The sequence below is a fragment of the Glycomyces sp. NRRL B-16210 genome (genome assembly GCF_000719515.1).
GTDB lineage: Bacteria > Actinomycetota > Actinomycetes > Mycobacteriales > Micromonosporaceae > Glycomyces.
This window is the reverse complement of the sequence record NZ_JOGR01000007.1, coordinates 227,817-285,487: the sequence shown is the minus strand read 5'-3', so window position 1 is coordinate 285,487 and position 57,671 is coordinate 227,817. Positions and strand designations below refer to the sequence as shown.

Genomic DNA, 57,671 nt, shown 5'->3' with positions numbered 1-57,671 from the left:
GTCAGGTGCGAGCGGTTGAAGATGTCGCGAGCGAGGCTGGCGTCGTGGCTCATGGGATCAGCCTGCCATCGGCGTCCGCTAGGGCCGCAGCGGCGGGTAGTCCGGGTCGAGGAGGTCACGCTCGGCCAGCCAGTTGTACAGCGGCGTCTCCTTCGGCCAGTGGCCCCAGCCGTGGTCGCCGGTGGCCGCGTGGCCGCCGAGCATCTGCTGCTGCACCGGGTCGAGGTCGTTCCACCAGGACTGGTTCGGCAGGTCCTCGACGAGGTCGCGGGCGCGGATCCAGCGCGGCGTGAACCCGAAGAACGCGACCTTGCGGGTCAGGTCCGAGTAGTTGTCGCTGCGGGCGTGCCAGATGCGGCGGTCGAAGAACATGACGTCGCCGGCGTTGCCGGTGACCTCGAGGGCGCCTTCGGGGTCGGGCCACTCCATGTCGCGCCGCGGCGGGCCGTCGATGCGGTTCCACTTGTGCGAGCCGGGGATGATCTTGGTGTTGCCGCGGCCCTCCTCGGAGAGGTCGGTGAAGAAGTACGCGAGCTTGACCGACAGGCGCGGGCGCGGGTCGGTCTCGGTCTCGCGGTTCTGCCGGCCGCCGTCCTGGTGCCATTCGAAGCGGAACGGGCGCTTGCCCTGAATGGGCGGGTGCTTGTCCACATGGGAATGGTAGACGTGGAAGTTCCAGCCCAGGATCGACCACACGTAGTGGAAGGTCCGGGGGTGGTTGAGCAGGAACGCGAGCTCCGGGCAGGAGGTCACGGCGTCGAGGCGGTGCATGGCCCCCTCGGGGCTGAGCCTGCCCGCGGCTTTTTCGATCTCGTACACGCGGTCCAGAGCGTCCGAGCAGCGTTGGATCTCGTCGGCGTCGAGCGCGCCGCGGATCATGAGGTAGCCGTCGCGATCGAAGGCTTCCCGCTGCTCGGGGGTGAGAGCTGCGGCACCGACCGATGTCAATGCGGTCATCTCAAGGCCTTTCCTGTATCCAGGGGGATCATGTCGTCCTCTAGACGCCGCATCCACCCGTGTCGGTTGCACCGCGGACTTTGGAAACTTAGGCAAGCCTTCCGCGGCGCGCGGTCCCCGAAAGCGTAGATCCCGACACTTCGGATGCGCCGGTGAAATTGCCGAACAATCGCGAGAAGCGCTTGAAAACCTGTGAAAAAGGGCGTTCCGGCGTCGCTATCCGAAGAGGTCGGTGATCCATTCGAACCAGCTGAAGTCGAGGCTCAGCCAGCTCCACTTGAGTTGTTCGAGATAGCTCAGGCCCACCAGGAACAGGAAGATCCCGGTGCCCAGGTGCGCCAGTCGGGCGGTGCGGCGCTTCGCGCCCAGCCACCGGCCCCAGAGCATCCCGCCGGCGATGCGGATGAGGAAGAACAGGCCGATGGCCACGGCGATGACGAACAGGTAGCTGAAGACCTGGCCGCGGAGCGTCTCCATGCCGTGCTCGATCGCCCATAGCAGCCACATGATCAGCGAGAACAGGCCGCCGATGACGGAGAGCTCGAAGCCCTTGGCGAGCGAGCCGGGCGGGCCGAGCAGCGGGGCGCGGTCCTCCTTGTGGTGGGCCTCGTGGGGCTCCTCGGGGTCGCCGGCCAGACGCAGGCGCGGGAGCGCCCCGCGGTTGGCCGGCGAGGGCTCGGAGGGCCCGGCCGAGCGGCCCGGATGGAAGCCGTCCTGCCGTTGGAAGGCGGACGGGTCCTGTTCGGGGACGCGGACGCGGCCGGTGATCGGCTTGTCCTGCCCCGACTTCGAGGGCACGATCTTCCTCGTCGCGGGCATCCCCGACTCCATGACGCGGGTGCCGGCCTGCGCCTGCGGAGGGGAGGCGACCACGGTCGGCGCGGCGCCGGGGAGGTCGAGGCGGCGCGTCGGGGCGTCGGCCGCCGACAATCCCGCCCCCGCGCCCCAGTCGACGCCGAGGTCGGGCACGTTCGAGCGGGCGACGGTGGCGCACAGCTCGTTGATCCAGCGCGGCAGCTCCTCGGTGCGGGGCCGCTTGTTCGGGTCGTCGTCGAGCGGCGCGGTCAGCAGCTCGCGCAGCCGCGGGTTCGCCTCCAGGACCGGGTGGCGGCGCAGCCGCGCCCACGGCACGGTCTGCTCGTGCCCGGGCGAGTCGGTGCGGGCGCTCGCGCCCGTCACCAGGTAGAACGCGATCGACCCGAAGCCGTGCACGTCGTAGGCCGGACCCACGGTCCCCTGGTGAGCCTCGGGACCGGCGGTCTCGCGGGTGTAGGCGATCGTCGTCAGGTGCGCCGGGGTGTAGTAGCGGGCCCCGGTGAAGTCGATGACCTTCGCCGAGCCGTCGGGGCCGACGATCACGTTGGCGGGCTTGAGGTCCATGTGCAGCACCGGGTGCGCGCCGATCGGCGGGTGGTGCATCGCGTTCATGACCTCGACGATCGAGCGGAGCGTCCGCGCGGCGTCCACGCGGGCCAGGCGCCGCTGGAGCAGTTGGCGCAGGTCGTGGCCGGGAAGGTACTCGAGGACCTGGAACGGCACCGGCTCGCCCTGCGGGGCCTGCCCGGGCGGGTGCGGGGCGCGGCCGTAGAACGCGTCGATGCGGCGGCAGATCGAGCCGATGTTGCGGCTGTGGAGGTCCATGAGGACCGCGTCGCCCTTGTCCCAGGAGCGGAACTGGTGCTCGCGGGTGTCCTGCGGGTTGGGGCGGAAGACCTTCACCGTCAGCGGCGTGGACGAGATCCCCGCCGACACGCGCACGGCCTGGTACACGTCGGCCTGGCCGCCCGAGCCGAGCAGACCGGTGAGCCGGTAGCTCTGCTCGGACCCCGGGAGGGGGTCGGCCGGTCCGCAGACGAGGTCAACGGTGGCGTTCGACATGAGTGGTCCTTCGCGATTCAGACTGAGCCCTCAGCCTATCGTCTGAAATCCACCTTCCACGGCCCCCGGAGGCGGCGCTGTACGCATCGTCTCAACAAGCGACGGTTTGCAGGCCCGCGGCCCGCGCGGCCTCAGCGGCCCGAACCCCAGGGGCTCTCGGCGGACGGGGGCGGGGAGGCGCCGGGGGGCGGGGAGGCGAAGCCGCCCGGGGCGCCCTGGCCGTAGGAGCTGGCCGGCGGGGCCGGCGCCTGGTTGGCGTTCACCGGCTCGAAGGCCCCGCCCGGCTGCGGCGACTGCTGCGGCGGCGCGGCGGGGGGCACGACGCGGTCGAAGCTGCCGGTCGAGGTCGCGGGGGCGGCCGCCCGGCCGGAGCGGGCGAGGGACCAGACCGCGGGCGAGAAGGCCACGGCGAGGACGCCGAAGCCGAGGGCCCACTGCTCGATCGGAGCGCCCGCGTCGAAACCGGTCACGTCGAGGTCGGCGATGTGGAGCAGGAGTGAGGAGGCCAGGAACAGGAGCGCCCCCAGCAGGCAGACCACTTGGAGGATCTGGAGGAGAACGCGAAAACCCTTAGACATGTGTCGACGCTACCAACGCGTGTCCAATAACTCCATAGTCGAGCTGCGAATTCCCCCGGTTTTCACGCGCGGAGAAGGCCCGGGCCGCAGCCCGGGCCTCGCTCGATCCGCTTGGGTGCTAAGGCAGTTCGGGAAGCTCGTGCGTGGTCTCCCACTCGGTGAGCATGTCGATGCGCCGCTGGTGGCGCTCGGCCCCGGAGAAGGGCTCGTCGACGAACGCGTCCGCGAAGGCGGTGGCCTCCTCGAGCGAGTGCATCCGCCCGCCGATGGCCACGACGTTCGCGTCGTTGTGCTGGCGGCCGAGCTTGGCCGTCTCCACGCTCCAGGCCAGGGCCGCGCGGCAGCCGGGGACCTTGTTCGCGGCGATCTGCTCGCCGTTGCCGGAGCCGCCGACGACGATGCCGAGGCTGCCGGGGTCGGCCACGACCCGCGCGGCCGCGTTCAGGCAGAACGGCGGGTAGTCGTCCTCGGCGTCGTACTGGTGCGGGCCCACGTCGACGACCTCGAGACCGCGGCCGGCGAGGTGCTTGACGAGGTGGTCCTTGAGTTCGAGGCCTGCGTGGTCGGAACCGAGATAGATGCGCACGGGACGACCCTAGCCTTTCGGGAGCTCGACGATGGCCAGACCGGCGCGCGCCTTGGGCACGAACCAGGTCGACTTGCGGGGCATCTTGAGCCGCTGGAGGTTCACGTCGATGAAGTCGGGGACGGTGACCGGGGCGATGAGGATCGCCAGGTCGGCCTTGCCCGCGTCGACCTGCGCGGCCAGCCAGGAGGCCGGGTAGTCGCCGCCGACGTAGGTGATGCGCTTGTCCCCCGCGTCCCAGCCGAGGAGGCCGTCGAAGACCTCCTGCTCGACGCGGGTGTGGTCGAGGCGGTCGACCACGGAGCCCTCCACGGGGGCGAAGGCGATCTCCCAGGTGCGGCCCTGGCCGTAGACGACGACGGTGCCGCCGGTCTCGGGCGTCTCGGGCGGCCCGTCGGTCTCGGTGACGCTCGCGCCGATCTGGGCGATCTGCTCCACCAGTTGCGAGGCCGAGCCCGGCAGGCCCTTGACGAGGCGGTGGTAGGGGCTGATCTGGATCGAGCGGGGCGTGGTGACGACCGCCAGGAAGCGGTCGAGCTCGCCGACCTGCGCCGCGAGGGAGCGGTGGTTGCCGTCGGCGACGATGAGGTCGCCGTCGCCGGCCAGCGCGGTCAGGGCCTCGCCGGCCTCGCCGCCGACGGCCCAGATCTCGTGGGCGCGACCGGACTCGTCGGTGTCGGCGGCGACCGGTTCGCCGGCCGCGGCGATGGCGGTCTCGATCGCGGCGTGCAGTTCGTCGCCGCGGGTGGACTGGAGCAGGAGCACGGGGCTGAGCAGGTGGCGCAGGCGCTGGTTGAGTTCGTTGCGCTGCTTGACCTTCTCGATGAAGACGTCCTCGTTGCGGATGACCTTGCCGGGCTCGTCGGCGGCGGAGGAGATCTCGGCGGTGTCGACGAGGCAGAACAGGCCGTAGGCGACCGGTTCGTCGCCGCCGGAGATGCGGTAGGCGACCGCGACGTCGCCGAAGGCGGCGAAGCGCCCGGCCTCCTTGAGGGCCGCGAGGCGCTCGGCGGCGGCGGGGAGGGCCTGCTCGAAGGTGAGTCCGGCGCTCACCGCCTCGGGGGTGTGCGCGGGCATCTCGACGCCCAGCATGCTCGCGGGGTTGGCCTCGATGATCCGGGTGATCTCGGTTTCGTCGGGGAACTCGTCGTAGTTCTTCGCGCCGGTCCCGCCACTCCCGCCGACGCCTGCGGAGGCGTCATTGTGCGTGGAGAGCCAGGCCTGGTCGATCGGGTGTGCAGCAGTCACGCCCCGAGAGTAATCGACCCCGTCCGCCGTAGCGGTGGCCGCTCGATGAACTCCCGAGATATGACACACTTCTTTCATAATCCGAACCCTTGAGGCTGGACCTCTGACGACAGGAGGCACTGTGGCGGCAACCCACATTCTGACCCGCGACGAGGCGAGGCGGCGCGCCGAGCTGCTCCACGTCGACTCCTACACCGTGGAGCTCGACCTGACCGGGCACGAGCGGGGCGACACCTTCGGCTCGCGCACCGCGGTCGCGTTCTCCTGCACCGAACCCGGCGCGGAGACCTTCATCGAGATCGCCGCCGAGCGGATCGAGGACGCCTTCCTCAACGGGGAGCCGGTGGACCTGACGGCCTTCGACCCGAAGGCCGGGCTGCGGCTCACGGGCCTGGCGGCGGAGAACGAGCTGGTCGTCAACGCCGTCTGCGCCTATTCGTCGGACGGGCAGGGCCTGCACCGGATGGTCGACCCGGTCGACAAGGAGACGTACCTGTACTCGCAGTTCGAGGTGGCCGACGCGCAGCGCGTGTACGCCTGCTTCGACCAGCCGGACCTCAAGGCGGCCTTCACGTTCCAGGTGCGCACCCCCGAGCACTGGACCGTGATCTCGAACATGCCGGCGGCCTCCGAGACGGTGGTGGAGGCGGTCGGGCTGAAGGTCACGCTGTTCGAGACCTCGGTTCGCATGAGCCCGTACATCACCGCGATCTGCGCGGGCCCGTACGTGGGCGTGCACGAGACCCACGACGGGATCGACCTGGGCCTGTACTGCCGCAAGTCCATGCGGGACTACCTCGACCCCGAGGGGGTCTTCGAGGTCACGCGCCAGGGCTTCGACCACTTCCACTCGCACTTCGGGGTCCGCTACCCGCTGCCGAAGTACGACCAGGTCTTCGCGCCCGAGTACAACTTCGGGGCGATGGAGAACTTCGGCTGCATCACGATCGCCGAGGCCTCGTTCCTGTTCCGCAGCCAGGTCACCGACTTCGAGCTGGAGCAGCGCGCCAACGTCGTGCTCCACGAGATGGCGCACATGTGGTTCGGCGACCTCGTGACGATGCGCTGGTGGGACGACCTGTGGCTCAACGAGTCCTTCGCGGAGTGGGCGAGCCACTGGGCGAACGTGGAGGCCACGCGGTTCGACGGGGCGTGGACGACGTTCCTGTCGGCGCGCAAGAACTGGGGCTACGGGGCCGACCAGCAGCCGACCACGCACCCGGTGTACACCGACGCGGCCGACACCGAGGAGATCCAGGCCAACTTCGACGGCATCACCTACTCCAAGGGCGCCTCGATCCTCAAGCAGCTGGTCGCGTACGTCGGGATCGACCCGTTCCTGGCCGGGCTGCGCTCCTACTTCCAGAAGCACCAGTTCGGCAACGCGGTCTTCTCGGACCTGCTCGGCGAGCTGGAGGCCGCGAGCGGCAAGGCGCTCAAGGACTTCGCGGACACGTGGCTGCGCACGGCCGGGGTCTCGACCCTGCGCCCGGAGGTCGGCGTGGACGCCGATGGGAACTACACCGAGGTCACGGTGCTGCAAGAGGTTCCGGCCGAGCACCCGACGCACCGCACGCACCGGATCGCGATCGGCCTGTACGACCTGGAGGGCGAGGCGCTGGTGCGCCGCGACCGGATCGAGGTCGACGTGGCCGGGGCGGCCACGGCGGTCCCGGCGCTCGCGGGCGTGAAGCAGCCGGACCTGCTGCTGCTCAACGACGACGACCTGACGTACGCGAAGCTGCGTCTGGACGAGCGGAGCCTCGCGACGGCGATCGGGCACACCTCGGCGCTGGAGGACTCGCTCGCGCGGGCGCTCATCTGGGCCGCGGCCTGGGACATGCTCCGCGACGCCGAGCTGCCGGCGACGCGGTTCGTCGAACTCGGCGCTTCGAGCCTGACCACCGAGGGCGACATCAACATCGTCACCGTCGCCCAGCGGCAGGTCGCCGGGGCGCTCGCCTACGCCGACCCGGCCAAGCGGGCGGCGCTGCGCGAGCGGTGGGCGCAGGCGGCGAAGGCCGCGATGGAGGCGGCGGCGCCGGGTTCGGACCCGCAGCGTTCGTGGGCGAAGGCCTACGCGTCGGCTTCGCGTTCGGAGGCCGATCTGGGTCGCATCGGCGGCTGGCTCGAGGGCCGGGACGTGCCGGAGGGCCTGGCGGTCGACGCGGACCTGCGGTGGGCGCTGCTCACGGGTCTGGTCGCCTCGGGCGCGGTCGGTGAAGAGGCGATCGACGCCGAGGTGGACCGCGACTCGACGGCCGACGGCAAGCGCCTGTCGTTCGTCGCCCGCGCGGTCGTGCCGACGGCCGAGGCCAAGGAGCGCGCCTGGGAGCGGATCACCGACCCGAACTCGGAGAACTGGGTCCGCCGGTCCTCGATGCTGGGCTTCGCCCCGCTCGACCAGGCGGAGCTGGTCCGCCCGTACCTGCGCCCGTATCTGGACGCGGTGCCGGAGCTGTGGGAGAAGCTCGGGGCCCAGCAGGCCGTGGAGTTCTCCAAGCTCGCGTTCCCGTCGAACCTGATCGAGACCGAGACGCTCGAGGTGCTCGACGCGTGGCTGGCCGAGGACCGGCCCGCGTCGGTCAAGCGCGGCGTGGCCGACGGCCGGGCGGACCTCGCCCGCGCCCTCGCCGGCCGGGAGCTGGACAAGTCCGCTTAATCGGTGCTCGGGGCTCCGGACCGCCTGTCGTGAAGGCGGTCCCGGAGCCCCGAGTCCTTTTCACGGCGTTGATAGGCTCCCCTTGTCCGTCGTTCGGTGGCCTCCCGGGCCATGAATGGAGAGAGCCGCCTTGTCCGCGCTTTTGCCGGTGGTCGTCCTCAGCGCCACCCTGGTCGCGTTGTTCGGGATCGTCCTGCCGCTGCTGCTGCTGGGGCCCGTGCTCGCCTCGCGCAGCCGCCCGCAGCCCCAGCAGTTGCTGTTCGCCGTCGTGCTGCTCATCCCGACCGTGGTGATCGGCTCGGTGTTCCTGTCGTGGTGGGCCGTCGCGTGGCTCGGCCGCTACGACGTGCCGGCGCCGAACCTCGTCGGCATCGCCCTGGTGGGCGCGGCCGTGGTCGGGCTGATGGCGCCGCTGCGCCTGCCGGGCGGTTCGGGACCGTTCTGGCTCAAGCCGCTCCTGGGTCTGGCTTCGGGCGTGCTCGTGCCGATGTCGATCATCTGGAGCATCCGGGCGGGCCTGCACGAGGTCGCGGCGGCCGGGATCGGCGTGCTCGTCCTCGTCGTGCTCGTGGTGGCCTTCCGGATCGTCGCGAAGCCGCTCGCGCAGCGGCGGCAGGTCAAGCAGGTGCGCACCGCCGTGCGCCGGTTCCAGGGGCAGCTGGTGGACGTCACCGACGAGTCGTGGAGCCTCGTCGGCGCCCGCGGCGACGCCGACCGGATCGTGCTGACCTACAACGGCGCCGTGGACGGCAAGCAGATCGGCGCGGTCGTCATGCTCAAGCGCGACATGGACTGGGTGCCGAAGGCCGCGGAGAACGAGGCGGCGGTGTTCGAGCTCGCGCGCGGCCTCAGCGGGCAGCCGACCGAGGCGGTGCTGGCGCAGAAGCAGCTCGGCACGCCCGCGACGTTGACGCTGCGCATCCCCGGCACGACGATCCTGTCGATCCGCGAGACCGTACCCGACTCGCTGTCGTGGGTCGAGTTCGTCGGGAAGCTCGAACTCACCGACGCCGACGACCTCATCGAGCGCCGGTACCCGAGCGCGACGCAGAGCTGAGAAACACGTGAACGGCGGCCGGGAATTCCCGGCCGCCGTTCACGTGTCGGTCTCAGGCGCTGCGCGCCTTCTCGGCGAGCATCCGCAGGCCGGTGATGATGCCCCCGGCGAGCTGGCCGACGCCGAAGGCGGCCTCCATCGAGAAGACCACGAGGGCCGCCGAGCGGTCCGGGATCTTCTCCTGGGCGAGCCTGCCGGTCACGACCTCCAGGCGCCGCTGCTCGGGCGAGACGGCGATGAGGACCGAGCGGTCCGGGTCGGCGAGGCGGTCGTGCAGGGCCTCGGCCGCGCCCCGCACCGGCTCGTAGAGCGGGCCGACGAAGACGCTGTAGTGCAGGCCGCCGCCGTCGCGCTCGGCCACGGCGAGGGCCTCGTCGAGGTGCAGGAGCTCCTTGACGTCGAAGGGGCCTTCGAGGACGGCCGGCTGGACCTCCTCGGGGCTCTTGTCGACGCCTTCGACGATCACGCCGCTGCCCGCGACGGTTTTGCCGCTGTCGCTGCCCGCGACGATCGCGATGTCGCTACCACTTGCCATGCGAGCCTCCCTTGGGTCCACTGGCGACCGGCTCGCCGTGCGCGCCGGATTCGAGCTCGGCGCCGTGCGCCTCGCCGGAGGCCTCGGCCACCGCGCCGTTGCGGGAGACGAACCAGACCGGCTTGAAGTTGTAGGGCTCACCCGCGCGGTAGCGGGACTGCGGCCTCGGGTGGCGCAGGAAGACCACGGCGAAGACCGCGACCACAACCAGGATCGGGGCGCCGAAGAGAATCAGCAGGTCCTGGAACGTCATGTTGCTCCCCTAAAGACAGGTACAGGGTGGCCGCGCCGCGGCCGGGCGCCACGGCGATCGGGCGCCGTGGCCAACCTTCAGCCTAATCCAATTACGCCCCTCACATCGCCGCCGGTGGTTACCGGGTGCGACCGGGAGCACGGTAGGCGGATGCGGTCGGCGAGAACGCCGTCGGGCGCCGGGCACGCGCCAGGGCCCGCCGTCCGGCCACTTGGAACGGTCACGCTGCGGCGCGGTCGACGGGCCCTGCGGGCCGATGGCGGTCTTGGCTAGGAGAGACGGGCGCGTTCGCGGCCGTGGCGGGGAAGCCAGGCCTCCCAGGCGGGATCGGGGCGCCGTTGCCCGCGGAAGCCGCGCAGCTGCCAGCCGGAGGGCGGCCTGGGAGCCCTCGGGAGGCGCCAGCCGAGTTCGGCGAGGGTCTTGTCGCTCTTGCGGTGATTGCACGGGGCGCACGCCGCGACGACGTTGTCCCACGTGTGCGTCCCGCCGCGCGAGCGGGGCACCACGTGGTCGATGGTCTCGGCCGCCGCGTTGCAGTAGACGCAGCGCCAGTCGTCCCGGGTGAACACGCCGCGCCGCGAAGGACTGGCGCCGACCTGCCGGGGGATCGGGACGTAGCGGTTGAGGCGGACCACCGAGGGGATCGGGATGTGCATGGTTTCAGAGCGCAGAAAACCGTCACCAGGAGTGACGGTTTCGGCTTTGCGAGTGAGCAGCAGCACTGCGGCTCGTTTCACCGGTATCACGCACAGCGGTTCGTAACTCTGGTTCAGGACGAGCGCCGAGCCCAGCGTGCCGACGGGATGCGTGAAAAGATGCGGATGCGTCCCTGGGGCGGGGTCATCGCTGTCGAGCGTGTTCCTATGTCGAGGACCTATCACGGTGACGTACCTCCAAGCCATCGGTCTCGTCAAGTTTGACCTAAATCTCAGAAAATTGCACCCTGGTTCTGTGGGATCTTCGGTGACGGGCGAATATCGTCTGTGCGAACCGGGGGCGACACCGGATCGGGCGGTCGCCTGAGGTCGACGCCGAAGGAACCACCGGCGCGGTCGGCGTCGACGACCCTGCGAAGGAAGAACGTGGAACTGCTTGCGGCCACCGGGGACGGATCCCCTTGCGGCGAAGGGCTGAGCACCTGCTCGCTGCTGTGGCGGATCACCGAGAGCGAGGCCTTCGCCGTGACCGGCGGGCAGGTCCTCGGCACGATCGGACAGATCCTGCTCATCGTCCTGGTGGCGTTCGTGCTGCGGTGGCTGGTCAACCGCTCGATCGACAAGATCATCATGCGCGTCACGGTCGTCAAGGGCCCGCAGCCGATCGCCGAGCTGGCCGAGAAGCTCAACGCGCACGCGAGCCGGCGCGACTCGATCGTCGGCAACCGCTCGGCGAAACGCGCCGAGACCCTCACCGGCGTGCTCCAGCACGTGACGACCATCGCGATCTTCTCGATCGCGTTCATGCTGGTGCTCAGCGTCTTCAACGTGAACCTGGCCCCGATCCTGGCCAGCGCGGGGATCGCCGGCATCGCGATCGGCTTCGGCGCGCAGAACCTGGTGCAGGACTACCTGGCGGGGATCTTCATCCTGCTGGAGGACCAGTACGGGGTCGGCGACATCGTCGACGTGGGCGACGCCTCGGGCACGGTGGTGGACATGGGGCTGCGCGTGACGACGCTCAGGTCGCTGGACGGGCGGCTGTGGTACGTGCGCAACGGGCAGATCCTGCGGGTCGGGAACGCGAGCCAGAGCTGGGCGTACGTGGTGGTGGAGACGCCGCTGTCGCCGAGCGTGGACGTGGACGAGGCCGGCGAGACGATCCTGGCGGCGGCGAATGCGTTCGCCGAGGACGAGGAGTGGAGCCGGCACGTGCTGGAGGCGCCGGAGTACGCCGGGCCGGTCGACATGACGATCGACGAGATCAAGCTGCGCGTGGGCGTCAAGACGACCTCGGACATGCAGTGGGCGGCCGAGCGGGAGCTGCGGCGGCGCATCAGCGAGGCGCTTCGTGAGCGAGGGATCACCAGTCCGACGGCGAACGGCCGGATCTACGTGCCGCGGGAGGCGAACGGCGGCGAGGCATAGGTGATGTTCGGCCCAATCGGTGTGACGCGTGCCGGATCGGCTTCCCAGTGGGGGCCGGGGTTGGCACGATTGGGAGATGCCTAGTGACAGCCCCCGGGCCGTCGTGCCGATGACTTCGAAAGTGCCGGCCCCGACGGGACAGACCGTGCCCACGACCTTCTACGAGGCCGTGGGCGGCGAGGCGACCTTCGACCGTCTCGTGACCGCCTTCTACGCGCAGGTCGCCGACGATCCGATCATGCGGCCGATGTACCCCGAGGAGGATCTGGCTCCGGCGGCGCGCCGGCTGAAGATGTTCCTGGAGCAGTACTGGGGCGGCCCGCACACCTACTCGGAGGAGCGGGGCCACCCGAGGCTGCGGATGCGCCACGCGCCGTTCACGATCGGCGTGCGCGAGAGGGACGCGTGGCTGCGGTGCATGCGCCACGCGATGGACGAGGTCGCACTCCCCGAGGAGTACGACAAGGCCATGTGGGAGTACATGGAACGGGCAGCGGACTTCATGCGCAACGCCTGAACCGAGAAGCACGACATGCGCGATGCCCGAATCAGGCGGCACCATTGGTGCGGCGCCTGAAACAGCAGGTGTGCCGGGACGCGAAAGCGCCTTTCCACATAAATCCATATTGGTCATGCTTTGCGCACAACCCTTGCCCGAGAACAGACCTCGATATTGCAAGGTGCTGCGGTGCGCTAGCCTGGACTGACGTTCGGTCCGACTCGCACTCCCCGCTGTCGGACCGGCTGTCGCAAGTGGTGCGCTCTGCATGGAGGTTGTCGTCAATGCCCCTAACGTCGACCCGTCTCCCATTGTTCTCGATTCTGGTGCTGCTCTTGGCGGCCGGCTGCAACGCGCCGTCGTCGGAAGAGCGGGGCATCGAACGGCAACGCGATCCGGAATACTCGAACAGCTGGGACACGGTATTCGAGGGGGTGACCTTCCCGAACGCGGAAGGCGAGAAGGTCAATTCGGGTGGAACGGCGCCGATCGGATACATCTCGTATCAACCGCCGATACTGCCCTTCAGCATCACGATCGACTCGAACTGGCAATTCAGCCTGTCGGCGTCGTACCAGTTCGTCAGCTCCCTGGGCACGGTGGAGGTCGGCAGCGAGCAGATCCTCAAGTCCGGGACCGATGAGAAGGTCGTCACCGAACACGGAACCTCCACCTTGATCGTCTGCAACGCCGAACCCGACGAGGAGGCCTGCGAGGCGTTCACGATTCATTCCGGGCGCAAACTGACCGTCTATTCGGACGGAGCGAGCAGCACGACCTTGGAGCACTCGCTCACGACGATTCAAGCGATGCCGGGCACCACGCTCGAGATCGTCGACGCCGGAGCCGCCGACGAACCGGTGCTGCGCGAGAACCGCATCGCGATCAACGAGTGGCACTTCCACGATCAGAGCGACTATGTCGAGATCGATCTGGAGCAGGAGCAGTCGGGCATCTATCCGGACCTCCGCTACGACCGGCTCGCTTCGGGCACACACAACATGCTGATTCCGATCAACGGCACGAAGGTCGCCACCTGGGCGAAGCATGTCGGCGAGGACAGCGATCCAAACTCCCCGCTGGTCCGCATCACCGACACACCGACCTATCCCGCTGACTTCCCCGCGCCCTCCGACTGCCTCGACAAGGACGCCGACGAGTGGTCGGAGTCGCTGGACGAGGAGGCCATGGCATGGGGCATGACCTTCCTGTGCGTGATCACCGCTGAAGGCGACGTCGGCTACCTGCTGGTCGCGCCGGTGGACACCAAACCGATCTCGTTCTACATCTACTCGTACATCTGGGTGTACTGAACCCGGTCGCCGCTCCCAGCGGTGCGAACGTGTTTGGGGGCGGGCCGCATTGCGGCCCGCCCCCAATCGTGTTCGCTTACAGCAGTTCGCCTTCGAGCCATTCGACGAAGGTGCCGGAGATGGCGGTGCCGCAGTCGATGAGTTCTTCGAGGAGGGCGGTGGTGATGCCGGGGCGGACGGGGACCTGGATCTCGCCGAAGACCGGGAGCGCGCCGGAGTCGGTCGGCTCGCCGAGGTAGGCCTTCAGGAAGCGGCGGGTGCGGTTCCATTCGTTCATGGCGGCGTAGCCGCGCTCGGCCCACTCGCGGGGGACGGTCTGGTAGGCGCGGGCGCGCAGCACCAGGATGTCGGCGTCGGGGCCTTCGGCGCGGACCTGGACGATGTGGCGTTCCCACAGGGCGACGATGCCGCCGTTCTCGTCCACGAGGTAGCGGATGTCGAGGTTCTTCAGGGCCGAGACGATGCGTTCGGCGCCGAGCGGCTCGGCCTCGTCGCGGGCGTCGGCCGCGATCTGCTCGAGGTCGTTAACGAACTCGGGGTCGATCTCGGCGAGGTCCTGCTTGATGAGGTGCCAGCGCTCGACCTCGGAGATCTGCTCTTCCTCGGGGCCGAGGAGGAGCTGCTCCGCGGTCAGCTCGTGGCGCAGCTCGCGGGAGGCGAGCTCGATCTCCACCTCGTGCTCGCCCGTGCCGCCGTCGAGGGCGGTGTCGAGCCGCTCGGTCCGCGGGTTCGGGACCGTGCTCGGCTGGTTGCCGCGCGCGTGCGCTCGCTCGGCGGATCCGCCGAGCTCGCTGTCGGTCTCCGCGATCGCCTCGGCGATCGCTTCGTCGTGTGCGTCGCGTTTTCTGTTGCGCCACCATGCCATGGTGTCGTCCGCCTTCCCACCCAAAATGCGAATCACTGGCAGTGCTTGGGTAATACGTTGGCATTCATGCCTGGCTGAACCATTGATTGTGATTGGTTGTGCTTCGCCGGGCAGTGCCAAGTTACGTCGCGTTGCAGTGAGCAGACTAGGGCTCGGCACCGACATGGCACAACCGTCAGCCAATCTTGTCCAAAAGTATGAGCTGTAGAGCGTTTGTTCGCAGGTACGCGCGGGGTACTGTCACCGGTTTCATAGGTAAAGGGCCGGCAAGTGCCGTCCCATCACCTGAACGTCGGATTCCTGTCAGAAGCGTAGTGCTCGTAAGGCTCCGGCGGGGGACGTTCAGAGCAGTGGCAGGCCGCGGTCGCGTTCCCAGACGGCGCCATAGGTCGCGGCGAGGCCGATCCGGCGGCCCGCCTTGAGGACCCGGACGGGGTCCTTGCCGAGGAATCCCATGCGGCACAAGGCGGTCACCAGGCGCAGCTCGACCAGGTGCTCGACCGGGCGGTCACCGGTCTCGGAGGCGACGCGCAGGGCCACGTGGTCGAGCAGGGCGTCGCGCAGGCGGCGGTCGCCGATGCCCTGGCCGCGCCGCTCGCGCAGGGCCTGGGCGGCCTTGCGGTCGAGGTCGGCGATGTCGGCGACGGGCACGGTCTCGACGGTGGTCCACGGTCCTTGTGGGAGCCGTCCGCGCCATGCGGCGCCCGCGCGGGCGAGGGCCTCGCCGGCGGCGAGGTCGCCGGCCCGGTAGACCCCGTCGGGGGGCGCGGTGCCGTCGGCGGCCTCGCGGACGGCGAGGACGCCGATGGGCAGGGCGGCCCAGAGGCGTCTCTCGCGGGCGAGGACGAGCGCGTCGGGGTCGAGCCGGGCGACGCGCGCGGCGAAGGCCGCAGCGTCGCCGGTGAGGGTCGCCATCGCGGTCAGTCGGTCCACTGCTGGAGGAACGCGCGTTCCTCGGCGGTGAGGCGGCGGGGCCGCTGCGTCCCGGTGTCGAACGGGACCATCACCGACCTCGCGCGCAGCGCGAGCTTGTCGTCCGCGGTCAGTTCGTACGCGAAGTCGAAGGAGGCGTTGCCGATCCGGTCGATCCACAGGTCGACGCGGGTCTGGGCGGGCACGGTGACCGGCAGCAGGTAGTCGACCTCGTGGCGGGCGACGACGACGCCTTCGCGGAAGCCGGTGAGCCCGGCCTCCGCGGCGGTCGTGAACATCATCGCCACCCGCGCCTCTTCGAGCAGGACCATGAACTGGTTGTTGTTCACGTGCCCGAACGTGTCCATGTCCGACCAGCGCAGGGCCACCTCGACTGAGAAGCGGGCCACGGCTAGTCCCGGGTGAGCTTCCGGTGGGTGACGCGGTGCGGGTTGGCGGCGTCGGGGCCGAGGCGCTCGATCTTGTTCTTCTCGTAGGAGTCGAAGTTGCCCTCGAACCAGAACCACTTGGGCCGGCCGTTCTCGTCCTCGCCCTCCCAGGCGAGGATGTGGGTGGCGACCTTGTCGAGGAAGGCCCGGTCGTGGCTGATGACCACGGCGCAGCCGGGGAACTCCAGGAGGGCGTTCTCGAGGCTGGAGAGCGTCTCGACGTCGAGGTCGTTGGTGGGCTCGTCGAGCAGGAGCACGTTGCCGCCCTGCTTGAGGGTGAGCGCGAGGTTGAGCCGGTTGCGCTCGCCGCCCGAGAGGACCTTGGTGGGCTTCTGCTGGTCGGGGCCCTTGAAGCCGAACGCGGCGATGTAGGCGCGGCTGGGCATCTCGACCTTGCCGACCATGAGGTAGTCGAGGCCGTCGGAGACGACCTGCCACACCGACTTGTCGCCGTCCAGGCCCGAGCGGTTCTGGTCGACGTAGGAGATGTCGACGGTGCCGCCGACGTTGACCTCGCCCGAGTCGGGCTTCTCGAGGCCGACGATGGTCTTGAACAGGGTGGTCTTGCCGACGCCGTTGGGGCCGATGATGCCGATGATGCCGTTGCGCGGGAGGTTGAAGTCCAGGCCGTCGATGAGCGTCACGCCGTCGAAGCCCTTGACGAGGTTCTTGACCTCGATGACGGTCGAGCCCAGGCGCGGGCCCGGCGGGATCTGGATCTCCTCGAAGTCGAGCTTGCGGGTCTTCTCGGCCTCGGCGGCCATCTCCTCGTAGCGGCCCAGGCGGGCCTTGGACTTGGTCTGGCGGCCCTTGGCGTTGGAGCGGACCCATTCGAGCTCGTCCTTGAGGCGCTTCTGGAGCTTGGAGTCCTTGCGGCCCTCCACCTTCATGCGCTCGGCCTTCTTCTCCAGGTAGGTGGAGTAGTTGCCCTCGTAGGGGTAGGTGCGGCCGCGGTCGAGCTCGAGGATCCACTCGGCGACGTTGTCGAGGAAGTACCGGTCGTGCGTGATGGCGACGACGGCGCCGGGGTAGGCGGCGAGGTGGCGCTCCAGCCACAGGACCGACTCGGCGTCGAGGTGGTTGGTGGGCTCGTCGAGCAGGAGCAGGTCGGGCTCCTCCAGCAGGAGCTTGCACAGGGCGACGCGGCGGCGCTCGCCGCCGGAGAGGTTGGTGACGGGCCAGTCGCCGGGCGGGCAGCGCAGGGCGTCCATGGCCTGTTCGAGCTTGGAGTCCAGTTCCCAGGCGCCCGAGGCGTCGAGCTCCTCCTGGAGGCGGCCCATCTCCTCCATGAGCTCGTCGGTGTAGTCGACGGCCATCTCGGCGGCGACCTCGTTGAACCGGTCGAGCTTCGCCTGGATCGGCGCGACGGCCTCCTGGACGTTCTCCATGACGGTCTTGGTCTCGCTCAGCGGCGGCTCCTGCGCGAGCATCCCGACCGTGGCGCCGTTGGCGAGCTTGGCCTCGCCGTTGGAGACCTGGTCCTGCCCGGCCATGATCCGCAGCAGGCTCGACTTGCCGGCGCCGTTGGGGCCGACCACGCCGATCTTGGCGCCCGGGTTGAAGTACAAGGTCACGTCGTCGAGCACGACCTTGTCCCCGTGAGCCTTGCGCGCCTTTTCCAAGGTGTAGATGAACTGCGCCACGATGATCCTTCGCTTTGCGACCGAGCGGTACGGAAATGACCGATACCAATGATGTCAAGCCCCTCCGGCGGGCGTCGATCGGGCCTTCACGCGGCCGTCTACGTCACCGCAACCAACCGGTCACGCTCCACGGCTAGGCTTGTGCAAAGGAGGGAATACGAATTGAGCAACGCATCCTTCATTGTCGTAGCCAACCGTCTCCCCGTCGACTCCGTGGTCGACGACGAGGGAAATAGAACCTGGCGCCGATCCCCTGGCGGCCTCGTTGCCGCCCTCGAACCGGTCCTTCAAGCGAACCAGGGCACGTGGATCGGCTGGGCCGGCGCCGCCGGCGCGGCCCCCGAGCCCTTCGAGGCCGACGGCGTGACGCTGCTGCCGGTCGAACTGAGCGAGACCGAGGTCCTGCGCTACTACGAGGGGTTCTCGAACGCCTCGCTGTGGCCGCTCTACCACGACGCGGTCGAGCCGCGCGTCTTCCGCCGGTCCTGGTGGAAGTCCTACTACGAGGTCAACGAGCGCTTCGCCGAGGTGTGCGCCCGCGAGGCCGCGCCCGGCGCGGTCGTGTGGGTCCAGGACTACCAGCTCCAACTGGTGCCCGGGATGCTCCGCGAGCGGCGCCCGGACCTGCGGATCGGGTTCTTCCTGCACATCCCGTTCCCGCCGGTCGAGCTGTTCATGCAGCTGCCGCACCGCATGGAGCTGCTCAAGGGGCTCCTGGGCGCCGACCTGGTCGGCTTCCAGCGCCCGCTCGCGGCCCAGAACTTCCTGGCGCTCACCCGGCACCTCCTCGGCTACCGCCCGAGGGGGCACTACGTCACCGTCGACGACCGGCTCGTGCGCGCCGACGCGTTCCCCATCTCCATCGACACCGCCGCCAACGAGGAGGTCGCCGGCACCGAACGGGTCCGCCAGCGGGCCAAGGAGATCCGCGCCGAACTCGGCGAGCCGGAGACGATCATCCTCGGCGTCGACCGGCTCGACTACACCAAGGGCATCGAGCAGCGCCTCAAGGCGTTCCGCGAACTGCTCGAAGACGGCCGGCTGCAAGTGCCCAAGGCCGTCATGGTGCAGGTCGCGACCCCCAGCCGCGAGAGGGTCGAGCAGTACAAGACCCTCAGGGACCGGGTCGAACGCGAGGTCGGGCGCATCAACGGCGAGTACGGTCAGGTCGGGCTCCCGGCCGTCCACTACCTGCACCAGTCCTTCGACCGGTACGAGCTCGCCGCGCTGTACCAGGCGGCCGACATCATGGCCGTCACGCCGCTGAGGGACGGTATGAACCTCGTCGCAAAGGAGTACGTGGCGAGCCAGACCGACAATCGCGGCGCCCTCGTTCTGAGCGAGTTCGCCGGTGCCGCAGGCGATCTGCGTCAAGCGTTCCTGGTGAATCCGCATGATTTGACCGATTTGAAAGACGGATTTGTGACAGCCGCCGACGCCTCGCTCGACGATAAGATGAAACGGATGCGCGCAATGAGGCGGTACCTTCGCAAACACGATGTGAGCCGCTGGGCTCGCAGCTTCCTCACCGCGCTCGGCGTTCCGGAACGCAGCGCGGCGTACAATCCGGGCAGCCCGCCAGCCGCCGACTGAAAAGCGGCAGGTGAAGGCGGGCGCACACAATTCACAACGACGGTGTTGGAGATACGCCACGATGACCGCACCACGCCCAGAGGGCCTCGCCTCGGAGAACTTGAGCTCCTCTGAGGATTTGCGCTCGGCCCTCATGCTGCTCGCGCGCGTTCCGCAACTGCTGATCGCGTGCGACTACGACGGCACGCTCGCCCCGATCGTCACCGACCCCTCGCAGGCCAAGCCGGTCCCCGAGTCCGTCTCAGCACTGCGGACGCTCGCGAACCTGCCGCAGACGAAGGTCGCGGTCATCTCCGGTCGCGCACTGCGCGACCTGGCGGCGCTCTCCCGCCTGCCTTCCGAGATCCACCTGGTCGGATCCCACGGATCCGAGTTCGACATCGGCTTCACCCGGGCGCTCTCCAGCGAAGACCAGCGACTGCGCGACAAGATCGTCGCAGAGCTGTCGGCGATCGCCGAACGCTACGAGGGCGCCCGGGTCGAGCCCAAGCCCGCCGGATGCGCGCTGCACGTGCGCGAGGCCACCGACAAGGACGCCCTCCAGGCCATCGAGGAGGTCCGCGAGGGCCCCTCGACCTGGAGCGGCGTGCAGACCACCGAGGGCAAGGCCGTCATCGACCTCTCGGTCGTCGCCACCCACAAAGGCGACGCGCTCGACCAGCTCCGGCACCAACTGGGGGCCTCCGCGGTCCTGTTCCTGGGCGACGACGTCACCGACGAGAATGCGTTTGCGCACCTCCACGGCCCCGACGTCGGCGTGCGCATCGGCCCGGGCCCCACCCGCGCCTCCTACCGCATCGGCGACCCCGAGGACGTCGCGAAGCTCCTGGCGAGCCTCGTCGACACCCGCCGCGCCTGGCTCCAGGGCGAGTCGGCCCAGCTCATCGAGCGGCACACGATGATCGCCGACGGCGCCAACCACGCGCTGCTGACCCCCGACGGCCGCGTCACCTGGATGTGCCACCCCAAGCCCGACTCCGGCTCGGTCTTCGCCGACCTCCTCGGCGGCGAGCACGCCGGGCACTTCACCGTGCAGCCGGTCCACGCCGGGCTCCCGCTCGGCCAGCGCTACGTGGCCGGGACCATGTCCGTCGAGACCCGCTGGGCGGGCCTGACGATCACCAATTGGCTCGACTCGACCCCCAGGCGGCGCGGCGACCTCAACGCCACCGTGCTCGTCCGCGAGATCACCGGCGAGATCCCCGTCAAGATCACCTTCGCGCCCCGGCCCGAGTTCGGGCTGCTGCCCGTGCAGCTCCAGCCCGTCGGCGATGAGGGCCTGAAGGTCCTCGGCGGCCGCGAGCCGATCAGCCTGCGGTCCCCCGGCGTCGAATGGCACATCGAGTACGACGGGCAGCACTCGCTGGCCGTCGCCGAGGTCGACCTCGCCGCGCGCGGCGGTTCGCTCGTGCTGGAGATGCGCTCGGGCATGGACGACCTCGCCGAATGGCGCCCGCCGGTCCACGTGCGCCGCCGCACCACCGAGGCGGGCTGGCGCAACTGGGCCGACTCGCTGCGCCTGCCGCGCGTCGAGCCGGAGATGGTCTCGCGCTCGGCCCTGACGCTCAAGGCGCTGTGCCAGCCGACCGGGGCGATCCTCGCCGCGGCCACCACGTCGCTGCCCGAGGAGCTGGGCGGGGTCCGCAACTGGGACTACCGGTTCTGTTGGATCCGCGACGCGGCGATGACCGCGAACGCCCTGGTGGACCTCGGTTCGCTCCAGGAGGCGGAGTCGTTCTTCGGCTGGATCGCCGGGATCCTGGAGCGCACCGCCGGGCACCCCGAGCGGCTCGCGCCGCTCTACGACATCGAGGGCCTCGCGCCTTCGCCCGAGGCGATCATCGACACGCTCCCCGGCTACGCCGGGGCGCGGCCGGTGCGCATCAACAACGCCGCGTCGAACCAGGTCCAGCTGGACGTGTTCGGCCCGGTGGCGATGCTCATCGAGGCCGTCGCGCAGCGCCGCGGGCACCTGTCGGAGTTCGAGGAGCGGGTGATGTCGAGCATGGTCGAGGCCGTCGCCAAGCGCTGGCACGAGCCCGACCACGGCATCTGGGAGGCCCGCCAGGCCCCGAGGCACCACGTGTACTCGAAGGTCATGTGCTGGGTGACGGTGGACCGGGCGCTGAAGGTCGCCGAGCAGTTCGGCATGGAGTACAAGCCCGAGTGGCCCGAGCTGCGCGACCAGATCGCCAAGAACGTGCTCGAACTGGGCTGGAACGAGGAGATCGGGGCGTACACGGCGGCGTACGGGGACGACGACCTCGACGCGGCCTCGCTGTGGATCGGCCTGTCGGGGCTGCTGCCGGCCGACGACCCGCGCTACCTCAAGACCGTCCTGCGGATCGAGGCCGGGCTGCGGTCGGGCCCGACGGTCTACCGCTACCACCGCGACGACGGCCTGCCGGGCACCGAGGGCGGGTTCATCATCTGCGCCGCGTGGCTCGCCGAGGCGTACCTCCAGGTGGGCCGCCGGACCGACGCCGAGGAGCTGTTCGAGCAGATCATCGCGTGCGCGGGACCGACCGGCCTGCTGCCCGAGCAGTGGGACCCGATCGCCGAGCGCGGCCTGGGCAACCACCCGCAGGCGTACTCGCACCTGGGCCTGATCCGGGTCGCGAACCTCCTCAACGGCGCGGTCGGACACATCTGAGCGTTCCTCAAGGCGGGGCGCTAATCTGTCATGGAAGCGGCCTCGGCTCGCGAGCCGAGGACCCGCACGGTCCTACGACAGGAAGCCCCCGCCTTGAGCTCCCCCACCGGCCCCGCCCCGGCCATCCCCGGCTACCGCGACTTCGAGATGGTCGCGCACGGGTCCACCGCGTTCGTCTACCGCGCCGTCCAGGAACGGCTCGACCGGACCGTGGCGGTCAAGGTCCTGCTCGTCGACGACGACATGACCACCGCCGACTCGGTCGAGAAGGAGCTCGAGGCGACCGTCGCGGTGTCGAACCACCCGCACATCGTCTCCATCATCGACACCGGGCACTCCGAGACCGGGCAGCCGTACATCGTCATGGAGTACTGCGAGGGCGGTTCGTACTCGGCGATCATGAAGGCGGGCGGGCCGCTGCCGGTCGAGGACGTCATCGAGGTCGGCGTCAAGATCGGGCAGGCCCTCCAGGCCGCCCACAACGCCGACATCCTGCATCGGGACGTCAAGCCCCAGAACATACTCCGCGGCCAGTACGGGCCCGCTCTGGCGGACTTCGGGATCGCGCGGACGCCGGCGGGGCTGGCGGCGACCTCGGCGATCGACAAGCTCACGCCGCTGCACGCCTCCCCTGAGGCGCTGCTGCGCCAGGCCCAGACGCCGCCGAGCGACCTGTTCAGCCTCGCTTCGAGCATGTGGCACCTGCTCGCCGGGTTCGCGCCGTTCGCCAACCCCGAGGGCGGGACCGACCCGGACACGCACCGCCAGCGGGTGACCTCCGACGCGCCGCCGCCGAAGCTGCCGCGCGAGGACGTGCCGGAGTGGCTGGAGCGCCTGCTCGTGTCGGCGCTGTCGCGCGACCCAGCGCGCCGCCCGGCCTCGTGCCAGGCGTTCGCCGACGAGTTGCAGCGCGGCATGTACGGCGGCGGGGTCGGCAAGGCGGCCGCGCCCGAGGTCATCGGGGACATCAGCAACGAGGAGACGGTGTACCGGCCGGAGGTCGCCTCGCGCGGGACCCGGATGCCGTTGGACCCGTTCGCGCCCGTGGGACACGGGCCGGGGCCCGAGCACGGGGGCACGGTCGGATCGGGGGTGACCGGCGGCGGGACGGGCGGGTACAGCTCGGCGCTGGGCCACGCGGTCGACCCGCGCTACGCGCAGTTGGACGGGTCCGCTCCGCCGGTCTCGGCCACGCCGTTCTCAGGGGCGCCGAACAGCGGCGTGCCGTTCTCGGGGGCGCCGCAGGGGGCCGTGCAGCACGCGCCGAACATCGCGCCGTACTCGGCGCCGCCGCAGGCGCCGGTGAGCATGCAGCCGCCGCCGGGCCCGTGGCACCCGCAGGCCGCGCAGGGGACGATGGCGGGGAGCCCGCAGTCGGCGGCGCCCGACCAGCAGGTGTTCGCGCCGCCGGTGATCGGGCGCGACGGGGCGAAGCAGCGCAAGACCAAGGCGTACAAGGCGCCCAAGCAGGTCCAGCCGCGTCCGAAGGACGAGCGGAGCCTGAAGTCGTACGTCGTTCTGGGCCTGGTGATCACGGTGGCGCTGGGCGCGGTGATGACGGTGTGGCTGTGGCTGCTCGCGCCGACCAAGGACCTCGACGACCTCGACCAGGCCAGGACGGACGGCGAGGGCGCCCCGGTGAACGTCGCCATCGAGTCGTGGAGCCAGGGCGAGGTGACCTTGACGTGGGAGGCGCCCGCGGCGGACTCGCAGCTGTCGTACATCGTCTTCGCGCAGCGGGTGGGCGACGACCGGGCCGAGCCGCTGAACCCGCAGGGCACCACCGACACCCGCTTCAGCGCGGGCGGGCTCATCCCGTCGGAGGAGTACTGCTTCAACGTCACCGCGATCTGGGCGGTGGACGAGACGCCGACCTCCGATCCGGTGTGCACCGCCGATCTCGCCGAATAGGCGCGCCTCAATGGGGATCGCCCGATCGGAGGAATCCCGCGTTGTCAGTGGCCTGATGCGAGTGGACTCGAAATAACGTTATCGAACAAATGATCGAGCAATTCGAGGGGCGCAAAAGAAAAGCGCCCCATACCCTCACGGGCATGGAGCGCGAACGTCGCGGGTGCGAAACCTAGGCGGCGACGGCCTCGGCGGCGAACACGTCCGCCTCTTCGAGGCCTTTGAGGGTGGTGTCCCAGCCCTGCTCGGCGGGGAGCTCGGCCGCGAGCGCCTCGAGTTCGGCTTTGATCTTGGCGCCGTGCCCGGCGGCGGCGAGGGCCTTGACGGCCTCGGTGAACGCCTCGGAACCGGTGGCCAGGTGCAGGGTCCTGCCATCGGTCAGGTTGCGCAGGTACACGTGCTTGCCGCTGTTGAGCGGGATCAGGTACTTGAACTCGCCGAGGACGTTGAGCCCTCCCGCAGCGCCCGACTTCTGTCCGGCCTTGACGGAAGCGCGTGCGGTTTTCGAAGTGTTGGCTGCCACGCCGGTCTCCTCACCATGTCGTGTAAGACGGATCTTCGGCCTGACGCAGGAAGAGCAGCCCGAATGGCGGGCACTGAACCTGGGTTGGACCACAAAAGAAAACCGACAGTCTGCCGGTCATGCGCAAGTGTAGCTCAGGTGTCTGCTGCGACGACTAGCACACGCACCCGGTGTGACGCATCGAATGATCGAAAAAGTGAGCGCCCGGAGCCGTTTAAGCCTAGCGCGATGCTTTCGAAGCTGTCAGTATGTAACTGAGCGGAATAGCGTGCCGGGTTCGACTTCATCCCCCTCTCGACCTGGCCGATACCCGTTGGGCGGCTTCAAGTCGTGACAAATTGACCACAAGGAGTGAGCCAGTACTCAGATACGCCGATTCCCAAGGAGGTGCGCGATGCAGACACGCGGCGTGATCTACATCCACTCCAGCCCGCTTGCGGTGTGCCCGCACGTCGAGTGGGCGATCGGCCGTGTCCTGGACGGCTCGGTGACCGTCAAGCTCGGATGGCACCAGCAGGACGCCGAGCGCGGCACCATGCGCGCCGAGCGCGCCTGGACCGGGTACGCGGGCATGGGCGCCGAGTTCGCGAAGGCGTTGGCGCAGTGGCCGATGCTGCGTTTCGAGATCACCGAGGACCCGAGCGCGGGCGTCGACGGCGAGCGGATCATGCACGTCCCCGGCCGCGGCGTCCACCGCGTCGCGATGAGCGCCGGAGGCGACATCATGATCGCCGAGGACCGCATCCGCGCCCTCCTGGCGACCACGACCAGCGCCGAGGCGCTCCGCGGCGGGCTGGACCAGCTGCTGGGCCTCGACTGGGACCGCGAGCTGGAGCCGTACCGGCAGGCCGCCGGCGGCACCGAGCAGTCCTGGCTGTCGCAGGTCAGCTAGTACTTCTGAACCGGAAACGAACGGACGGGCCCCGCGCATCGCGCGGGGCCCGTTCCGTATGCGCGGGAAGGGATCGGAGGAGCGGTCGATGCGGCGCGGTGCGATGTCGAACTTTGGAGACGTGCGTCCGAGAGGCGAATCACCTTGCGGGCGAAGCGGTACGGGGCCGGCGCCCGTGGGCGCCGGCCCCGTACCCGGGTTCGACTTAGAGGTCGAAGGTGAGGTTGTCGAAGCTGGGTCCGTCGGTGCGGGAGCGCTTAAGCTCGTAGAAGCCCGGCGTGGTGGTCACGGCGTAGACGCCGTCCCACAGCTTCGCGGCGGCCTCGCCCTGCGGCGCGGGCGTGACGACGGGGCCGAACAGGCCGACCTGCACGCCCTCGTCGTTCTCGACCGCGACGACGGGCGTGCCGACGTCGGTGCCGACCAGGCCGATGCCCCGCTGGTGGGAGGCGCGCAGGGCCTCGTCCCATTCCTCGCCCTTGCCGGCGTCGGCGAGTTCGGCGGGGAGGCCGACCGCTTCGAGCGCGGCCGGGATGTAGACCTCGGGGTCCTTCTCGCCGCCGAGGTGGATGCGGTTGCCGAGGGCGGTGTAGAGGCGCCCGAGGGTCTCGTTGTCGTACTGCTGGGCGACCGCGGTCGCCACGCGCACCGCAGGCAGGGTGCGCGGCATGAGATTGCGGTACTGCTCTGGCAATTCGTCGAGGTTGGGTTCGTTGAGCACGAAGAGGCTCATGACGTTCCAGCGCACGTCGAGATCGCGGTACTTGGCGGCCTCGATGATCCAGCGCGAGGTCATCCAGGCCCAAGGGCACGCGGGGTCGAACCAGAAGTCCACTGTCTTGCTTTCGGTCATGGCCGCAAGGGTACGTCGCGTCGGTGACGATGATCCGAATCATCGAAGTCGATCTTGAAAACCGCCTATAACGGGTAAACTCCCTGTCGATGCTGGTGAATACGCGACAAGATGACATAACGGGCCTCAGGTTCGGGGGCGATGGCGCCGAGCCCGGCGGCGGGCCCGGCCCGTTCGCGGGCGGCGCGGGCGCTCCCGCGGTGGAGATCCTGACGCTCGCGCGGCTGCGCGCGGGCGGGGGCAACCCGGCGCGGCCGGTGCGGCTCGACCGGCACTGCCTGATCACGCTCACGTCGGGGGCGCTGGCGCACCGCGTGGACTTCGCGGAGTACGCGCTCGCGCCGGGCCAGTGGCTGTGGGCCAGGCCGGGACAGGTGCAGCAGTGGGATGGTCTCGAAGGGGCCGAGGGGACGCTGATCCGCTTCGCGACCGGGAGCCTCGACCCGGACACGGCGATCGCGGTGTGCGTGGACGACCCGCACGCGCCGGTGGTGCGAGTCCCGGCGGCCGAGGATCACGCGCTGCTTCGGGCGGCGACCACTCAGCTCCAGTGGGAGCACTCGGCGGACCGGTTGGCGGCGGGCGTTCGATCGCAGGTGCTGCGGCATCTGCTCGCGGTGCTGGTGCTGCGGGTGGCGAGCCTGCCGGGGGCGGCGGCGGGGTCGGAGGCGGAGCCGAGCGAGGTGTATTTGGCGTTTCGGGATGCGGTGGAACGGGACTTCGCGAACACGCGCAGGCTCGGCGATTACGCGGCGGCGCTGGCGTACTCCCCCAGGACGCTGTCGCGGGCGACGATCGCGGCGGCGGGGATGCCGGCGAAGGAGTTCGTGGACAGGCGGGTGGTGCTGGAGGCCAAGCGGATGCTGGCGTGCTCGGGAGATTCGGCGGCGCGGGTCGGTGAGCGGCTGGGGTTCTCGAGCGCGACGAACTTCAACAAGTTCTTCACGCAGCGGACGGGAACGACCCCGATCGCTTTCCGCGACGAAGTGCGAACGCCAAAGCTCGGATGAGGATCGGCACGCACGCCGAAAGCACTGGGGACCTCCGGCGTTGGGCCCCCGGTTCGCAATGGTGCCCGTGGGGTGTGACATCCCTTTGGGGGCTGCTGTTCGAAAACGGCCCGGTGGCCGGTCGAAGCGTGGGCAGCATGAACGTCCATAGGACCCTTGGGGTTGGGCCCCCAGTTTTCAATGGTGCCCGTGGGGTGTGACATGACTTTGTGGCCGGTGTTCGAAAACGGCTCGGTGGGCAGTCGAAGCGTGGGCAGCGTGAACGTCCACAGGACCCTCGGGGTTGGGCCCCCAGTTTTCAATGGTGCCTGCGGGGTGTGACATTTTCTGCCGGCTTGAAGCGGCCGGCCGTTTACGAGGCCGCTGCGAAGACCGTTTCGGGTTTTGCGGTGTCGCCTTGTTCGGTCATGACCGCGAGGAGGTCCCCCGCTTCGTTCAGCACCGCGTAGCGCCCTTCGATGCCGGCCGCCTTCAGCGGCTTGCCGTACGAGAGGGCCTTCGCCTCGGCTTCGGTCGCGGTGCGCACCGGCATCAGCCGCGCGGCGGCCTCGCCCATCGTCAGCGCGCCCAGCGGCTCGCCCGCCTCCGAGCGCTCCGCCAGCGCCTCCAAGGTCGCGGCCACTTCGATGCCGAACCCACCGATCCTGGTGCGGCGCAGCACCGCCAGGTGCCCGCCGACGCCGAGTGCGGCCCCGAGGTCGCGGGCGATCGCGCGGATGTAGGTGCCGGAGGAGCACGAGACCTCGACGTTCACGTCGATGACCGGCCACACGTCGCCGTCGCCGTCGGCGACGGTGGTCTTCCAGATGTTGCCGACTTCGATCGAGGCGATCGTGATGCGGCGGGCCTTGAGTTCGACCTCTTCACCGTCGCGCACCCGCTTGTAGGCGCGCTTGCCGTCGATCTTCACGGCGCTCACGGAACTGGGGACCTGGTCGATCTCGCCGACCATCGCCGCCAGACCGGCCTGGATGGCCTCGTCGGTCGTCTCGTTGACCGCGTCGCCGCACCAGCCGTCGTAAGCGCCTTCGGCGTCGTCGGTGACGGTGCTCAGGCCGAGCCGGATCGTCGCGGCGTAGGACTTGTCGAGGCCCGACACATAGGTGAGCAGCTTCGTCGCCTTGCCCACGGCCACGATGAGCACGCCGGTCGCCATCGGATCGAGGGTCCCGCCGTGGCCGACCTTGCGGGTGCCGCAGATGCGGCGCATCCGGGACACGACCCCGTGCGAGGTGATGCCCTGGGGCTTGTCGACGACGATGAGGCCCGGCTGCGCCGGGTCGGCGGGCTGCGCTGTGGTCACGGTCGTACACGTTAATCGCGGCCCGAACCGCGTCCGGAGCGCGGGTGGCTCCGGAGTGTTCGCGGTACTGCGGTCTCGCGGCGCGATGCTGGACCGGACGGCCGTTACGGCATTCCGCGCCGCGTCTACTGGTGGCGGTCGAGGGACTCCTGGAGGGCGCGCAGTGCTTCCGCCTTCTCCTCGTCCCAATTATTGGGACGGGCGCGGCGCTTCCGTCGGGTCGATGAATCAGTCTTCATCCTCGACACCTTAACGAAGGTTCAGGTCCCATTCTCGCGTGAATCCACATGATGGGACGAAAGAATTCAGACGCGCTCGGCGCCGGTCACGGCCCAGCCGCCGGATCGCAAGCGCCACAGGATGAGTCCGAGCCGCACCAGCATGAAGACCGCGGTGCCCGCCCAGATGCCCGTCAGGCCCCAGCCGAAGAGGAGCGTGAGCCACGTGAACGGCAGGCCGCTCGCGATCGCGATCACCGTCATGTTCCGCATGAACTTGAGGTCCCCGGCGCCGATGAGCACCCCGTCGAGCGCGAAGACCACGCCCGCGACCGGCAGCAGGAGCACCAGCCAGGGCCAGACGTACCCGAGCTGCTCGTGGACGCCGGCGTCCTTGGTGAACAGGCCTGGGAGGACCGGCAGCGACACGAGCACGGTCAGCAGGAACACCCCGCCGTAGCCGAGGCCGACGACCGTCAGCCGCTTCGCCGAGGCCTTCGCGGCCTCGGGCCGACCGGCCCCGAGGTCGGCGCCGATGAGCGCCTGGCCGGCGATCGCCACCGCGTCCAGGGCCAGCGCGGCGAAGAACCACAGCTGCATGCCGATCTGGTGGGCGCCGAGGGCGGCGGTGCCGACGCGGGCGGCCACGGCCGCGGCCGAGAAGGAGCTCACTTGGAAGGCGACGCCGCGGACGATGAGGTCGCCGTTGGCGACCAGTTGCTTGGACATGAGCGGCCAGTCGACGGCGAGGCTCACGCGTTCGCGGCGCAGCGCGAGGAGGAACAGGGTGCCCGAGAGGGCCTGGGCGACGGCGTTGGCCCACGCGGAGCCGACCAGGCCGAGGCCGACGGGGTAGACGAGGATCGGGGCGAGGATCGCCGAGAGCACGAACGAGATCGACACGAACCACATGGGGCGCTTGACGTCCTGGACGGCGCGCATCCAGCCCTGTCCGGCCCCTGCGACGAGGAGGAACGGGGCGCCGAGGACCGCGACGCGCAGCCACTGCGCGGCGGCGGCCTCCACGGCGGGGTCGTCGCCCATGAGGCCGGCGATCGGTCCGGCGAGGAACTGGAAGGCGCCGATCATGACCAGGCCGGCGGCGAGGGCGAGCCAGGTGCCTTGGACGCCTTCGGCGACCGCGCCGGCCCGGTCCCCCGCGCCGAAGCGGCGGGAGGCCCGGGCGGTGGTGCCGTAGGCGAGGACCGCGCCGATGAGCGGCGCGAGCCCCATGATGACGCCGCCGAGGGCGAGGCCGGCGAGCGGCACCGCGCCGAGGTGGCCGACGACGGCGGTGTCGATGAGGAGGTAGATCGGCTCCGCCGCGAGGACCACCAGGGCGGGGATCGCCAGGGAGGCGATGCGCCGGTAGGAGGCCGGTCGCGGTGGGGCCGGGACCGGTTCGGCGGGGGCGGCCGGGCTCACCGGGTGGTTTCTTCCGCCGTCTCCTCGTCGTCCTCGTCGACCACGTAGGGGTTCGGGTCCCCCGCGTAGGCGGCGCCTTCGGCGATCTTGTGGACCTCGGCGTCGGCCGCGGCGGCCTTCGCGAGGAGTTCCTCGATCCGGTTGGCCTGCTCGGGGACGGTGTCCGCGACGAAGGCCAGGGACGGGGTGTGGCGCATGCCGAGGGCCCGGCCGATGACGGTGCGCAGGTGCCCGGTGGCGTGCTGGAGCCCGGCCGCGGAGTCCTTGACCTGGTCGTCGTCGCCCATGACGGTGTAGAAGACCGTGGCCTCGCGCAGGTCCGGGGTCATGCGCGCGTCGGTGATGGTGACCATGCCGACCCTGGGGTCCTTGAGTTTGCGCACCGCCTGGGCGGTCAGTTCCATGACCCGCTTGGACACCTGGGCCCGCTTCGCCGCGTCTGCCATCGCTCTTCTGCCTTCCACTTCTCGCGCACCGCTGGTCGGGTGCGCCGTCGTTGACGTGCGGCTCGCAAGCCTCGCCGAGGGTGTTCGTCCACGGCTCGGCCGCTTCGCCGCGGGTGACCGCCGGCTCGGCCGGGGCCGGTCATTCGTCTTCGGGACCGAAGACGCGCCGCCTGGCGCTGAGCAGTTCCACTTCGGGACGCCCGGCTATGTGGCGCTCGCACGTGTCGAGGAGGTCCTGCACGTGGCGCAGTTCCCCGGCGACGGCGGCGACGCCGATCGTAGTGCGTCCGTGAAGTTTCTGGCCGCCGACCTCCGCGACGGCCACTTCGTACTTCCGCAGCGAGGAGCAGATCGGGCGCACGTAGGAGCGCTTGGCCTTCAGGGAGCGGGAGTCTGAGGGGAGGAGCAGGTCGAATTCGACGCAACCGGTGTACACCGCTCCAGGTTACGCGCCGCCGCCGACAACCCCAAGAGCTTTTGGGGTCGCGGCGCGGTCGGGACTTTGAATCGACATGGCCCGAAAATACCGGTTTCGAGCGCTCCGTCACGGGTACTGTCACTGTGGGTCAGCGAGTCTGACCGTCCAGCGAGGTTCCGCGCGCGCTGCGCGCGGGCTCGCCGAAGGGATGGAGGAGCCATGTCGGCACCGCAGAACGGCTGGGACCGCAACTACCAGGAACCGACGCGGGAGTACCCGGCCGCGCCCGAGCCGCGTGCCTCGTCGCAGCCGTCGGTCGAGGCCGGGAAGCTGTGGGCGGGCGGGTTCGGCACCGCGGTGGTCGCCGCGCTCCTGGCGCTCGTGGGCATCCTGCTGGTCCGCGGCGTCCTCGGGGTCCACATCCTCTCGCCGTCGGACGCGGGCGCCTACGGCGACGCGACCACGACCACTTACGCGTTCGGGGCCTTCGGGGCCGCGATCCTCGCGACGGGCGTGCTGCACCTGCTCCTGATGCTCATGCCGCGTCCGATGAGCTTCTTCAACTGGATCATGCTGCTGGTCATCGCGGTGGGCGTGCTCATCCCGTTCACCGCCGCCGCCGAGCTCCAGTCGCAGATCGCCACCGCCGGGATCAACCTGGTCATCGGCATCTGCATCATGAGCCTGCTCAACTCCGTCGGCGGGATCGCCACGCGCGCGGCGCGCCGGCAGGGCGTCGGCCTGCGCTGAAGGTAGGGCTGTCCCTACCGCGAAGACACTGGACGGCCGGGTCGCGGGGGCGCTCGGGCCTTTCTAGGGTTGAGACATGCGTACAACCCTGCGGCAACTGGGCGTCGACACCGCCTACCTGCTCTCGATGTTCCCGATCGCCCTGCCCGCTTTCATCATCGGCCTCGTCGGCACCGTGCTCGGCGTCGGCACGGCCGTCATCTGGATCGGCGTGCCCATCGCCGCGGCGACCCTGTTCGCGATGCGCGGCATGGCCGCGGCCGGACGGTCGATGATCCCGGCGGTCCTCGACCGCGACCTGCCCCGGCCCCGCTACAAGCGGGCCAAGGAGGGCGCCTCGGGCCTGCGGCGGTACCTGACGATCCTCACCGACGGCCAGTCCTGGCTGAACGTGCTGTGGGCCGTCGCGATCCTGCCGGTCGCCATCGCGGGCTTCGTGGTCGCCATCGCGTGGTGGGCCGCGACCGCCGCCGCCCTGACGTACCCGCTGTACTCGTGGATCATCAGGGCCGCCACGGGCGACTCCGACGACGGCCTGGAGTACGCGACCCGCTGGCTCGGCTGGGGCGACTCGTACCTGGCCGTGTCGGTCCTCGCGGTCATCGGCGGGATCATCATGGCGCTCACGCTCGTGCCGGTCGTCCGCGGCATGGCGCTCGCCCAGGCGCTCATCGGCAAGGGGATGCTCACCTCCATCAGCGGCCTGCACGACCGCATCGACCAGTTGGAGGAGTCGCGCGACGCGGCGACCTCGGCCGAGGCGGACGCGCTGCGCCGCATCGAGCGCGACATCCACGACGGGCCGCAGCAGCGCCTGGTCGGGCTGGGCATGGAACTCGCCCGCGTCAAACGCCAGCTCGCGGTCAACCCCGAAGCGGCCCAGGAGACCCTCGAAGCGGCGATCACGCAGACGCGCGAGACCATCGACGAGCTGCGGTCGCTCTCACGCGGCATCGCCCCGCCGATCCTCACCGACCGGGGCCTGGACGCGGCCCTGGCGGCCCTCTCGGCGCGCTCGCTCGTGCCGGTCGAGCTGGAGACGGACCTCAACGGGCGCTACCGGGCCGCGGTCGAGAGCACCGTGTACTTCGTCACCGCCGAGTGCCTGACGAACATCGCGAAGCACTCCAGGGCCACCAAAGCGACCGTGTCGGTCGAGGACTGGGGCGATAGGCTGGTGCTCTCGGTCGGCGACAACGGCATCGGGGGCGCGCACGTCTCGAAGGGGCACGGGCTCTCGGGCCTCACCGACCGGGTCAAGGCCGTCGAGGGCCAGTGGACGATCGACTCCCCCGACGGCGGTCCGACCGTGATCGTCGTGGAGGTTCCGTGCACATGACCAGCGTTGGCCCCGGGAACGGCGCGGCGCGCGCCGGAAGGCGGGGCGACCGGTGCGGGTAGTGGTCGCCGATGACGCGGTGCTCATCCGGTCAGGACTGGTCAGGCTCCTGGAGGAGTTCGGCTGCGAGGTGGTCGCCGAGGTCGGCGACGGCGACGCGCTCGTCGAGGCCGTCGCCGAGCACCGGCCCGACGTGTCCGTGGTGGACGTGCGGATGCCGCCGTCCTTCACCGACGAGGGCCTCAAGGCCGCGACCCGCGCCCGGGCACTGGTCCCGGGCGCTCCCGTGCTGATCCTGAGCCAGTACGTGGAGGTCTCCTACGCCGACGACCTCCTCGCCGACGCCAGGGGCGCGGTCGGGTATCTGCTCAAGGAGCGGGTGATCGACGTGGACGACTTCATGGACTCGCTCAAGCGGGTCGCCGGCGGCGGGACCGTGTTCGACCCCGAGGTGGTCAGCCAACTGATGGTCCGGCGCCGCAGGAACGACCCGGTCGCGACCCTCACCCCGCGCGAGCGGGAGGTCCTGGGGCTCATGGCCGAAGGCCACTCGAACAAGGCGATCGGCAAGAAGCTCTTCATCTCCGACGGCGCGGTCGAGAAGCACATCCGCAACATCTTCACGAAACTGGCGCTCAGCAGCGAGGACGGCGACCACCACCGCCGCGTCAAGGCGGTCCTGGCCTACCTGCGGTCCTGAGCGGACCCCGGTCCCGCCAGGGCGAGCCCGCGGAGCGTCTGCGCCGCCTCCAGATCGATCACCTCGGGCGACCGACCGCATGAAGTTCGATCAATCGAGGGCGAGGAAGCCGCGTTCGACCAGGCGGCGGATCACCGGGTAGAGCTGGGCGTACAGCATCGCGGCCTCGGCGCCGTAGGTGTCGGCCAGGAGCTGGACCTGAAGGCGCACTTCGGCGGTGCCGTCGCACGCGCCCATGAACGCCACGACGAGGGGGTCGACCTCCTCGGCGTAGCGCATCCCGTTCGACTGCTGGAGCCATTGGCGGTCCACGTCCCAGCCTTCGGGGCCGGGCGCGGCGCTCTGCTGGAGCGCGACGCCGTCGGCGACGCGCAGCTTCGCGGTCCACAGCGTCTCGGGTCCGAGATCGGCCGCGCGCAGCGCGAACCAGTCCCGGACGCGGTCGGCCCAAGGGGTCTCGACGGCGTGGCGGACCGATTCGCAGACGACCTCGGTCGGGCCCTCGATCCGGCGGACGCCGACGAGGCCGAAGCCGACCCCTTCTGCGCCTCGGGCGTCGAACCAGTCGAGCCAGGCGGCGGCCTGATCGGCGTCGTCGCTCTCGCCGGAGTCGCGCTGCCAGGTGCGGACGTAGTCGAGCGGGTCGAGCACCTCGCGTTCGACCGCCCAGACCCGCAGGCCCGCATCGGGGAACCAGCCGGCCACGCGTTCGGCCCAGGGTTCGCCGTCGCGGTGGAGCCAGTTGGCGAGGAACAGCATCGTCCCGCCCGGATTCAGCAGTCCCGGCGCGGCCGCCGCGAGTTCGGCGGCGATCCCGTCGGCTTCGCGGCCCGCGTCGCGGTAGGTCCAGCCGCCGCCGGGCGTGGCGATCACGAACGGCGGGTTCGCGACGACGAGGTCGAAGCGGCAGCCGGCCACCGGCGCGAGCAGGTCGCCTTGCAGCAGTTCGAGTTCGGTGCCGTTCACGGCGGCGTTGAGCGCGGCGAAGGCGAGCGCACGCTCGCTGAGGTCGGTGGCGGTCACGCGCGCGGCGTGCCCGGCGAGGGCGAGCGCCTGGACGCCGCAGCCGGTGCCGAGGTCGAGGGCGCTGCCGACGCTCTCGCGCGAGGTCGCGTCGAGCAGGAGCTTCGAGGCGCCGCCGACGCCGACCACGTGGTCGCGGGTCCTGGCGCCGGTGGTGTTCGGCAGCTGGTCGGAGAACAGCAGCCGCTCGCCGTCGAACTGGGCGCCCCACCCGGCGGTGACCGCATCGCCGTGGGCGAGGAGCAGGCCGCAGGAGAGGGCCTCGTCGATCGTGAAGGGCGCGAAGGCCGCCGCGGCCGCGGCGGCGGGGACGGGCACGCCGATGACGAACAGGCGGGTCCACACCCCGAGCCGGTCCTCGCCGGCGCGGTGCAGCAGGGCCCGGAAGTCGCCGCGGTCGGCATCGGCGAGGGCTTCGGGCCCGTAGACGGCCGACAGCGCGGCCCGGCTGAAGCCCTTCCGGGCTTCGCCGAGCCGCGCCGCGGCTTCGGTCTCGATCAGACGCACGTCAGGAACCGGGTTCCTAGTCGCGCGGCTTCTCGCGCATCTCGAAGGCTTCGATGATGTCGCCCTCTTCGATGTTGTTGTAGTTCTTCAAGGTGATACCGCATTCGAAGCCCTCGCGGACCTCGGTCGCGTCGTCCTTGAACCGGCGCAGCGTCGAGATGGTCGTCTCGGTGACGACCGCGCCGTCGCGCATGAGGCGGACCTTCGCGTTGCGCTTGATGACGCCGCTGGTGACCAGCGTTCCGGCGATGTTGCCGAACTTCGAGGAGCGGAAGACCTCGCGGATCTCGGCCGAACCGAGCGCCGCTTCCTCGTACTCGGGCTTGAGCATGCCCTTGAGCGCGGTCTCGATCTCCTCGATCGCCTGGTAGATGACCGTGTAGTACCGGACGTCCACGCCTTCGCGGTCGGCCATGTCGCGCACGCGACCTTCGGCGCGGACGTTGAAGGCGATGATGGTCGCCGACTCGCCGTGCCCGGCCGCTGCCAGGTTGACGTCGTTCTCGGTGACCGGACCGACGCCGCGGTGGATGATCCGCAGCTGCACTTCCTCGGGGATGTCCAGCGCGACCAGGGCCTCTTCGAGGGCCTCGACCGAACCGGCGCCGTCGCCCTTGATGATGAGCGAGAGCGTGGTGCGCTCGCCCTCGGCGATCTTGTCCATGAGGTTCTCGAGCGTGGTGCGCGAGACGCGTGCGGCCTGCTGGGCCGCGCGGCGCCGGGCTTGGCGCTGCTCGGCGATCTGGCGGACCGTGCGGTCGTCGTCGGCGGCGAGGAACACGTCCCCGGCCATCGGGACGGACGCGAGGCCTTGGACCTGCACCGGGAACGACGGGGTCGCCTCGGAGACGCGGTTGCCGTCGGCGTCGAGCATCGCCCGGACGCGGCCGTGGGCCCCGCCGGCGACGATCGAGTCGCCCACGCGCAGCGTGCCCTTCTGGACCAGGACGCTCGCGACCGGGCCGCGGCCCTTGTCGAGGTGCGCCTCGATCGCGATGCCCTGCGCGTTGCCCGAAGCGGAGGCTTCGAGCTCGAGCGAGGCGTCGGCGGTCAGGAGCACCGCTTCGAGCAGGTCGGCGATGCCGATGCGCGGCTTGGCGGCCACGTCGACGAACATGGTCTGCCCGCCGTACTCCTCGGCGACCAGGCCGTACTCGGTCAGCTGCTGGCGGACCTTGCCGGGGTTCGCGTCGGGCAGGTCGGTCTTGTTGACCGCCACCACGACCGGGGCGCCGGCGGCGCTGGCGTGGTTGAGGGCCTCGACCGTCTGCGGCATGACGCCGTCGTCGGCCGCGACCACGAGGACCACGATGTCGGTCACGTTCGCGCCTCGGGCGCGCATGGCGGTGAACGCCTCGTGGCCCGGGGTGTCGATGAAGGTGATCGCGCGGTCTTCGCCCTCGTGCTCGACGTGCACCTGGTAGGCGCCGATGTGCTGGGTGATGCCGCCCGCCTCGCCGGCGACGACGTTGGTGTGCCGGATGGCGTCCAGCAGCTTCGTCTTACCGTGGTCGACGTGGCCCATGACCGTGACGACCGGCGGGCGCGGGACGAAGTCGTCCTTGTCCTCCTCGTCGAGGTCGATGCCGAACTGCGCGAGCAGTTCGCGGTCCTCCTCCTCGGGGGACACGATCTTGATGTCCCAGTCGAGGTGGGCGCCGAGCAGCTCGAAGGTCTCCTCGGAGACCGACTGCGTGGCCGTCACCATCTCGCCGAGGCCGAACAGCTCCTGGACGAGCGTGCCCGGCAGGGTGCCGATCTTGTCGGCGAAGTCGGCCAGGGACGCGCCGCGAGCGAGGCGAATGGTCTCGCCGTTGCCTCGGGGAGCGCCCGACTGCATCCTCGGCGCTGCGAGGTTGTCGAACTCCTGGCGCCGCTGACGACGCGACTTGCGGCTCTTGCCTCGGGGGCCGCCGCGGCCGAACGCGCCGGCCGCACCGCCGCCTCGGGCCTTGCCGCCGCCTCCGGCGCGACCGCCGCCGCCTCGGTACGGAGCCGGCGCACCGGTCGCGGGACCGGAACCGCCCGCACCGCCGGCGCCGCCGCCGGAACCGCCGAAGGTGCCGCGGTAGTTGCCGCCGCCTCCTCCGGGACGTCCGCCGCCGCCACCGGGGCGACCGCCGCCGGGACCGCCGCGACCGGCGCCGCGTGCCCCGCGGGCACCGCCGCCGTCACGACCGCCGCCGGCCGGGCGTCCGGGCATCATGCCCGGGTTCGGGCGCGGGGGCATCATGCGCGGGCTCGGGCGGGGACCGCCCGGGCGCTCGCCGCCGCCTTCGGCGGCCGGACGCGGCTTCGCGCCCGCCCCGCCGACGCCGAACGGGTTCTTGGGGCCGGGCTTGGGCGCGCCGGGACGCGCCGCCGGAGCGGGCTTGGGGCCGGGCTTGGGCGCCGCGGCCGCGACGCGCGCGGCGTCGGCCTGCTCCTGCTGGCGCTTGAGCAGCTCCTCGGCGCGCTTCTGCTCGGCGGCGACCTCGATGTCGCGGGCGCTCGCCGGCTTGATCTCGGGCTGCGGCGCGACCGGAGCGGGCTTGGGGCCCGGCTTCGGAGACGCCGAAGCGGCCGCACCCGGCTTGGGAGCGGCCTTCTTCGCGGCCTTCTTGGCTTCGGCCTCGGCTTTCGCCTCGGACTTGGCGTCCTTGGCGTCGACCTTGGCCTTGGCGATCTTGGACGGGCTCGGGGCCGCCGGGCGCGGCCTGCCGGCCGCCGCCTTCGTCGGCTTCGGCGTCGGGGATTCGCTGGACCCGGCCGACGCTGCCGGGGCGCCCTGGGCGTCGGCGTATTCCTGCCGCAGACGACGCGCCACCGGCGCCTCGACCGTGCTCGACGCTGACTTCACGAACTCGCCCATGTCGCCGAGCTTCGCGAGCAAGTCCTTGCTCGTCGTGCCCAGTTCCTTGGCAAGTTCATGTACGCGGGGCTTTGCTGCCACTGCACTCCTCACATTCGAGGTCGTACGGGCAGCGCCCGCCGACCTCAGCTTTCCACTAGCAACCAGTTCATCGGGAGAACTTCATCGCGTGGTCTTCATTCGGTCCATACCTGCTTCGTGTGCGGGAGTCGGCCTCTCGGCCGACTCCGACTCGACAAGGGTTCGCACCGCGGCGACGTCCACGGTTCCTTCGATCCTGAGGGCCCGAGCGAACGCACGCTTACGAACTGCCTGTTCAAGGCAGTTCGTGTCGTGGTGCACATGGGCTCCGCGGCCGCTGAGGCGGCGCTTCGGGTCCGGAACCAAGCGGTTCTGGGAATCCTCAGAGCGTTGAACGACGACGCGCAGCAGCTCAGAGGCCGATGCGCGTCTGCGGCATCCCACACAGGTGCGGACTACCGCTGCGTCACGTTGCGATCCGATGTTCAGTCTACCTCCCGGATCGACGGCCGCCACCGGCCGGGCCGGTCTCCTCCTTCGCGGCGCCCGCCACATGCGCGTCGGACTTGATGTCGATGCGCCACCCGGTGAGGCGCGCCGCGAGCCGCGCGTTCTGGCCCTCGCGGCCGATCGCCAGCGACAGCTGGTAGTCGGGGACGACCACCTCGGTGGAGCGCGTGGCCTCGTCGATCACCCGCACGGACAGGGTCTTCGCCGGGGAGAGGGCGTTCGCGACGAAGCGGGCCGGGTCGGCGTCCCAGTCGACGATGTCGATCTTCTCGCCGCCCAGTTCGCTCATGACCGCGCGCACGCGCGAGCCCATCGGGCCGATGCACGCGCCCTTGGCGTTGACGTCCTTCGTTGTGGCGCGCACCGCGATCTTGGAACGGTGACCGGCCTCACGCGCGATCGCCGGGATCTCCACGGCGCCCTCGTCGATCTCGGGCACTTCGAAGGCGAAGAGCTTCTTCACCAGGGCCGGGTGGGTGCGCGAGAGGGTGATCTGGGGGCCGCGGGCGGTGCGGTTCACTTGGATGACGATGGCCCGCAGGCGCTTGCCGTGCTCGTAGTTCTCGCCGGGGACCTGCTCGTTGAGCGGCAGGGTGGCCTCGATCTTGCCGAGGTCGACGGTGACGATCCCGCGCTCGTTGCGCTCGCCGTGGGCCTGGACGACGCCGGTGACGATGTCGCCCTCCTTGCCGGAGTACTCGCCGTAGTTGACCTCGTCGGCGGCCTCGCGCAGCCGCTGGAGGATGACCTGCTTGGCGGTCTGGGCGGCGATGCGGCCGAAGCCCTCGGGGGTGTCGTCCCGCTCGGAGACGACCTCTTCCTCTTCGTTCAACACTGGCACCAGGACGTTGGCGATGCCGCTGTCCCGATTGACCACCACGCGCGCGCGCTCATCGGCCCCGGGGGTGTGCTTGTAGGCGGTCAGCAGCGCCGTCTCGATAGCGCCGAGGATGGTCTCGAAAGGGATGTCGCGCTCGCGTTCCAGCGACCGCAGCGCGGCCAGGTCGATATGCACCCGTTCTCCTTAAGTCTTGAGTTGTCCTCACCGCGACCGTTCAAGGCGTGCGAGCTGCGTCGGCCATCGGCCGCTCATCTCAGCTCGATCTGCACCTTGCCGGGCCCCAGCTCGGCATAGGTGGCCGAGCGGCGCACGCCGTCGGCCTCTAGTTCAATCCCCCGTTTGTCGGCGGCCGTGACACGCCCGATGACGGGCTCCTCCCCGAATTGCACGGCCACCAAGCGCCCAATATTACGCCGCCAGTGCCGAGGCTCGGTCAGCGGACGGTCGACGCCGGGCGAGGACACCTCCAGTGTGTACGCGGCGTCCGCGAAGGGCCCGCCGGTCGCGTCGGCCCCGTCGAGGGCCTTCGAGCACGCTTTCGAGACCACCGCCACATCGTCGAGACTGATCCCGCCGTCCTTGTCCACCAGGACCCGCACGAGCAGGCGCCGCCCGGCCTTGGTGACCTGGAGTCCTTCCAGGTCGAACCCGATCTTCGCGACGGCCGGAGCCAGGATCGCTTCCACTTCAGATTGTCGCTCAGACCCCATGCGCACTCCTTCTGTCGGCCATTTCGCCGAGATTAACCGCCCGGAGTCAGAATGGAAAGGCAGCCTGCGAAACTTGGTGGGTGTTCACGACCCGACGCGTACTCCTGGTCGGGGCGGTCGCTCTCGCGGCCGCCGGATGCACCCGGGAGACGGCCACGATCATCATCGCCGACCCCGATCTGAGCGACGCGCTGCACACCGCGCGCACGCTCGCCCACAACGCCGAAGCGTTGGGATACAGCGACATCGCACAAGACCATCTGACACACGCCGCCACACTCGAACGACTCCTGCTGCCCAATGTGGTCGCCGAGGAGGCGGTCGCGACCTTCGCCGACGCCGCGGCGCTCGCCGAGGCCGAAGCCGAGGCGAGCATCGACGCGGTCTACGCGTGCCTGGGCACCGACACCGACTTCGCGGTGGTCTTCGGCGAGATCGCGGCCAGCCGCGCCGCGCACGCGGCGGTGCTCGCATGACGGCGGTGGACACCGGCCTCGCGGCCGAATACGCGGCGATCTACGCCTACGGCGCGGCGGCGGTGCACCTCGACGGCGACCCGCGCGCACTGGCCGAGGAACTCGAGGCCGAGCACCGCTCCCGGCGCGACGCGCTGCTGGACTACTACGACGCGAACGGGCTCGAAGCGCCCTCGGCCGAGGCCGGCTACGACATCGAGCCGATCACCGACGCCGAAGGGGCGCAGCGGTTGCTGCTGGCCGTCGAGGAGCGCGTGACCGCGACCTGGCGGGCGGGACTGGCCCCCGGGCCGCTCGGCGAGCGGGAGATCTGCCTCGACCGGTACACCGAGTCCGCGGTGTCGCTGGCGCGCTGGCGCCTCGCCGTCGGCGTCGCCGCGGCCGACCCGTGGCCGGGCAGGCCGCAGTAGGGCCGAGGGCCCGGTAACACCGCCGTTCACCTGCGCGACGACACGATGACCTACCCCGTATCCACTACGTGCATACCTGCTATGCCATACTCGGTATCTCAATGAGAGATACGAGGTTGCACATGAGTGTCAAGCACAGCCTCCTGGCCCTGCTCGAACGCGGACCCGCCTACGGCTACCAGTTGCGGGCCGCCTTCGAGAGCGCCACCGGCAACACCTGGCCGCTCAACATCGGCCAGGTCTACACGACCCTGAACCGGCTCGAACGCGACGAACTCGTCGAGGCCATGCCGGAGAACGACTCCGGCCAGCGCCCCTACCGGATCACCGAGGCGGGCCGCCGCCAGGTCGCGGGCTGGTTCTCCTCCCCCGTCCAGGCCGCCGACCGCCCCCGCGACGAGCTGACCATCAAACTGGCTTTGGCCGTGACCACCCCGGGCGTGGACGTCGCCGACGTCGTCCAGCGCCAGCGGTCGGCCACACTGCGCCTGCTCCAGGAGTTCACGCGGCTCAAAGCCGCCGAAGACCACGCCGAACTGGCCTGGCAGCTGGTCCTGGAGTCGATGATCTTCCGCGCCGAGGCGGAGATCCGCTGGCTCGACCACACCGAGGCGGTCGTCGCCCGCGCCGACCTGCCCGCCCCGTCCCCTTTCGGGACGGGCGACGTCCCGAACGCGGCGGACTCCGCGGACCGTGAGCGCACACCCGTCGAATTCCTCGAAGAGAAGCGGTGACCCCACCATGACCGTCCTGCACCTGCGAGGCGTCAGCCGCGTCCACGGCGCCGGCGAGAACGCCGTCCACGCCCTGATCGACGCCGAACTCCAGATCGCCGCCGGGGAACTCGTGGCCATCATGGGCCCCTCCGGCTCCGGCAAGTCCACCCTGCTCAACCTCGCCGGCGGCCTCGACGCCCCGACCTCGGGCGAAGTGCTCGTCGAAGGCACCGTCCTCGCCGGCCTCAACAAGAAGCTCCTCGCCAGGCTGCGCCGGCGCAGCGTCGGCTACGTGTTCCAGGACTACAACCTGGTGCCGAGCCTGACCGCGGCCGAGAACGCCGCGCTGCCGCTCGAACTCGACGGCATGTCCGCGGGCAAGGCCCGCAAGACCGCGATCAGCGCCCTCGAAGAGGTCGGGCTCGACGCCAAGCAGGCCGACCGCTTCCCCGACGAGCTCTCCGGCGGGCAGTCCCAGCGCGTCGCCATCGCCCGGGCCCTCATCGGGGAGCGGCGGCTCGTGCTCGCCGACGAACCGACCGGCGCCCTCGACTCCACCACCGGCGAGGAAGTGCTCAAGCTGCTGCGTCGCCGGTGCGACGCCGGCGCCGCGGGCCTCCTGGTCACCCACGACGCCCGCCACGCCGGCTGGGCCGACCGCGTGGTCTTCCTGCGCGACGGCCGCATCGTGGACTCCTCCGCGCCTTTGGCCGGGGCCGAGACGCTCCTCGAAGGGGCCCAGTGATGTTCGCGGGCCTGCGCCTGTCGATGCGCATCGCCCGACGCGAAGCGCTGCGCTACAAGGGCCGGTCGGCCCTGTCGATCGCGCTGCTGGGGCTGCCGCTGCTCGGCGTGTCCATCGGCGCGACCGCCTACGACACCATCGACTTGTCCGACGAGGAGGAGGCCGTCCTCTACCTCGGCGACAACGACGCCTTCGTCGAGTCGGCGGTGCCGGGGATCGCGCTGACCCAGTACGACTGGAACAGCAAATGGGTCGGCTACTCCACTGAGAAGGAGGTCGACGAGGAGACGCTCAACGAGGCGTACTCCAGCGTCCACACCGAAGCGGACCTCCTCGCCGAACTGCCCGCCGGCACGCAGATCGCCCCGTACAGCTTCTACAACGACAGCGGCGTCACCGTCACCGTCGAGACCCCGGACGGGATCGGCGAACTGGGGACGCTCGGCTACGACCTCGCCAACGGCGTGTACGAGGCCGCCGGATGGGCGTTCCTCGAAGGAGCGGCGCCCGGCGGCGGCGAAGTCGCCGTCACCGAAGCCGCGGCCGACTACCTGGACCTGGGCGTCGGCGACGATCTGGTCATCGAGGAGAACGGCGCCAGCGAGCGGCTGGCGATCAGCGGGATCGTCGAGATCCCCTGGAACCTCAGGGGCCAGTTCGCCATCGCCCCGGGGTTCGACGGCGGGGCCAACGGCTGGCTCGTCGACCTCCCCGGCGAGTTCACCTACGAGCAGTCGCTGGCGCTCAACGAGATCGGCGCGACCGTCTGGGCGACCGCGCTCGTCGTCGACCCGCCCCCGCCGCCGCCCGACGCGGGCATGTTCACCGACTCGTCCATCGACACCGCGATGCTCACGATCTACGCGCTCATCATCGTCGTCGTGGTCATGGAGGTCGTCCTCCTCGCCGGGCCCGCCTTCGCCATCAGCGCGCGGCGGCGCACCCGCGAGTTCGCGCTCATGAGCGCCAACGGCGCCTCCCCCGCGCAGATCCGCAACACCGTCCTCGCCGGCGGCCTGCTGTTCGGCCTCATCGCCGCGGTCGTCGCCGTGGCCCTGGGCATCGTGCTCGTCCTGGTCGGACTGCCGTTCCTCGAGCAGTTGTTCGGCTACCGGACCCCGGGCCTGCGGGTCCTACCGACCTTGCAGGCCGCGCTCGTGGCCGCGGCCATCGCCACCGGCCTGCTCTCGGCGCTCACGGCGGCGCTCAGCGCCTCCCGCGTCAACGTCGTCGCCGCCCTCATGGGCCGCACGCCCGGACGCAAGGGCTCCAAGCGGTGGCTGTTCATCGGCCTGGGCACGGTCGCCGCCGGGGTCGCCTCGGGACTGGGCGGCGTCGCCCTCTGGAACGTGCCGCTCATGGCGCTCGCGATCGTCCTCGCCCAGCTCGGCCTGGTCGCCTGCACCCCGGCGATCCTCGCCGGGACGGCGAGGCTGGGCCGCTGGCTGCCGCTCGCACCGCGCATGGCCCTGCGCGAGGCCGGGCGCAACCGCGGCTCGGCGGCGCCCGCGATCGCCGCCGTGCTCGGCGTCGTCGCCGCGGGCGTGGCCCTGTCGATGGTCGTCACCGCCGACCAGGTCCGGATGGAGCAGAACAACCCGCACGACCTGCGGCAGGACAGCCTGACGCTGACGATGTACAGCAACGCGGTCGACGAGTCGGTGTCCCCCGACTGGAACTCGGGCCTGGTCGCGGTCGAGCCGCTCCTGCGGCGCCACCTCACCGACCTCGAACTGGTCGAGATCCCGCTCTACACCGGCTGGGGCGGCTGCGGGACCGGCGACCTCCCCGTCGAGGACCGGCCCGAATGCAACTGGGAGCTGACGCGCCCCGAGGAGCACCGGTGCTCGTACTGGGACCAGGACCTCGAATTCGCCGGCGAAGAGGAGCGGCGCAAGGCGGCCGAGATCGCCCGCGAGGACCCCAACTGCAACGAGGGCGTCAACGACGCCAGCCTCTACTTCGACGACGTGCCCGGCTCGAGCGATCCGACGATCGTGTCCGCCTACACCGAACTCGAAGGCGACCGGCTCGACGAGGCGCTGGCGGTGCTGGACGAGGGCGGCGTGCTCGTGTCGGACGCCATGGCGATCACCGAGGCGGGCACCGTGGTGCTGGAGCGGACCCTCACCAGGTGGGACGAGGGGAGCGACCGGGCCGTCGAGGTCGGGGAGCCGGTCACGCTGGAGGTGCCGGCGATGGTCGTCGCCGACCATTTGCTGGCCGGCGAGGAGCTGTTCCTCAGCCCGGCGGCGGCCGAGCAGATGGATCTGGCGCGGTCGGGTTGGAGCCGGACCTACCTGCTGGAGACCTCCACGGAGGTCGACGGGTCGGTCATCGAGGCGGTCCGGGCCGACGTCCGCGGCGACGTGGACGAGGGCGCGTTCTGGGTGGACCTGCGCCAGACCGACTACTCGGACCTGTTCGCGTTCTACGTGGTGCTCCTGGTGACGGCGCTGTGCTCGCTCATCGCCCTGGGGGCGACCGCGGTCTCGACCGGGCTCATCATCGCCGAGCAGCGCCAGGACATGACCACGCTCGGCGCGGTCGGCGCGGCCCCGGGCCTGCGCAAGCGGTTCGCGATGTGGCAGACGGTGGTGATCGCGCTGTTCGGCGCGGGGCTCGGCACGGTCGCCGGTGTCCTGGGGTACACGCTCATCCGGCAGGCGCTGAACGACCCGCTGCGGTACGAGTACCCGTTCGCGGTCCTGTACGGCTGGGAGCTGCCGTGGGTGTCCATCGGGATCACGCTGGCGCATTCGCGCCGGCGGGCCGTTCGCGTGGTCAGATCTGGCCGGCGGGGGTTCCGGCGGGGACGCCGCTGGAGGGCAGGGTGAGGATCTCGAAGCCGTCGTCGGTGACCAGGAGGGTGTGCTCGAACTGGGCGGTCCACTTGCGGTCGCGGGTGACGGCGGTCCAGTCGTCGTCCCACATCTCGTGCTCGGCCGTGCCGAGGTTGATCATCGGCTCGATGGTGAAGGTCATGCCCGTCTCGATCACGACATCGAGCGAGGGCTTGTCGTAGTGCGGCACGTAGAGCCCGGAGTGGAAGGCCGTGCCGATGCCGTGGCCGGTGAACTGGCGGACCACGCCGTAGCCGAAGCGGTTGGCGTAGGCCTCGATGACCTTGCCGACCACGTTGAGCTGGCGGCCGGGCTTGACGGCCTTGATGCCGCGCCAGGTGGCCTTCCAGGTCCGCTCGACGAGGTCGCGGGCCTCCTGGGAGACGTCCCCGGCGAGGAAGGTGGCGTTGCAGTCGCCGTGGACGCCGCCGATGAAGGCGGTGATGTCGATGTTGACGATGTCGCCGTCCTCGACCACCGTGGAGTCGGGGATGCCGTGGCAGATGACCTCGTTGAGCGAGGTGCAGCAGGACTTGGGGTAGCCGCGGTAGCCGAGCGTCGACGGGTAGGCGCCGAGGTCGCACAGGTACTCGTGGACGAGGCGGTCGAGGTCGTCGGTGGTGGTGCCGGGGACGACGGCCTTGCCGGCCTCCACGAGGGCGTCGGCGGCGATGCGCCCGGCCAGGCGCATCCGCTCGATCGTCTCGGCGTCCTTGACCTCGCTGCCGTGGAAGGGCGAGGGCGCGGGCCTGCCGACGTACTCGGGACGCTCGATGGACTCGGGGACGCTCCGGCGGGGACTCTGCCGGCCTGGGCGCAGGGCGGGACGGGAATGCATCCGGCAAGCCTATCCGGAGCGGCGGGCGGGACCTGCGCGGCCGCTGTGGTTCCGTTACCGAGAAGACGCCGAAAAACCGCCGCGGCGGAAGGGAAAAGCTCTTGCGTTTCGGGTCCTCAAGCAGCATTCTGGGGTCACCGGAAAGCCGCCTTGAGCTCAGGTTCGACGCCGCGGCGGCGGCCCGGGACCCCGATGGCCCTCTCCTGCCGAGCCGGCGCGGGGCGCGGCTCCCGCGGTAGTGCCGTCCCCCCGGTTCCGACCGGGGCGGCGGTGTACGACACCTCCCGCGGTCGAGCGCCCCGCCCGTCCAACCCGGGCGGCGTGCAGCCGTCCCGCGCCGGCTCACCAGCGAAGGCCCGCGGCCCCGAGGGGTCCGCGGGCCCCGACGCGTCAGGCCGTCTCGAGTTCCTTCGTGGGCTCCTCGGGCTCGGCGGCCGCGGCCTTCGGGTCCTCGGCGGTGACCTCCTGCGCGAGCCGCTCCCAGAGCATCCCGCCCGAGTGCGCGAGCGCGCCGATGATCGAGGGCACGAACGGCAGGACCCAGTCGGCGAGGAAGCCGGTGTGGGGCATGTTGAGCACGAGCATTGCCGAGCCGGCGCACAGCAGGCCCTGGAGCGTGCCGCGCCAGGCCGCGCGGGTGCCGTCGATGACCGCCTCGCGGCGCTCGGTGCCCGGGTCGTGGAACTCCGAGAGCCCGGCGGCGTCGCGCCGGCCCAAGTAGGCGCCGACGACCGCTTGGACGGCGGTGCCGGCGATGACGGCGGCGAGCAGGCTGTTCTTGGTGACGACGATGGTCAGGGCGAACAGGAGGCCGCCGCCGAGGACCGTCAGAGCGCCCCGGATCCAGTCGGCCTTCTCGCCGGGGTACCAGTAGTACTTGGTGACACCCTCGGATACCTGTCGTTCGATCTTCCCCATGCCGGTGGCTCCCCTTTCGCGGGCGCAGACGCAGCGCCGATGTCCGGCTCGCAGGCGCCGTCGCCGGCACGCGGCGGAGGCGGCTCCGCCGGGAACGGATCGGGCCCTGCGGGCACGAAAGCCATTATGCGCGGACGTGTCCCGCGGGCAGGCGGAATCCCCTGAGTCACGCTTATGCAATTTCGCACAAGATGCGCTTAATGTCGGATTTGGTGTCGGTCGTGGGCGCCCTCAACTGCTGCTGCGTTCCAGCGTAGAGAAGCGAGGAGGCCTCGTGAGTCGCCGATCCGACAGTCGGGGTCAGTGAACCTGGACGACCGGGCCGGTGAGGCCCCGCAGCTCCTCGGGAAGCTCGGCGCCCATCTCCTCGGCGAGGCGCACCGCCTCCTCGATGAGGGTCTCCACGATCTGCGACTCGGGCACGGTGCGGATGACCTCGCCCTTGACGAAGATCTGGCCCTTGCCGTTGCCGCTGGCGACGCCCAGGTCGGCCTCGCGGGCCTCGCCGGGGCCGTTGACGACGCAGCCCATGACCGCCACGCGCAGCGGCACCGGCAGGCCCTCCAGGCCCGCGGTGACCTGCTCGGCGAGGGTGTAGACGTCCACCTGAGCGCGGCCGCAGGAGGGACAGGAGACGATCTCCAGGCCGCGCTCGCGCAGGCCGAGGGACTCCAGGATCTGGTTGCCGACCTTGACCTCCTCGACCGGCGGGGCCGAGAGGGAGACGCGGATGGTGTCGCCGATGCCCTCGGCGAGCAGCGCGCCGAAGGCCGCGGCGGACTTGATGGTGCCCTGGAAGGCGGGCCCGGCCTCGGTGACGCCCAGGTGCAGCGGGTAGTCGCACTGCTGCGAGAGCTGGCGGTAGGCCTTGATCATGACCACCGGGTCGTTGTGCTTGACCGAGATCTTGATGTCCCGGAAGTCGTGCTCCTCGAACAGCGACGCCTCCCACAGCGCCGACTCGACCAATGCTTCGGGAGTGGCCTTGCCGTACTTGGCGAGCAGGCGCTTGTCGAGCGAGCCGGCGTTGACGCCGATGCGGATCGGCGTGCCCGCGTCCTTGGCAGCCTTGGCGATCTCCCCCACGCGGTCGTCGAACTGCTTGATGTTCCCCGGGTTCACGCGCACCGCCGCGCACCCGGCGTCGATCGCCGCGAAGACGTACTTGGGCTGGAAGTGGATGTCGGCGATGACCGGGATCTGCGACTGCTTCGCGATGACCTTGAGCGCGTCCGCGTCGTCCTGGGTGGGACACGCGACGCGCACGATCTGGCAGCCGGTGGCGGTCAGCTCGGCGATCTGCTGGAGCGTCGCGCCGATGTCGGAGGTCCGCGTGGTCGTCATCGACTGGACCGAGACGGGGGCGCCGCCGCCGACGGGCACGCCGCCGACGTCGAGCCGGCGGGTGATCCGGCGCGGGGCGAGCGGCTCGGCCTCGTGCTCGTGGCGCTTGGTGGGGATACCGAGGTTCACAGCGGTCATGGGACTAGTTTTCACCTGGATTCATGGATCAGTTGAAAATGGTGATGGGATTGACGATGTCGGCGGTGATCGTCAGCAGCATGAAGCCGCCCAGGAGGACGATCACAGCGTAGGTCAGCGGCATGAGCTTGAGGTAGTCGACACGCCCCGGGTCGGGCCTGCCGCGCCTGGAGGCGATCCAGGACCGCAGCCGCTCGTACCAGGCGATCGCGATGTGCCCGCCGTCCATCGGCAGGAGCGGCAGCAGGTTGAAGATGCCGATGAAGTAGTTCAGGACCACCAGCAGCATGAAGAACATCGCCCACTGCTCGTACTGGACCATCTCGCCGCCCAGGCGCGAGGCGCCGACGACGCTCACCGGGGTGTCCTCGCCGCGCTCGCCGCCCATGATCGCGTCCCACAGCGGCGGGATCTTCGAGGGCAGCTTGCCGAGTGCGATGAAGGTCTCGCGGAACATGTCGCCGGTGTAGGTGACGGTCTCGCCGACGCCGGAGACGGGTCCGGTGCCCGCGGCCCCGTAGGGGATCGACTCGTCCATGTACACGTAGACGCCGAAGCGGGCGACGGTCTCGGTGCCGCCGTCCTCGGTCTCGGCCACGGCGGCGTACGGGGTGACCTCGACGGTGGACTCGGTCCCGGCGCGGTCGACCGTGACGGTGACCGGCTCGCCGGGGGTGAGCGCGGAGACGGTGGCGACCAGGGAGTCCCAGTCGCTGATGGCGGTGCCGTCGATCGCGGTGACCTCGTCGCCGTCCTCGATCCCGGCGGCGTGGGCCGGGCCCTCGATCTGGCCCTCGGGGCAGTCCCCGGCGGGCGCGTCGGCGTCGGTGGCGCTCACGCATTCGGCGACGGTGACCGCGGACCGCTGCTCGGCCTCGGCGGCGGCCTCGGCGTAGGCGGGGTTGACGCCGACGCCGACGAAGGAGACGAGGATCCACAGGGCCACGAAGCCGAGGAGGAAGTGGGTGACCGAGCCGGCGGCGAGCACCACGGTGCGCTGCCACAGGGGCTTGCGCCAGAAGACGCGCTTCTTGTCGGCCTCGGTGACCTCCTCCTCTTCCTCTTCGAGGGGGGTCATGCCGGTGATCTTGACGAAGCCGCCGAGGGGGATGCCCTTGACGCCGTACTCGGTCTCGCCTCTGCGGAACGACCACAGCGTGGGGCCGAAGCCCACGAAGTACCTGGTGACCTTCATGCCGAAGGCCTTGGCGGTGAGCATGTGCCCGAACTCGTGGAGGCTCACGGAGATGAGGATCGCGAGCGCGAACAGGACGATCCCGGTGGTGTAGGCGAGCAAGGCGGTCTCCTTCTAACGCTCGGACGCGTCCAAGACTAGCTTCCGGGCGCTCGACCTCGCCCACTTCTCCGCCTCGAGTACGTCTGCGACACTGGCGGGTTCCCCGCCGCGGCCCAGGAGGTCGGCGGGTGCGGCGGCGAGGACGGCCTCGACGGTGTCGACGATGCCGAGGAACGGCAGGCGCCCGTCGCGGAAGGCGGCGACGGCCTCCTCGTTGGCGGCGTTGTAGACGGCCGGGCCGAGGCCGCCGGCGCGGCCGGCGGCCTTGGCGAGGGCGACGGCGGGGAAGGCGGTCTCGTCGAGCGGCTCGAAGTGCCAGTCGGCGGCCCGGGACCAGTCCACGGGCTTCGCGGCGGCGGGGAGGCGGTCGGGCCAGGCGAGGGCGTGGCCGATGGGCAGGCGCATGTCGGGCGGGGAGGCCTGGGCGATGGTGGAGCCGTCGGTGAACTCGACCATGGAGTGGACCACCGACTGGGGGTGGACGACGGCGTGGAGGTCGTCGTAGTCGATGCCGAACAGCTCGTGGGCCTCGATGACCTCGAGGGCCTTGTTGACCATGGTGGCGGAGTTGATGGTGACGACCGGGCCCATGGCCCAGGTGGGGTGGGCGAGGGCCTGGTCGACGGTGACCTCGGCGAGCTGGTCGCGGGTGCGGCCGCGGAAGGGGCCGCCGGAGGCGGTGAGGACGAGCTTGGCGACGCGTTCGGCGGTGCCCGAGCGCAGGCACTGGGCGAGCGCGGAGTGCTCGGAGTCGACGGGCACGAGCTGGCCGGGCGCGGCGGCCCGGCGCACGAGCGCGCCCCCGGCGACGAGGGACTCCTTGTTGGCGAGGGCCACCTGGCGTCCGGCTTCGAGCGCGGCGAGGGTCGGTTCGAGGCCGATGGACCCGGTGATGCCGTTGAGGACGGTGTGGCAGGGCCAGGCGGCGAGTTCGGTCATGGCGCGGCGGCCGGCGATGAGCTTCGGGATCCGGGCGTCGCCGGAGGTCCAGCCCTGCTTGGTGGCCGCGGCGAACAGCCGCAGCTGGATGTCCTCGACGGATTTGGCGTCGGCGACCGCGACGACGTCGACGCCCAGTTCGATCGCCTGCTCGGCCAGGAGCGCCGGGTTGGCGCCGCCGGCGCCGATGCCGACGACCCGGAACCGGTCGGGATTGGCGCGGACGAGGTCGATGGCCTGCGTGCCGATGGAGCCGGTGGACCCCAGGAGCACGATCTCGCGTTGCTCTTCCTTCGCGTCTGTCACGCGGTCATTATCCGCTTAGCGGAAAACGACGGTGGAGTGGCCGTTGAGCAGGATGCGCTGATCGAGGTGGGCGGAGAGTCCGCGGGCGAGGCAGGTCGATTCGAGGTCGCGTCCGGCGGCCACGAAGTCCTCGGGGGTCATCGCGTGGTCGACGCGGGCGACCTCCTGGTCGATGATGGGGCCCTCGTCGAGGTCGGCGGTGACGTAGTGGCAGGTCGCGCCGATGAGCTTGACGCCGCGGGCGTGCGCCTGGTGGTAGGGCCGGGCGCCTTTGAAACTCGGCAGGAACGAGTGGTGGATGTTGAGGATGCGCCCGGGCAGCTTCGCGCAGAACTCCGAGGAGAGGATCTGCATGTAGCGGGCCAGGACGACCACGTCGATGCGTTCGGTCTCGATGAGGTCGAGGACCCGCTGCTCCTGGACGGCGCGGCCTTCGGGGCCGACGGGCAGGTGGTGGAAGGGCACGCCGGAGGAGGCGGCGAGGTCGGCCCAGTCGGGGTGGTTGGAGGCGACCGCGGCGGCCTCGCCGTGGAGGGCGCCGATGCGGAAGCGGTAGAGCAGGTCGTTGAGGCAGTGGCCCTGCTTGGAGGCCATGATGAGCACGCGCGGTTTGACGGCGCGGTCGTGGAGGTGCCAGTCCATGTCGAATTCGCGGGCGATCTCGGCGAAGCCGACGGCCAGTTCGTCGCGGGTGCCGTTGGTCTTGAACTCCACGCGCATGAAGAAGCGGCCCGAACCGTGCTCGGAGAACTGCTGGGAGTCCTCGATGTTGGCGTCGCGGCGGGTCAGGAAGCCCGAGACGGCGTACACGATGCCGAGGCGGTCGGGGCACGAGAGCGTGAGCACGAACTGGCTGGTCATCCCACCGATGATACGGAGTGGAACGGCACGGCGGCCATCGGCTTCCCGCACGGCAGGAAAGACCGGGGCGCGCGAGCGCCGCCGCCGGGGTCCGGTCCCCGGCGGCGGCGCCTGCGGTGAGGGCGGGCGCCCTCGCCTTGTGTTCGGTTCGCGTGCCGCTTCGGCTAGCCGATCTCGGCGCTGACCTGCTCGATGAACGAGGCGGAGGCCTCGGCGGGCGTGATCTGGTCGAACAGCAGGCTCTCGTAGATGCCCAGCATGACGTCGGCCACGGCGCCCGCGCCCACCGGCGGCACCGGCGGGGCCTCGGCCAGGTCGGGGGTGATCGCGGCGATGAAGTCCGCCCCGAGCTGCTGGTCGGCGGGCAGGTTCGGCAGGATCCGCTCGCGCTGGGCCAGGTTCGACGGCAGGCCCCGGTCGCCCAGGGTCAGGTCGATCGACTCGTCGCTGTTGAGCAGGAAGTCCACCAGCTTGCCGGCGGCCTCCTTGTCGGAGGTGGTCCGGGCGACCGACCAGTACATGGCCGACTTGAGGAACATGCCCGGCTGGACGCCCTCGGACTCGCCGGGGACGCGCAGCAGGGTCAGGTCCGAGCCGAGCGCGGCCTGGATGCCGCCGATCTGGTTGGTCCAGTAGAACTCGGTCACACCGGTGCCGGTAGAGAGCGGGGCCTGGTCCTGACCGGCGGCGTAGCCCTCGACGACCTTGCTGGCCTCGGGCGTCGCCCCGGAGTCGCGCGCTTCGAGGACGAGCTCCCACCACTCGGTCATGGTGGACTCGGAGAAGCCGAGCCCGCCTTCGGGGGTGTAGAGGTTCTCGCCCTTCTGGCGCGCGAAGACCGCGAACAGCGACTCGTTGTTGAACGAGACGCCGGAGTTGCCGATGGCGTCGCCGCCTGCGGACAGGTCCGCGGTGAACTGGAGGAAGTCCGCCCACGTCCAGGTGGTGTCGTCGGGGATGGTGAGGCCGGCGGCCTCCACCAGGCCCGGGTTCACCAGGAGCGCGATGGCGTTCACGCCGGTGGGGATGCCGTAGGTCTGGCCGTCGAGCTGCCCGGTCGCGAGAGTGCCCTCGTCCATGTTGGACAGGTCGATGTCGAGCTCCTCCAAGGGCAGGAGGGCGTTCTTGTCGGCGTAGTCGCGCAGGTACTTCTCGTCCTGCTGCATGACGTCGGGCGTGTTGTTGCCCGAGACCGAGACGTTCAGCGCGTCCCAGTAGCCGGCGAAGTCGGCCGGGCTCGGCTTGATGGTGATGCCCTCGTTCTGCGCGAGGAAGGCCTCGACGATCTGCTGGGTGTACTCGTGGCGGGCGTCCGAGCCCCACCACCACAGGTCCAGTTCGCCGTCGCCGGCGTCGCCGCCGCCGTTGTCGTCGGAGCCGCACGCGGCGAGCAGCGGTGCGGCGGCCGCGCCGAAGATCCCGGCCTTGGCGAGCGTCCTGCGTGAGACGCCGGAGGGGTTGTTCGACTTCATTGTCTTGGTCCTTTCGGGACTTCGTGAGGGTTGGTTGCCGTGTTACTTGATGCCGGTGGTGGCGATGCCTCTGACGAGGTAGCGCTGACCGACGAGGAAGAACCCGAAGATCGGGCCCAGGGCGACGATCGACATCGCGAACAGCGCGCCCCAAGAGGTCTGGCCCGTCGAGTCCATGAAGAGCCTCAGGGCCAGGGGCACGGTCTGGAGGTCGACGTCGCGCAGGTAGATGAGCTGCGAGTAGAAGTCGTTCCAGGTCCAGATGAACGTGAAGATGGCGGTGGTCGCCAGCGCGGGCATGCACAGCGGCATGATGATGCGCAGGTAGGTGCCCCAGTAGCCGCAGCCGTCGATCGAGGCGGCCTCGTCGAGTTCGCGCGGCAGGCCGCGGATGAACTGGACCATGAGGAAGATGAAGAACGCGTCGGTCGCCAGCAGCTTGGGGACGATGAGGGGCCAGAAGGTGTCGACCCAGCCGAGGTTGTTGAACAGGATGTACTGCGGGATGATCACGACGTGGATCGGCAGCATGATGGTGCCGAGCATGATCGCGAAGAAGGCGCCGCGCCCCGGGAAGCGGAGCCTGGCGAAGGCGTAGGCCGCCATGGAGCAGGACACGAGGTTCCCGACGATGGAGCCGGCCACGAGGATCATCGAGTTGAAGATGTACTTGTGGAACGGGTGGGGCAGGGTGGTCCAGCCCTCGGTGTAGTTGCTCCACTGGAAGCTGGAGGGGATCAGCCCGGGGTCGGAGAAGATCTCGTCGATCGGCTTGAAGCTCGCCGAGAGCATCCACAGCAGCGGGTAGATCATGATCATCGCCGCGATGGTGAGCAGGAGGTGGAAGACGAATCGGCGGGCGCCGACGGCGGCGGTGCCGCTCTGGGCCCGGCGCGCCGGGGCCGGGGCCTTCGTCTCAGTCATTGTCGCCATAGAACACCCAGAATTTCGACATGAGGAAGTTGAGCGCGGTGAAGATCGCGATGATGGCCAGGAGCAGCCAGGCGATGGCCGAGGCGTAGCCCATGTTGAACTTGGTGAAGCCCTGGTCGTAGAGGTAGAGCGTCAGGAACAGGGTGGAGTCGGCCGGGCCGCCCTTGCCGCTGGAGACGATGAACGCCTGGGTGAAGGACTGGAACGAGTTGATGATCTGGAGGACCAGGTTGAAGAAGATGATCGGGGTCAGCAGGGGCAGCGTGACGTTGACGAACCGGCGGATCACCCCGGCGCCGTCGACCTTGGCCGCCTCGTAGTACATGGCGGGGATCTGGCGCAGGCCCGCGAGGAAGATGATCATCGGTGAGCCGAAGGTCCACACGTTCAGGATGATCAGGGTCCCGAGGGCGTAGTCGGGGTGGGAGACCCAGCCTTGGCCCTGGATGCCGAAGAGGGCGAGGACCTGGTTGACGAGGCCTTCGCTGCCGAAGACCTGCCGCCACATGATGGCGATTGCCACGGAGGCCCCCAGAAGCGAGGGCAGGTAGAACACGGACCGGTAGAAGGACATGCCCCGCAGGCCGCGGTCGAGCAGGAGCGCGAGTCCGAGGGCGGCGGCGAGCTGGAGCGGCACCGAGACGAACGTGTAGATCGCGGTGACCTTGACCGACTGCGCCAGGCGCGGGTCGTCGAGCATCCGCTCGTAGTTCTCCGTCCCGATCCACTCGCCGACGCCGAGGCTGTAGTCGGTGAAGGAGAGGTAGAACGAGGCGACCATAGGCCCGACGGTGATGGCCAGGAGGCCGAGGAACCACGGGGACATGAAGCTCAGGGCGGCCCATCGCTCGCGGGAGCGGATGGTCGTGCCGATGCCCCGCTTGGCCCGTTCGGGCTTCGGGGCGGGCGCGTCGGCGGCGGGCTCGGGAGGGGCACCCGAGCTGCGCGGCTTCGTGCGCACCACAGCGACATCGTTGTCGGTCATAAGGTATTGGGACCTTTCGGAGGGGGTTGGCTCCTAGATCACACCAGGCTATGCAACCGCTTGCCGGTTGTCAATGGCTCAAGTTAAATTCTTGGATATCTTTTGTAGCCGCGCCCAACAAAAATCTCAAGACCGAGCTTAGACCGCCCGGACGCTCCCGAAACACCGAGGAGGCCCGCTCGACGCGAGTCGAGCGGGCCTGGGAGATCACAGGGTCAGACCTTGACGGGCGTCCGATCCTCGACGGGGGCGACGGGCTCGTCGGACTCCTTGATGCCGTACTTGGAGTAGAGGCGGGCGAGCGGGCCGGGCACCCACCAGTTGGCGCGGCCCAGCAGCCGCATCGTCGCCGGGACCAGGAGCATCCGCACCACCGTGGCGTCGAGGAAGATCGCGATCGCCATGCCCAGGCCGATCATCTTCATGAAGGTGATGCCGCTGAAGGCGAACGCGCCGACCACCACGATGAGGATGAGCGCGGCGGCGGTGATGATCGAGCCGGTCGACTGCATCCCGCGCAGGACCGCGGTCCGGTTGTCGGCCCCCCGGTCCCACTCCTCGCGCACCCGCGAGAGCAGGAAGACCTCGTAGTCGGTGGCCAGGGCGAACAGCAGCGCGATCATGAGCAGCAGGTTCGACGGGTCGATGTAGCCCGAGGGCGTGAAGTCGAGCAGGCCCGACAGGTGGCCCTCCTGGAAGATCCACACCACCACGCCGAGCGCCGCGCCCAGGGACACGGCGTTCATCAGGACCGCCTTGACCGGCAGCAGGACCGAGCCGAAGGCCAGGAACAGGACCACCATGGTGACGATGACGATGTAGCCGAGCATGTACGGCAGGCCCTCGCCGATCGCCTCGAGCATGTCGGCCCGGTCGGCCGCGCCGCCGGTGATGTAGAGCTCGGCGCCCGAGTCGATGGCGCGGGCGTCCTCGATGAGGCCGCGGGCCTCGGCGCTGAACGGGTCGAGGTCGTAGAGGACCTCGAACAGCGCCGCGTCGGCGGTCGGCGCGGCGGCCGGCCGGACGTCGTCGACGTAGTCGAGGGCCGACAGCTGCGCGGCGGCCTCGGCCGCGGCGTCCGCTCCCCCGCCGACGACCATGACCTGGAAGGACTCCTCGTCGCCGCCGGGGAAGTCGGCGGCGAGGGTCTCGGTGACCTGGCGGGACTCGGAGTCCTTCGGCATGTCGCGCTCGTCCACGCCGCCGAACTGGATGCCGAGGATCGGGCTGGCGAGCAGGGCCATGAACGCGAGGACGGGGAGGAGCACGAGCACCGGGCGGCGCATGACCCCGCCGGCGACGGCGTGCCAGAAGCCGGTGTCGGCCTTCACCTCGGCGTTCCGCCGCCAAGGCAGACGGCCCTTGTCGACGCGGTGGCCGAGCAGGTAGAGCAGCGCGGGCAGGGCCACGAGCGCCGAGAGCATCGCGACGCCGACGGCGGACATGACGCCGTAGGCGATGCCGTGCAGGAACGGCACGTCGACCAGGAGCAGGCCGCCCATGGACAGGACGATGATCAGCCCCGAGACCATGACGGTGCGCCCGGCGGTGGCGACGGTGTTGAGGACCGCGGCGCGCTTGTCGCGCCCGTTCGCCAGCTCCTCGCGGAACCGGCGCAGCACGAACAGCGAGTAGTCGATGGACATGCCGAGGCCGATGATGGTGATGACGTTGGCGGCGAAGACCGAGACGTCGGTGAACTCGGTGATCACGCGCGTGACGGCGAAGCCGCCGAGGATGGCCATGCCGCCGATGAGCAGCGGCAGCGAGGCGGCGACGAGGGCGCCGAAGACCACGATCATGATGAGCAGCAGCAGCGGCAGCGAGATCAGCTCCGCGATCTCGAGGTCGTGCTGGATCTGCTCGTTGATGTCGGCGAAGGTGGCCGCGCCGCCGCCGAGGGCCACGTCGAGCCCTTCGGTGTCGCCGGCCTCGCGCAGGTCCTCCTCGATGTCGGTGAACACGCCGGCCGCCTCGTCCTCGGAGACGCCGCCGAAGGTGAGCGCGACGAAGGTCGCGTGCCGGTCCTCGGCGACGAAGCCCGGAGCGGCCGTGTCGTAGTAGGAGACGACGCTCGCGACCTGGTCGATCGCGGCGATGTCGACGAGGGCGCTCTGGACGGCGTCGGCGAACGCGGGGTCGTCGACGGTGAGGTCCTCGGAGGAGTACAGGACCACGACATCGGCCCCGGTGGAGCCGAACTCCGCCTCGATCGTCGCGGCGTCCTGGACCGAGCGGGCGTCGGGCGAGACGAACCCGCCGTCGGTGAACTCGTCGAAGACGCCCAGGCCCCAGGTCGCGCCGATGGCGAAGACCGCGGCGATGCCGGCGACGATGAACCACCGGGCCTTGATCGTCGCTCGTCCTAGCAGGGAATACATGTGGATCTCCTCAGGGATCTGCATGAGCGGAACGCCGCGACCGCTGGTGTTGG

At 70.2% G+C, this 57,671-nt stretch carries 51 protein-coding genes and 1 pseudogene (1 of these 52 only partly in view); 18 read left to right on the top strand and 34 right to left on the bottom strand.

The window, feature by feature from the left end:
• The 6 genes from pyrE to IF12_RS0111820 all read right to left on the bottom strand — a co-directional run.
• Positions 1-53, bottom strand: partial view of an orotate phosphoribosyltransferase gene (gene pyrE, locus IF12_RS0111845; protein ID WP_030158318.1) — the 5' portion only. It extends 484 nt beyond the left edge of the window; only the first 53 of its 537 coding nucleotides appear in the window; it begins with the start codon at positions 51-53; its stop codon lies beyond the left edge, outside the window.
• 25 nt (positions 54-78) lie between these two features.
• Positions 79-957, bottom strand: a complete 879-nt coding sequence (locus IF12_RS0111840; protein WP_030158316.1) for a phytanoyl-CoA dioxygenase family protein — start codon at positions 955-957, stop codon at positions 79-81.
• Between the two features lie 216 nt (positions 958-1,173).
• Entirely contained in the window at positions 1,174-2,835 is a 1,662-nt protein-coding gene (locus IF12_RS24100; RefSeq protein ID WP_051704276.1) for a protein kinase, read from the bottom strand.
• Between the two features lie 131 nt (positions 2,836-2,966).
• Positions 2,967-3,413 (bottom strand): hypothetical protein, encoded by a 447-nt coding sequence (locus IF12_RS0111830; protein ID WP_133884367.1) that lies wholly within the window; start codon positions 3,411-3,413, stop codon positions 2,967-2,969.
• A gap of 118 nt (positions 3,414-3,531) precedes the next feature.
• Positions 3,532-3,999, bottom strand: a complete 468-nt coding sequence (locus tag IF12_RS0111825; RefSeq protein WP_030158310.1) for a ribose-5-phosphate isomerase — start codon at positions 3,997-3,999, stop codon at positions 3,532-3,534.
• A gap of 9 nt (positions 4,000-4,008) precedes the next feature.
• On the bottom strand, positions 4,009-5,247 hold the full coding sequence (locus IF12_RS0111820) for a DUF1015 family protein (protein ID WP_030158309.1): 1,239 nt from the start codon (positions 5,245-5,247) through the stop codon (positions 4,009-4,011).
• 121 nt (positions 5,248-5,368) lie between these two features.
• Here IF12_RS0111820 and pepN point away from each other — a divergent pair, with 121 nt between their 5' ends.
• A complete protein-coding gene (gene pepN / locus IF12_RS0111815) occupies positions 5,369-7,909 on the top strand; it encodes an aminopeptidase N (protein WP_030158307.1) in 2,541 nt (846 codons plus the stop codon).
• Positions 7,910-8,039: 130 nt separating this feature from the next.
• Positions 8,040-8,966, top strand: a complete 927-nt coding sequence (locus tag IF12_RS0111810; RefSeq protein WP_133884368.1) for a hypothetical protein — start codon at positions 8,040-8,042, stop codon at positions 8,964-8,966.
• A gap of 52 nt (positions 8,967-9,018) precedes the next feature.
• Here the strand turns inward: IF12_RS0111810 and IF12_RS0111805 are convergent, their stop codons facing one another.
• The 3 genes from IF12_RS0111805 to IF12_RS26640 form a co-directional block, all read right to left on the bottom strand.
• On the bottom strand, positions 9,019-9,501 hold the full coding sequence (locus IF12_RS0111805; RefSeq protein ID WP_081913510.1) for a DUF5130 family protein: 483 nt from the start codon (positions 9,499-9,501) through the stop codon (positions 9,019-9,021).
• Positions 9,488-9,754: a hypothetical protein gene (locus IF12_RS0111800; RefSeq protein WP_030158301.1), complete on the bottom strand. Its 267-nt coding sequence runs from the start codon at positions 9,752-9,754 to the stop codon at positions 9,488-9,490. Before IF12_RS0111800 ends, IF12_RS0111805 begins: the two co-directional genes overlap by 14 nt.
• Before the next feature lie 269 nt (positions 9,755-10,023).
• Positions 10,024-10,545 carry an HNH endonuclease gene (locus IF12_RS26640; RefSeq protein WP_035748920.1) on the bottom strand — a complete coding sequence of 174 codons (522 nt, stop codon included), beginning with the start codon at positions 10,543-10,545 and terminating at the stop codon, positions 10,024-10,026.
• Between the two features lie 291 nt (positions 10,546-10,836).
• Between IF12_RS26640 and IF12_RS0111790 the strand changes: the two genes are divergently transcribed.
• The 3 genes from IF12_RS0111790 to IF12_RS0111780 all read left to right on the top strand — a co-directional run bounded on the left by IF12_RS0111790 (position 10,837) and on the right by IF12_RS0111780 (position 13,650).
• Positions 10,837-11,838: a mechanosensitive ion channel family protein gene (locus IF12_RS0111790; protein WP_051704275.1), complete on the top strand. Its 1,002-nt coding sequence runs from the start codon at positions 10,837-10,839 to the stop codon at positions 11,836-11,838.
• Positions 11,839-11,947: 109 nt separating this feature from the next.
• Positions 11,948-12,355, top strand: coding sequence for a globin (locus IF12_RS0111785; protein ID WP_030158295.1), 408 nt, complete (start codon positions 11,948-11,950; stop codon positions 12,353-12,355).
• A gap of 293 nt (positions 12,356-12,648) precedes the next feature.
• A complete protein-coding gene (locus IF12_RS0111780; protein ID WP_133884370.1) occupies positions 12,649-13,650 on the top strand; it encodes a hypothetical protein in 1,002 nt (333 codons plus the stop codon).
• 76 nt (positions 13,651-13,726) lie between these two features.
• On the opposite strand, the gene IF12_RS26185 is transcribed toward IF12_RS0111780, so the two are convergent.
• The 4 genes from IF12_RS26185 to ettA form a co-directional block, all read right to left on the bottom strand.
• Positions 13,727-14,515: a YbjN domain-containing protein gene (locus tag IF12_RS26185; protein ID WP_081913508.1), complete on the bottom strand. Its 789-nt coding sequence runs from the start codon at positions 14,513-14,515 to the stop codon at positions 13,727-13,729.
• A gap of 342 nt (positions 14,516-14,857) precedes the next feature.
• On the bottom strand, positions 14,858-15,430 hold the full coding sequence (locus IF12_RS0111770) for a hypothetical protein (protein WP_030158289.1): 573 nt from the start codon (positions 15,428-15,430) through the stop codon (positions 14,858-14,860).
• A 5-nt stretch (positions 15,431-15,435) separates the two neighbouring features.
• Positions 15,436-15,837, bottom strand: coding sequence for a thioesterase family protein (locus tag IF12_RS0111765; RefSeq protein ID WP_030158287.1), 402 nt, complete (start codon positions 15,835-15,837; stop codon positions 15,436-15,438).
• Between the two features lie 2 nt (positions 15,838-15,839).
• Positions 15,840-17,519, bottom strand: coding sequence for an energy-dependent translational throttle protein EttA (ettA, locus tag IF12_RS0111760; RefSeq protein WP_030158285.1), 1,680 nt, complete (start codon positions 17,517-17,519; stop codon positions 15,840-15,842).
• Between the two features lie 162 nt (positions 17,520-17,681).
• On the opposite strand from ettA, the gene IF12_RS0111755 reads away from it, so the two are divergent.
• The 3 genes from IF12_RS0111755 (at position 17,682) to IF12_RS24095 (ending at position 23,676) form a co-directional block, all read left to right on the top strand.
• Positions 17,682-19,112: a trehalose-6-phosphate synthase gene (locus tag IF12_RS0111755; protein ID WP_030158284.1), complete on the top strand. Its 1,431-nt coding sequence runs from the start codon at positions 17,682-17,684 to the stop codon at positions 19,110-19,112.
• 61 nt (positions 19,113-19,173) lie between these two features.
• On the top strand, positions 19,174-21,765 hold the full coding sequence (otsB, locus tag IF12_RS0111750; RefSeq protein ID WP_030158282.1) for a trehalose-phosphatase: 2,592 nt from the start codon (positions 19,174-19,176) through the stop codon (positions 21,763-21,765).
• A 93-nt stretch (positions 21,766-21,858) separates the two neighbouring features.
• Positions 21,859-23,676: a protein kinase gene (locus tag IF12_RS24095; RefSeq protein ID WP_030158280.1), complete on the top strand. Its 1,818-nt coding sequence runs from the start codon at positions 21,859-21,861 to the stop codon at positions 23,674-23,676.
• Positions 23,677-23,848: 172 nt separating this feature from the next.
• Here the strand turns inward: IF12_RS24095 and IF12_RS0111740 are convergent, their stop codons facing one another.
• Complete coding sequence (locus tag IF12_RS0111740) at positions 23,849-24,199, bottom strand: hypothetical protein (RefSeq protein ID WP_030158278.1); 351 nt, start codon at positions 24,197-24,199, stop codon at positions 23,849-23,851.
• 394 nt (positions 24,200-24,593) lie between these two features.
• Here IF12_RS0111740 and IF12_RS0111735 point away from each other — a divergent pair, with 394 nt between their 5' ends.
• The gene (locus IF12_RS0111735; RefSeq protein ID WP_030158276.1) at positions 24,594-25,091 is read left to right on the top strand and encodes a DUF3145 domain-containing protein; all 498 of its coding nucleotides are present in this window, start codon (positions 24,594-24,596) and stop codon (positions 25,089-25,091) included.
• A 205-nt stretch (positions 25,092-25,296) separates the two neighbouring features.
• Here the strand turns inward: IF12_RS0111735 and IF12_RS0111730 are convergent, their stop codons facing one another.
• A complete protein-coding gene (locus IF12_RS0111730) occupies positions 25,297-25,944 on the bottom strand; it encodes a DsbA family protein (protein WP_030158274.1) in 648 nt (215 codons plus the stop codon).
• 89 nt (positions 25,945-26,033) lie between these two features.
• Between IF12_RS0111730 and IF12_RS0111725 the strand changes: the two genes are divergently transcribed.
• A complete protein-coding gene (locus tag IF12_RS0111725; RefSeq protein WP_081913506.1) occupies positions 26,034-26,954 on the top strand; it encodes a helix-turn-helix domain-containing protein in 921 nt (306 codons plus the stop codon).
• A gap of 352 nt (positions 26,955-27,306) precedes the next feature.
• On the opposite strand, the gene truB is transcribed toward IF12_RS0111725, so the two are convergent.
• The 4 genes from truB to IF12_RS0111705 form a co-directional block, all read right to left on the bottom strand.
• Positions 27,307-28,257 carry a tRNA pseudouridine(55) synthase TruB gene (gene truB / locus IF12_RS0111720; RefSeq protein ID WP_051704273.1) on the bottom strand — a complete coding sequence of 317 codons (951 nt, stop codon included), beginning with the start codon at positions 28,255-28,257 and terminating at the stop codon, positions 27,307-27,309.
• 305 nt (positions 28,258-28,562) lie between these two features.
• Positions 28,563-29,900, bottom strand: coding sequence for an MATE family efflux transporter (locus IF12_RS0111715; RefSeq protein ID WP_030158268.1), 1,338 nt, complete (start codon positions 29,898-29,900; stop codon positions 28,563-28,565).
• Complete coding sequence (gene rbfA / locus IF12_RS0111710; protein ID WP_030158266.1) at positions 29,897-30,346, bottom strand: 30S ribosome-binding factor RbfA; 450 nt, start codon at positions 30,344-30,346, stop codon at positions 29,897-29,899. The genes IF12_RS0111715 and rbfA overlap by 4 nt, the downstream gene beginning before the upstream one ends.
• A gap of 139 nt (positions 30,347-30,485) precedes the next feature.
• Positions 30,486-30,782, bottom strand: a complete 297-nt coding sequence (locus IF12_RS0111705) for a DUF503 domain-containing protein (RefSeq protein WP_030158264.1) — start codon at positions 30,780-30,782, stop codon at positions 30,486-30,488.
• A gap of 201 nt (positions 30,783-30,983) precedes the next feature.
• Between IF12_RS0111705 and IF12_RS0111700 the strand changes: the two genes are divergently transcribed.
• The 3 genes from IF12_RS0111700 (at position 30,984) to IF12_RS0111690 (ending at position 33,553) form a co-directional block, all read left to right on the top strand.
• Complete coding sequence (locus IF12_RS0111700) at positions 30,984-31,514, top strand: DUF6069 family protein (protein ID WP_030158262.1); 531 nt, start codon at positions 30,984-30,986, stop codon at positions 31,512-31,514.
• A 76-nt stretch (positions 31,515-31,590) separates the two neighbouring features.
• Positions 31,591-32,853, top strand: coding sequence for a sensor histidine kinase (locus IF12_RS0111695; protein WP_030158260.1), 1,263 nt, complete (start codon positions 31,591-31,593; stop codon positions 32,851-32,853).
• 52 nt (positions 32,854-32,905) lie between these two features.
• Positions 32,906-33,553 (top strand): response regulator transcription factor, encoded by a 648-nt coding sequence (locus IF12_RS0111690; protein WP_030158258.1) that lies wholly within the window; start codon positions 32,906-32,908, stop codon positions 33,551-33,553.
• Positions 33,554-33,643: 90 nt separating this feature from the next.
• Here the strand turns inward: IF12_RS0111690 and IF12_RS0111685 are convergent, their stop codons facing one another.
• The 5 genes and pseudogenes from IF12_RS0111685 to rimP form a co-directional block, all read right to left on the bottom strand.
• Positions 33,644-35,083, bottom strand: a complete 1,440-nt coding sequence (locus IF12_RS0111685) for a methyltransferase (RefSeq protein ID WP_051704272.1) — start codon at positions 35,081-35,083, stop codon at positions 33,644-33,646.
• A gap of 16 nt (positions 35,084-35,099) precedes the next feature.
• Positions 35,100-38,015 (bottom strand): annotated as a pseudogene (gene infB / locus IF12_RS27020) (translation initiation factor IF-2).
• Positions 38,016-38,096: 81 nt separating this feature from the next.
• Entirely contained in the window at positions 38,097-38,510 is a 414-nt protein-coding gene (locus IF12_RS27210; protein ID WP_081913505.1) for a YlxR family protein, read from the bottom strand.
• On the bottom strand, positions 38,446-39,480 hold the full coding sequence (gene nusA, locus IF12_RS0111675) for a transcription termination factor NusA (RefSeq protein ID WP_030158251.1): 1,035 nt from the start codon (positions 39,478-39,480) through the stop codon (positions 38,446-38,448). The genes IF12_RS27210 and nusA overlap by 65 nt, the downstream gene beginning before the upstream one ends.
• 74 nt (positions 39,481-39,554) lie before the next feature.
• Complete coding sequence (gene rimP, locus IF12_RS0111670; protein WP_030158249.1) at positions 39,555-40,016, bottom strand: ribosome maturation factor RimP; 462 nt, start codon at positions 40,014-40,016, stop codon at positions 39,555-39,557.
• A gap of 80 nt (positions 40,017-40,096) precedes the next feature.
• Between rimP and IF12_RS26180 the strand changes: the two genes are divergently transcribed.
• The 5 genes from IF12_RS26180 (at position 40,097) to IF12_RS0111645 (ending at position 45,200) form a co-directional block, all read left to right on the top strand.
• Positions 40,097-40,492, top strand: a complete 396-nt coding sequence (locus IF12_RS26180; RefSeq protein ID WP_030158248.1) for a hypothetical protein — start codon at positions 40,097-40,099, stop codon at positions 40,490-40,492.
• On the top strand, positions 40,489-40,902 hold the full coding sequence (locus IF12_RS26175) for a DUF4439 domain-containing protein (protein WP_030158246.1): 414 nt from the start codon (positions 40,489-40,491) through the stop codon (positions 40,900-40,902). The genes IF12_RS26180 and IF12_RS26175 overlap by 4 nt, the downstream gene beginning before the upstream one ends.
• Positions 40,903-41,024: 122 nt before the next feature.
• Positions 41,025-41,636 carry a PadR family transcriptional regulator gene (locus IF12_RS0111655; RefSeq protein ID WP_030158244.1) on the top strand — a complete coding sequence of 204 codons (612 nt, stop codon included), beginning with the start codon at positions 41,025-41,027 and terminating at the stop codon, positions 41,634-41,636.
• A gap of 7 nt (positions 41,637-41,643) precedes the next feature.
• Complete coding sequence (locus IF12_RS0111650) at positions 41,644-42,363, top strand: ABC transporter ATP-binding protein (RefSeq protein WP_030158242.1); 720 nt, start codon at positions 41,644-41,646, stop codon at positions 42,361-42,363.
• Positions 42,363-45,200 (top strand): FtsX-like permease family protein, encoded by a 2,838-nt coding sequence (locus IF12_RS0111645; protein ID WP_030158240.1) that lies wholly within the window; start codon positions 42,363-42,365, stop codon positions 45,198-45,200. Before IF12_RS0111650 ends, IF12_RS0111645 begins: the two co-directional genes overlap by 1 nt.
• Here IF12_RS0111645 and map read toward each other — a convergent pair.
• The 10 genes from map to IF12_RS0111595 all read right to left on the bottom strand — a co-directional run bounded on the left by map (position 45,148) and on the right by IF12_RS0111595 (position 57,618).
• Complete coding sequence (gene map / locus IF12_RS0111640; RefSeq protein ID WP_030158238.1) at positions 45,148-46,044, bottom strand: type I methionyl aminopeptidase; 897 nt, start codon at positions 46,042-46,044, stop codon at positions 45,148-45,150. The two genes, IF12_RS0111645 and map, sit on opposite strands and share 53 nt — an antisense overlap.
• Positions 46,045-46,434: 390 nt before the next feature.
• On the bottom strand, positions 46,435-46,962 hold the full coding sequence (locus tag IF12_RS0111635) for a hypothetical protein (RefSeq protein WP_030158236.1): 528 nt from the start codon (positions 46,960-46,962) through the stop codon (positions 46,435-46,437).
• A 300-nt stretch (positions 46,963-47,262) separates the two neighbouring features.
• Entirely contained in the window at positions 47,263-48,444 is a 1,182-nt protein-coding gene (gene ispG, locus IF12_RS0111630; protein ID WP_030158235.1) for a flavodoxin-dependent (E)-4-hydroxy-3-methylbut-2-enyl-diphosphate synthase, read from the bottom strand.
• A gap of 28 nt (positions 48,445-48,472) precedes the next feature.
• Positions 48,473-49,741 carry an RIP metalloprotease gene (locus IF12_RS0111625; protein ID WP_030158233.1) on the bottom strand — a complete coding sequence of 423 codons (1,269 nt, stop codon included), beginning with the start codon at positions 49,739-49,741 and terminating at the stop codon, positions 48,473-48,475.
• Between the two features lie 12 nt (positions 49,742-49,753).
• On the bottom strand, positions 49,754-50,986 hold the full coding sequence (dxr, locus tag IF12_RS0111620; protein WP_030158231.1) for a 1-deoxy-D-xylulose-5-phosphate reductoisomerase: 1,233 nt from the start codon (positions 50,984-50,986) through the stop codon (positions 49,754-49,756).
• A gap of 15 nt (positions 50,987-51,001) precedes the next feature.
• The gene (purU, locus tag IF12_RS0111615; protein WP_030158229.1) at positions 51,002-51,847 is read right to left on the bottom strand and encodes a formyltetrahydrofolate deformylase; all 846 of its coding nucleotides are present in this window, start codon (positions 51,845-51,847) and stop codon (positions 51,002-51,004) included.
• Positions 51,848-52,011: 164 nt separating this feature from the next.
• Positions 52,012-53,319, bottom strand: coding sequence for an ABC transporter substrate-binding protein (locus IF12_RS0111610; RefSeq protein WP_030158227.1), 1,308 nt, complete (start codon positions 53,317-53,319; stop codon positions 52,012-52,014).
• 42 nt (positions 53,320-53,361) lie between these two features.
• The gene (locus IF12_RS0111605; RefSeq protein ID WP_030158613.1) at positions 53,362-54,252 is read right to left on the bottom strand and encodes a carbohydrate ABC transporter permease; all 891 of its coding nucleotides are present in this window, start codon (positions 54,250-54,252) and stop codon (positions 53,362-53,364) included.
• Positions 54,236-55,237 carry a carbohydrate ABC transporter permease gene (locus tag IF12_RS0111600; protein ID WP_030158226.1) on the bottom strand — a complete coding sequence of 334 codons (1,002 nt, stop codon included), beginning with the start codon at positions 55,235-55,237 and terminating at the stop codon, positions 54,236-54,238. The genes IF12_RS0111605 and IF12_RS0111600 overlap by 17 nt, the downstream gene beginning before the upstream one ends.
• A 215-nt stretch (positions 55,238-55,452) precedes the next feature.
• A complete protein-coding gene (locus tag IF12_RS0111595) occupies positions 55,453-57,618 on the bottom strand; it encodes an MMPL family transporter (RefSeq protein ID WP_030158224.1) in 2,166 nt (721 codons plus the stop codon).
• Positions 57,619-57,671 lie beyond the last annotated feature (53 nt).

Bases quoted from the DNA above. Each gene is read 5' to 3' on its own strand.
- IF12_RS0111840 (WP_030158316.1), bottom strand. From the start codon at position 957: ATGACCGCATTGACATCGGTCGGTGCCGCAGCTCTCACCCCCGAGCAG.
- IF12_RS24100 (WP_051704276.1), bottom strand. From the start codon at position 2,835: ATGTCGAACGCCACCGTTGACCTCGTCTGCGGACCGGCCGACCCCCTC.
- IF12_RS0111830 (WP_133884367.1), bottom strand. From the start codon at position 3,413: ATGTCTAAGGGTTTTCGCGTTCTCCTCCAGATCCTCCAAGTGGTCTGC.
- IF12_RS0111805 (WP_081913510.1), bottom strand. From the start codon at position 9,501: ATGGCAAGTGGTAGCGACATCGCGATCGTCGCGGGCAGCGACAGCGGC.
- IF12_RS0111800 (WP_030158301.1), bottom strand. From the start codon at position 9,754: ATGACGTTCCAGGACCTGCTGATTCTCTTCGGCGCCCCGATCCTGGTT.
- IF12_RS0111785 (WP_030158295.1), top strand. From the start codon at position 11,948: ATGACTTCGAAAGTGCCGGCCCCGACGGGACAGACCGTGCCCACGACC.
- IF12_RS26185 (WP_081913508.1), bottom strand. From the start codon at position 14,515: ATGGCATGGTGGCGCAACAGAAAACGCGACGCACACGACGAAGCGATC.
- IF12_RS0111770 (WP_030158289.1), bottom strand. From the start codon at position 15,430: ATGGCGACCCTCACCGGCGACGCTGCGGCCTTCGCCGCGCGCGTCGCC.
- otsB (WP_030158282.1), top strand. From the start codon at position 19,174: ATGACCGCACCACGCCCAGAGGGCCTCGCCTCGGAGAACTTGAGCTCC.
- IF12_RS0111735 (WP_030158276.1), top strand. From the start codon at position 24,594: ATGCAGACACGCGGCGTGATCTACATCCACTCCAGCCCGCTTGCGGTG.
- IF12_RS0111730 (WP_030158274.1), bottom strand. From the start codon at position 25,944: ATGACCGAAAGCAAGACAGTGGACTTCTGGTTCGACCCCGCGTGCCCT.
- IF12_RS0111725 (WP_081913506.1), top strand. From the start codon at position 26,034: ATGCTGGTGAATACGCGACAAGATGACATAACGGGCCTCAGGTTCGGG.
- rbfA (WP_030158266.1), bottom strand. From the start codon at position 30,346: ATGGCAGACGCGGCGAAGCGGGCCCAGGTGTCCAAGCGGGTCATGGAA.
- IF12_RS0111700 (WP_030158262.1), top strand. From the start codon at position 30,984: ATGTCGGCACCGCAGAACGGCTGGGACCGCAACTACCAGGAACCGACG.
- IF12_RS0111695 (WP_030158260.1), top strand. From the start codon at position 31,591: ATGCGTACAACCCTGCGGCAACTGGGCGTCGACACCGCCTACCTGCTC.
- IF12_RS27210 (WP_081913505.1), bottom strand. From the start codon at position 38,510: ATGTGGCGGGCGCCGCGAAGGAGGAGACCGGCCCGGCCGGTGGCGGCC.
- rimP (WP_030158249.1), bottom strand. From the start codon at position 40,016: ATGGGGTCTGAGCGACAATCTGAAGTGGAAGCGATCCTGGCTCCGGCC.
- IF12_RS26175 (WP_030158246.1), top strand. From the start codon at position 40,489: ATGACGGCGGTGGACACCGGCCTCGCGGCCGAATACGCGGCGATCTAC.
- IF12_RS0111655 (WP_030158244.1), top strand. From the start codon at position 41,025: ATGAGTGTCAAGCACAGCCTCCTGGCCCTGCTCGAACGCGGACCCGCC.
- IF12_RS0111650 (WP_030158242.1), top strand. From the start codon at position 41,644: ATGACCGTCCTGCACCTGCGAGGCGTCAGCCGCGTCCACGGCGCCGGC.
- IF12_RS0111645 (WP_030158240.1), top strand. From the start codon at position 42,363: ATGTTCGCGGGCCTGCGCCTGTCGATGCGCATCGCCCGACGCGAAGCG.
- map (WP_030158238.1), bottom strand. From the start codon at position 46,044: ATGCATTCCCGTCCCGCCCTGCGCCCAGGCCGGCAGAGTCCCCGCCGG.
- IF12_RS0111635 (WP_030158236.1), bottom strand. From the start codon at position 46,962: ATGGGGAAGATCGAACGACAGGTATCCGAGGGTGTCACCAAGTACTAC.
- ispG (WP_030158235.1), bottom strand. From the start codon at position 48,444: ATGACCGCTGTGAACCTCGGTATCCCCACCAAGCGCCACGAGCACGAG.
- purU (WP_030158229.1), bottom strand. From the start codon at position 51,847: ATGACCAGCCAGTTCGTGCTCACGCTCTCGTGCCCCGACCGCCTCGGC.
- IF12_RS0111610 (WP_030158227.1), bottom strand. From the start codon at position 53,319: ATGAAGTCGAACAACCCCTCCGGCGTCTCACGCAGGACGCTCGCCAAG.
- IF12_RS0111605 (WP_030158613.1), bottom strand. From the start codon at position 54,252: ATGGCGACAATGACTGAGACGAAGGCCCCGGCCCCGGCGCGCCGGGCC.
- IF12_RS0111600 (WP_030158226.1), bottom strand. From the start codon at position 55,237: ATGACCGACAACGATGTCGCTGTGGTGCGCACGAAGCCGCGCAGCTCG.
- IF12_RS0111595 (WP_030158224.1), bottom strand. From the start codon at position 57,618: ATGTATTCCCTGCTAGGACGAGCGACGATCAAGGCCCGGTGGTTCATC.